Source organism: Streptomyces sp. NBC_00122 (assembly GCF_045160845.1).
Classification (GTDB): Bacteria; Actinomycetota; Actinomycetes; order Streptomycetales; family Streptomycetaceae; genus Streptomyces.
On sequence record NZ_CP108191.1, the window covers coordinates 2652608 to 2709303 of the forward strand.

The 56696-nt window shown below is 72.8% G+C and carries 50 protein-coding genes (1 of these 50 cut by a window edge); 20 read left to right on the top strand and 30 right to left on the bottom strand.

The annotated features are described in order from the left end of the window. Positions 1 to 398: 398 nt before the first annotated feature. The 4 genes from OG737_RS12410 to OG737_RS12425 all read right to left on the bottom strand — a co-directional run bounded on the left by OG737_RS12410 (position 399) and on the right by OG737_RS12425 (position 4492). Positions 399 to 863 carry an ATP-binding protein gene (locus OG737_RS12410; RefSeq protein WP_405921522.1) on the bottom strand — a complete coding sequence of 155 codons (465 nt, stop codon included), beginning with the start codon at positions 861 to 863 and terminating at the stop codon, positions 399 to 401. 322 nt (positions 864 to 1185) lie between these two features. Further along, positions 1186 to 2121 carry an acyl-CoA dehydrogenase family protein gene (locus OG737_RS12415; protein ID WP_405679700.1) on the bottom strand — a complete coding sequence of 312 codons (936 nt, stop codon included), beginning with the start codon at positions 2119 to 2121 and terminating at the stop codon, positions 1186 to 1188. Between the two features lie 5 nt (positions 2122 to 2126). Further along, positions 2127 to 3281 carry an acyl-CoA dehydrogenase gene (locus OG737_RS12420; protein ID WP_405679698.1) on the bottom strand — a complete coding sequence of 385 codons (1155 nt, stop codon included), beginning with the start codon at positions 3279 to 3281 and terminating at the stop codon, positions 2127 to 2129. Continuing rightward, positions 3281 to 4492 carry an amidohydrolase family protein gene (locus OG737_RS12425; RefSeq protein ID WP_328926255.1) on the bottom strand — a complete coding sequence of 404 codons (1212 nt, stop codon included), beginning with the start codon at positions 4490 to 4492 and terminating at the stop codon, positions 3281 to 3283. The genes OG737_RS12420 and OG737_RS12425 overlap by 1 nt, the downstream gene beginning before the upstream one ends. Positions 4493 to 4635: 143 nt before the next feature. Between OG737_RS12425 and OG737_RS12430 the strand changes: the two genes are divergently transcribed. Next, the gene (locus OG737_RS12430; protein WP_405679695.1) at positions 4636 to 6198 is read left to right on the top strand and encodes a class I adenylate-forming enzyme family protein; all 1563 of its coding nucleotides are present in this window, start codon (positions 4636 to 4638) and stop codon (positions 6196 to 6198) included. Between the two features lie 51 nt (positions 6199 to 6249). Here OG737_RS12430 and OG737_RS12435 read toward each other — a convergent pair whose 3' ends face one another. Together OG737_RS12435 and OG737_RS12440 are read right to left on the bottom strand one after the other, a co-directional pair. Then, positions 6250 to 7497, bottom strand: coding sequence for a zf-HC2 domain-containing protein (locus OG737_RS12435; RefSeq protein ID WP_328926257.1), 1248 nt, complete (start codon positions 7495 to 7497; stop codon positions 6250 to 6252). After that, complete coding sequence (locus tag OG737_RS12440; protein WP_328926258.1) at positions 7494 to 8072, bottom strand: sigma-70 family RNA polymerase sigma factor; 579 nt, start codon at positions 8070 to 8072, stop codon at positions 7494 to 7496. The genes OG737_RS12435 and OG737_RS12440 overlap by 4 nt, the downstream gene beginning before the upstream one ends. A 299-nt stretch (positions 8073 to 8371) precedes the next feature. On the opposite strand from OG737_RS12440, the gene OG737_RS12445 reads away from it, so the two are divergent. Beyond that, positions 8372 to 8890: an EF-hand domain-containing protein gene (locus OG737_RS12445; protein ID WP_328926259.1), complete on the top strand. Its 519-nt coding sequence runs from the start codon at positions 8372 to 8374 to the stop codon at positions 8888 to 8890. Positions 8891 to 8975: 85 nt separating this feature from the next. Here OG737_RS12445 and purU read toward each other — a convergent pair whose 3' ends face one another. Both purU and OG737_RS12455 read right to left on the bottom strand, forming a co-directional pair. Then, the gene (gene purU / locus OG737_RS12450) at positions 8976 to 9854 is read right to left on the bottom strand and encodes a formyltetrahydrofolate deformylase (RefSeq protein ID WP_405679689.1); all 879 of its coding nucleotides are present in this window, start codon (positions 9852 to 9854) and stop codon (positions 8976 to 8978) included. 14 nt (positions 9855 to 9868) lie between these two features. After that, a complete protein-coding gene (locus tag OG737_RS12455) occupies positions 9869 to 10315 on the bottom strand; it encodes an SCO4402 family protein (RefSeq protein WP_328930318.1) in 447 nt (148 codons plus the stop codon). A gap of 208 nt (positions 10316 to 10523) precedes the next feature. On the opposite strand from OG737_RS12455, the gene OG737_RS12460 reads away from it, so the two are divergent. Next, positions 10524 to 11855 (top strand): ABC transporter substrate-binding protein, encoded by a 1332-nt coding sequence (locus tag OG737_RS12460; protein ID WP_328926261.1) that lies wholly within the window; start codon positions 10524 to 10526, stop codon positions 11853 to 11855. A gap of 45 nt (positions 11856 to 11900) precedes the next feature. Here the strand turns inward: OG737_RS12460 and OG737_RS12465 are convergent, their stop codons facing one another. Continuing rightward, the gene (locus OG737_RS12465; protein WP_405679686.1) at positions 11901 to 13163 is read right to left on the bottom strand and encodes a hypothetical protein; all 1263 of its coding nucleotides are present in this window, start codon (positions 13161 to 13163) and stop codon (positions 11901 to 11903) included. Between the two features lie 125 nt (positions 13164 to 13288). After that, positions 13289 to 14671 (bottom strand): transcriptional regulator, encoded by a 1383-nt coding sequence (locus OG737_RS12470; RefSeq protein WP_328926263.1) that lies wholly within the window; start codon positions 14669 to 14671, stop codon positions 13289 to 13291. Between the two features lie 214 nt (positions 14672 to 14885). Between OG737_RS12470 and OG737_RS12475 the strand changes: the two genes are divergently transcribed. From OG737_RS12475 to OG737_RS12490, 4 genes are all read left to right on the top strand, one after another. Then, positions 14886 to 15572: a bifunctional DNA primase/polymerase gene (locus OG737_RS12475; RefSeq protein ID WP_328926264.1), complete on the top strand. Its 687-nt coding sequence runs from the start codon at positions 14886 to 14888 to the stop codon at positions 15570 to 15572. Between the two features lie 122 nt (positions 15573 to 15694). Further along, a complete protein-coding gene (locus tag OG737_RS12480; RefSeq protein WP_328926265.1) occupies positions 15695 to 16540 on the top strand; it encodes an ABC transporter ATP-binding protein in 846 nt (281 codons plus the stop codon). Next, complete coding sequence (locus tag OG737_RS12485; RefSeq protein WP_405679682.1) at positions 16537 to 18186, top strand: transporter; 1650 nt, start codon at positions 16537 to 16539, stop codon at positions 18184 to 18186. Before OG737_RS12480 ends, OG737_RS12485 begins: the two co-directional genes overlap by 4 nt. A gap of 136 nt (positions 18187 to 18322) precedes the next feature. Then, positions 18323 to 19240, top strand: coding sequence for a hypothetical protein (locus tag OG737_RS12490; protein ID WP_405921523.1), 918 nt, complete (start codon positions 18323 to 18325; stop codon positions 19238 to 19240). Positions 19241 to 19256: 16 nt separating this feature from the next. Here OG737_RS12490 and OG737_RS12495 read toward each other — a convergent pair whose 3' ends face one another. Further along, positions 19257 to 20150, bottom strand: a complete 894-nt coding sequence (locus OG737_RS12495; RefSeq protein ID WP_328926268.1) for an alpha/beta hydrolase — start codon at positions 20148 to 20150, stop codon at positions 19257 to 19259. Between the two features lie 288 nt (positions 20151 to 20438). Beyond that, positions 20439 to 21131 (bottom strand): metal-dependent transcriptional regulator, encoded by a 693-nt coding sequence (locus tag OG737_RS12500; RefSeq protein ID WP_328926269.1) that lies wholly within the window; start codon positions 21129 to 21131, stop codon positions 20439 to 20441. Between the two features lie 210 nt (positions 21132 to 21341). Here OG737_RS12500 and OG737_RS12505 point away from each other — a divergent pair, with 210 nt between their 5' ends. Continuing rightward, positions 21342 to 22097 (top strand): SIS domain-containing protein, encoded by a 756-nt coding sequence (locus OG737_RS12505; RefSeq protein ID WP_328926270.1) that lies wholly within the window; start codon positions 21342 to 21344, stop codon positions 22095 to 22097. Between the two features lie 5 nt (positions 22098 to 22102). Here OG737_RS12505 and OG737_RS12510 read toward each other — a convergent pair whose 3' ends face one another. From OG737_RS12510 to pdxH, 3 genes are all read right to left on the bottom strand, one after another. After that, positions 22103 to 22642, bottom strand: a complete 540-nt coding sequence (locus tag OG737_RS12510; RefSeq protein ID WP_328926271.1) for a hypothetical protein — start codon at positions 22640 to 22642, stop codon at positions 22103 to 22105. A gap of 84 nt (positions 22643 to 22726) precedes the next feature. Continuing rightward, positions 22727 to 24037, bottom strand: a complete 1311-nt coding sequence (locus OG737_RS12515) for a PAS domain-containing protein (protein WP_328926272.1) — start codon at positions 24035 to 24037, stop codon at positions 22727 to 22729. Between the two features lie 370 nt (positions 24038 to 24407). Further along, positions 24408 to 25079, bottom strand: a complete 672-nt coding sequence (gene pdxH, locus OG737_RS12520) for a pyridoxamine 5'-phosphate oxidase (RefSeq protein ID WP_405921524.1) — start codon at positions 25077 to 25079, stop codon at positions 24408 to 24410. Positions 25080 to 25279: 200 nt separating this feature from the next. Here pdxH and OG737_RS12525 point away from each other — a divergent pair, with 200 nt between their 5' ends. After that, entirely contained in the window at positions 25280 to 26386 is a 1107-nt protein-coding gene (locus tag OG737_RS12525) for a citrate synthase 2 (protein WP_328926274.1), read from the top strand. Positions 26387 to 26461: 75 nt separating this feature from the next. Here the strand turns inward: OG737_RS12525 and OG737_RS12530 are convergent, their stop codons facing one another. From OG737_RS12530 to OG737_RS12560, 7 genes are all read right to left on the bottom strand, one after another. After that, positions 26462 to 27073 (bottom strand): TetR/AcrR family transcriptional regulator, encoded by a 612-nt coding sequence (locus OG737_RS12530; RefSeq protein WP_328926275.1) that lies wholly within the window; start codon positions 27071 to 27073, stop codon positions 26462 to 26464. Next, positions 27061 to 27798: an enoyl-CoA hydratase family protein gene (locus tag OG737_RS12535; protein ID WP_328926276.1), complete on the bottom strand. Its 738-nt coding sequence runs from the start codon at positions 27796 to 27798 to the stop codon at positions 27061 to 27063. The genes OG737_RS12530 and OG737_RS12535 overlap by 13 nt, the downstream gene beginning before the upstream one ends. 318 nt (positions 27799 to 28116) lie before the next feature. Continuing rightward, a complete protein-coding gene (locus tag OG737_RS12540; RefSeq protein WP_405921525.1) occupies positions 28117 to 29277 on the bottom strand; it encodes an acyl-CoA dehydrogenase family protein in 1161 nt (386 codons plus the stop codon). Beyond that, on the bottom strand, positions 29274 to 31217 hold the full coding sequence (locus OG737_RS12545; RefSeq protein WP_328926278.1) for a biotin carboxylase N-terminal domain-containing protein: 1944 nt from the start codon (positions 31215 to 31217) through the stop codon (positions 29274 to 29276). Before OG737_RS12545 ends, OG737_RS12540 begins: the two co-directional genes overlap by 4 nt. An 8-nt stretch (positions 31218 to 31225) precedes the next feature. Beyond that, positions 31226 to 32824 carry a carboxyl transferase domain-containing protein gene (locus tag OG737_RS12550; protein WP_328926279.1) on the bottom strand — a complete coding sequence of 533 codons (1599 nt, stop codon included), beginning with the start codon at positions 32822 to 32824 and terminating at the stop codon, positions 31226 to 31228. Continuing rightward, positions 32821 to 34485: an acyclic terpene utilization AtuA family protein gene (locus OG737_RS12555; protein WP_405922418.1), complete on the bottom strand. Its 1665-nt coding sequence runs from the start codon at positions 34483 to 34485 to the stop codon at positions 32821 to 32823. The genes OG737_RS12550 and OG737_RS12555 overlap by 4 nt, the downstream gene beginning before the upstream one ends. 68 nt (positions 34486 to 34553) lie before the next feature. Continuing rightward, a complete protein-coding gene (locus OG737_RS12560) occupies positions 34554 to 35378 on the bottom strand; it encodes a TIGR03084 family metal-binding protein (protein WP_328926281.1) in 825 nt (274 codons plus the stop codon). A gap of 347 nt (positions 35379 to 35725) precedes the next feature. Between OG737_RS12560 and OG737_RS12565 the strand changes: the two genes are divergently transcribed. Beyond that, positions 35726 to 37348: a CocE/NonD family hydrolase gene (locus OG737_RS12565; RefSeq protein WP_405921526.1), complete on the top strand. Its 1623-nt coding sequence runs from the start codon at positions 35726 to 35728 to the stop codon at positions 37346 to 37348. A 100-nt stretch (positions 37349 to 37448) separates the two neighbouring features. Here the strand turns inward: OG737_RS12565 and OG737_RS12570 are convergent, their stop codons facing one another. After that, a complete protein-coding gene (locus OG737_RS12570) occupies positions 37449 to 37598 on the bottom strand; it encodes a hypothetical protein (protein ID WP_328926283.1) in 150 nt (49 codons plus the stop codon). On the opposite strand from OG737_RS12570, the gene OG737_RS12575 reads away from it, so the two are divergent. Both OG737_RS12575 and cutA read left to right on the top strand, forming a co-directional pair. Beyond that, on the top strand, positions 37587 to 38147 hold the full coding sequence (locus OG737_RS12575) for a helix-turn-helix transcriptional regulator (RefSeq protein ID WP_405921527.1): 561 nt from the start codon (positions 37587 to 37589) through the stop codon (positions 38145 to 38147). The genes OG737_RS12570 and OG737_RS12575 overlap by 12 nt on opposite strands. Further along, a complete protein-coding gene (gene cutA / locus OG737_RS12580; RefSeq protein WP_328926285.1) occupies positions 38093 to 38455 on the top strand; it encodes a divalent-cation tolerance protein CutA in 363 nt (120 codons plus the stop codon). The genes OG737_RS12575 and cutA overlap by 55 nt, the downstream gene beginning before the upstream one ends. A gap of 22 nt (positions 38456 to 38477) precedes the next feature. Here the strand turns inward: cutA and OG737_RS12585 are convergent, their stop codons facing one another. The 3 genes from OG737_RS12585 to OG737_RS12595 are packed head-to-tail and all read right to left on the bottom strand — an operon-like array spanning position 38478 to position 42623. Further along, the gene (locus OG737_RS12585; protein ID WP_328926286.1) at positions 38478 to 38834 is read right to left on the bottom strand and encodes a DUF1801 domain-containing protein; all 357 of its coding nucleotides are present in this window, start codon (positions 38832 to 38834) and stop codon (positions 38478 to 38480) included. Beyond that, complete coding sequence (locus OG737_RS12590) at positions 38834 to 39775, bottom strand: EamA family transporter (protein WP_328926287.1); 942 nt, start codon at positions 39773 to 39775, stop codon at positions 38834 to 38836. Before OG737_RS12590 ends, OG737_RS12585 begins: the two co-directional genes overlap by 1 nt. A gap of 46 nt (positions 39776 to 39821) precedes the next feature. Further along, a complete protein-coding gene (locus OG737_RS12595; protein ID WP_405921528.1) occupies positions 39822 to 42623 on the bottom strand; it encodes an FAD-binding and (Fe-S)-binding domain-containing protein in 2802 nt (933 codons plus the stop codon). 84 nt (positions 42624 to 42707) lie between these two features. On the opposite strand from OG737_RS12595, the gene serC reads away from it, so the two are divergent. The 4 genes from serC (at position 42708) to OG737_RS12615 (ending at position 49402) form a co-directional block, all read left to right on the top strand. Beyond that, the gene (serC, locus tag OG737_RS12600; protein ID WP_328926288.1) at positions 42708 to 43826 is read left to right on the top strand and encodes a phosphoserine transaminase; all 1119 of its coding nucleotides are present in this window, start codon (positions 42708 to 42710) and stop codon (positions 43824 to 43826) included. A 148-nt stretch (positions 43827 to 43974) separates the two neighbouring features. Further along, positions 43975 to 47112, top strand: coding sequence for a sacsin N-terminal ATP-binding-like domain-containing protein (locus tag OG737_RS12605; protein WP_328926289.1), 3138 nt, complete (start codon positions 43975 to 43977; stop codon positions 47110 to 47112). Between the two features lie 96 nt (positions 47113 to 47208). Next, positions 47209 to 47613, top strand: a complete 405-nt coding sequence (locus OG737_RS12610; RefSeq protein WP_328926290.1) for a hypothetical protein — start codon at positions 47209 to 47211, stop codon at positions 47611 to 47613. Continuing rightward, positions 47606 to 49402 (top strand): caspase domain-containing protein, encoded by a 1797-nt coding sequence (locus tag OG737_RS12615; protein WP_405921529.1) that lies wholly within the window; start codon positions 47606 to 47608, stop codon positions 49400 to 49402. Before OG737_RS12610 ends, OG737_RS12615 begins: the two co-directional genes overlap by 8 nt. Here OG737_RS12615 and OG737_RS12620 read toward each other — a convergent pair. Both OG737_RS12620 and OG737_RS12625 read right to left on the bottom strand, forming a co-directional pair. After that, positions 49365 to 51818 carry an HAD-IC family P-type ATPase gene (locus tag OG737_RS12620; protein WP_405679661.1) on the bottom strand — a complete coding sequence of 818 codons (2454 nt, stop codon included), beginning with the start codon at positions 51816 to 51818 and terminating at the stop codon, positions 49365 to 49367. The two genes, OG737_RS12615 and OG737_RS12620, sit on opposite strands and share 38 nt — an antisense overlap. 102 nt (positions 51819 to 51920) lie before the next feature. Further along, a complete protein-coding gene (locus OG737_RS12625; protein WP_328926293.1) occupies positions 51921 to 52217 on the bottom strand; it encodes a DUF2530 domain-containing protein in 297 nt (98 codons plus the stop codon). 128 nt (positions 52218 to 52345) lie between these two features. Between OG737_RS12625 and OG737_RS12630 the strand changes: the two genes are divergently transcribed. Then, positions 52346 to 53815: an NCS2 family permease gene (locus tag OG737_RS12630; RefSeq protein WP_328926294.1), complete on the top strand. Its 1470-nt coding sequence runs from the start codon at positions 52346 to 52348 to the stop codon at positions 53813 to 53815. Positions 53816 to 53848: 33 nt separating this feature from the next. On the opposite strand, the gene OG737_RS12635 is transcribed toward OG737_RS12630, so the two are convergent. Then, positions 53849 to 54031, bottom strand: a complete 183-nt coding sequence (locus tag OG737_RS12635) for a ribbon-helix-helix protein, CopG family (RefSeq protein WP_327283971.1) — start codon at positions 54029 to 54031, stop codon at positions 53849 to 53851. Positions 54032 to 54149: 118 nt separating this feature from the next. On the opposite strand from OG737_RS12635, the gene OG737_RS12640 reads away from it, so the two are divergent. The 3 genes from OG737_RS12640 (at position 54150) to thpR (ending at position 56672) form a co-directional block, all read left to right on the top strand. Continuing rightward, positions 54150 to 54587: a MarR family transcriptional regulator gene (locus OG737_RS12640; RefSeq protein ID WP_328926295.1), complete on the top strand. Its 438-nt coding sequence runs from the start codon at positions 54150 to 54152 to the stop codon at positions 54585 to 54587. Between the two features lie 25 nt (positions 54588 to 54612). Then, complete coding sequence (locus tag OG737_RS12645; protein WP_405679658.1) at positions 54613 to 55992, top strand: MFS transporter; 1380 nt, start codon at positions 54613 to 54615, stop codon at positions 55990 to 55992. Between the two features lie 110 nt (positions 55993 to 56102). Further along, positions 56103 to 56672 carry an RNA 2',3'-cyclic phosphodiesterase gene (gene thpR / locus OG737_RS12650; protein WP_405921530.1) on the top strand — a complete coding sequence of 190 codons (570 nt, stop codon included), beginning with the start codon at positions 56103 to 56105 and terminating at the stop codon, positions 56670 to 56672. 3 nt (positions 56673 to 56675) lie between these two features. Here thpR and OG737_RS12655 read toward each other — a convergent pair whose 3' ends face one another. Then, positions 56676 to 56696, bottom strand: the end of a protein-coding gene (locus OG737_RS12655) for a DNA-3-methyladenine glycosylase 2 family protein (RefSeq protein ID WP_328926297.1). Its footprint extends 960 nt past the window's final position; 21 of the gene's 981 nt are visible here — the last part of the coding sequence; the start codon falls outside the window, past its right edge; it ends in the stop codon at positions 56676 to 56678.

Here is a 56696-nt window from a genome sequence, read left to right on the forward strand (position 1 = left end):
AGCGAATCCGAGAAGTCGCGAAGTCTGCGCGCAAAGACCTGATTCTCCAAGCCATTGAAGATGCAGCGCCCGAGGTGCCGTCCGCCGACAGAGCGCCCTCAGAACCGCAGGCGTGAGACGGGGTGGCGGTGCGGTCCGCGCCGCCGAGCTTCGATACGACCCGGGTCCCGTTGAGGCCGCGCGCCTCCGGCACATTCAGGACCCGGGAAGCTAGGACCGGCCTCGATCCGGTATCGGCGAGGTACTGCGGGTGGCGGCGGCGCTGGTGCACGCCCCGAGCGCGGCACCGCGGCCGCCACCCCGCGACCCGCACTCGTCAAGGCAGGCCCTTGGCGTCCCCTCGCGTCGAATCGCTCCACACCAGGGTGATCAAGATGTGACGGAACGTCAACACCTCGTTAGAGGTACACGCGCGGTTCCCTCACCGGAGGGTGAATTCCCGAAGGCCCCTCCGCCGCGCAGTCCGCCGCCGCCTTCTCCGCGCGGTCGATCTCGCACCAGATCCGCTTGCCCGCGCCCTCGCGCTGCCAGCCCCAGCGGTCCGCCAGGCCGTCCACCAGCTCCAGGCCGCGGCCGCCCGTGTCGTCCCCGGCGGCCTGGCGGGGGGCCGGGGCGCGGTCGCTCGCGTCGGCGACCTCGACCCGCACCCCCGGCTCCCCGAACAACATTCTCAGCACGGCCGGACAGCCCGTGTGCACGACCGCGTTCGTGACCAGTTCGGAGATCAGGAGGATCAGGGTCTCGGCGAGCGGCTCGTCATCCCCTATGCCCGACCCCGCCAGCCGGGACCGGGCCCACCGGCGCGCCCGGCCGACTTCGGCGGGATCCGGTCCTACCTCCAGCTGAACCTGAAGCACCTGCACCGCTCACACCATCCGAACCGGCGGACACTTCGCCTCGCGACAGGATGGAATCACCCAGTGTGATCCCCTTGCGGAGCAGCATGGTTGACATACAGTCACGACAACAAGCGCTTCGGGCATATTCCCGCGCGAAGGAGTGGGCGTGGTGCATACTGTGCGACGCCTGCGCCGCTCAACCGCTCGCATTCGTGGGAGCGTACCGGAGCAGCCCCCTGCCTTCGGGCCTCAAAGGCGCGGGCGAAGGACACAAACCGATATCAACTCTCTGTAATCGGACATGCGTCCCTCGCCGTTCGTCCCGTGCCCCTCCGGTAACAACGAGCTACGAAGAGCTAGGGCCTGTCGTCCCCAGCAGTTCCGACGCCAGCAGCTCCTCCGCCTCCGCCGCGGTCCGCCACTGCTCGGCCCGCACCCAGGCCCGCTTCAGGTGCAGGTGAACGTCCGCCTCCCATGTGAAGCCCATCCCCCCGTGCACCTGGAGACAGTCCCGGGCGCCCAGCACGGCGGCCTCGTCCGCCAGGAGTTTCGCGCCCGCGATCTCCGCGCCGTCCTCCGTCACCGCCGCCGCGTAGACCGCCGTACGGGCCACCTCCGCCCGCACCAGCATCTGCGCGCACAGGTGCTTGACCGCCTGGAAGGCGCCGATCGGCTGCCCGAACTGCTCGCGCTCCCCCGCGTACCGCACCGCCAGCTCCACCGTGCGCAGCGCGCTCCCCACCTGGAGCGCCGCCGTCAGCAACGCTCCCGCGGAGACGTCGGAGGACGCGTACGAGGGCGCGTACGAGGACACGTCGCCGGAGGGCGGCGCCACCCGGTGCAGCGGGGTCAGGGGGTCCGCCGAGCGCACCGGCTGCCCCGCCGGCAGCTCCGCCGCGCCCAGCACCGCGTCGGCCTCCGCCAGGTGGGTCACCAGGCCCCCGCCCAGGTCGAAGGCGGTGACCACGGCCGTGCCCGCCGCCGCCCCCGGGACCACCCCGGCGGCCAGGTGCGTGGCCACCAGCGGCCCCGGCAGCAGGACCCGCCCGGCTTCCTCGAAGACCAAGGCCGCCTCCGGCAGCCCCAGCCCCACGCCCCCCGCCGCCTCCGGCAGCCGCAGCGCGAAGAAGCCGACCTCGCCCAGCTCCCGCCACAGCCCCCGGTCCACGGCGCCGCCCGTGTCCACCGACGTCCGCAGCGCCTCCCGCCCGTACCGCCCCGCCAGCAGGTCCCGTACGCCCGCCCGCAGGTCTCTCTGGTCCTCGGTCGGCTGGAAGTCCACGCCCCTCACCGGCCCTTCGGGAGGCCGAGGATGCGCTCGGCGACGATGTTGCGCTGGATCTGCGAGGTGCCCGCGGCGATGGTGTACGAGAGGGACGAGAGCCGGTCCAGGACCCACTCCTCCTCCATCACCAGCGAGTCCGCCCCCAGCACCTGCGCCGCCGTGTCGTACAGCTCCTGGCGCGCGTGCGAGTAGGCGAGCTTGAAGACGGAGCCGCCGATGCCCGGGACCCCGCCGGACCTCTCCGACTCGCTGACGTTCCACTGCGTGAGCCGCCACAGCGCGCCGAACTCCCCGTGCAGCCGCCCCAGCCTGCGCCGCAGCACCGGGTCGTCCCAGCGCCCGTTCGCCCTGGCCCTGCGCGCGAGCTCGCCCAGGGTGCGGCGGCAGGCGACGACCTCGCCGACGAAGGCGGTGCCCCGCTCGAAGGACAGGGTCACCATGGTGACCCGCCAGCCGTCGTTCTCCGCCCCGACCCGGTTCGCGACCGGGACCCGCACCTCGTCCAGGAACATCTCCGCGAACTCGGTGGATCCCGCGAGGGTGCGCAGCGGCCGTACGGTGACCCCCGGCGCGTCCATCGGCATGGCCAGCCACGAGATCCCCCGGTGCTTCGGCGCGGCCGGATCGGTGCGCACCAGCAGCTCGCACCAGTCGGCGACCTCGGCGTGCGAGGTCCAGATCTTCGACCCGGTGATCACGTACTCGTCGCCGTCGCGGACCGCCCGCGTGCGCAGGGAGGCCAGGTCGGAGCCCGCGTCCGGCTCACTGAAGCCCTGGCACCACACCTCGTCGCCCCGCAGTACGGGCGGCAGCCAGCGCGCCCGCTGCTCGGCCGTGCCCTCGGCGGCGACGGTCGGACCCGCGTGCAGCAGCCCGACGAAGTTCGCGCCGACGTACGGGGCCCCCGCGCGCTCCGTCTCCTCCAGGAAGATCAGGTGCTGGGTCGGGGTGGCCCCGCGCCCGCCCGCGTCCACCGGCCAGTGCAGGCCCGCGTACCCGACCTCGTACAGCCGGCGCTGCCAGCCGAGGTCGTACGCGCGGCGCCCCGGCCAGTCGTCCGGGGACGGCTTGGCGGGCAGCTCGGGCAGCACCTTGCCGAGCCACTCGCGCAGCCGCGCCCGGAAGTCCCGTTCCTCCTCGGTGTAGGTCAGGTCCATCAGCGGCTCCCCAGGTCCTGGTCGAAGGACAGGCCGAGCATGCGGATGGCGTTGCCGCGCATCAGCTTGTAGACCGTCTCCTCGTCCAGTCCCTTCACGTGGTCGAGCGCGACCTCCTTGGTGTGCGGGAAGGTCGAGTCCACGTGCGGGTAGTCGGTCTCGAAGGTGGCGTTGTCGCGGCCGACGACGTCCAGCGAGGCGATGCCGTGCTTGTCGCGGAAGAAGCAGCAGAACATCTGCCGGTAGTAGTACGTGGACGGCGGCTCGGGGATCAGGTCGCGGACCCCGCCCCAGGCGCGGTGCTCCTGCCACACGTCGTCGGCGCGCTCCAGGGCGTACGGGATCCAGCCCATCTGCCCCTCGCTGTACGCGAGCTTCAGCGTCGGGAACTTCACCAGCACCCCGCTGAACAGGAAGTCCATCATCGAGGCCATCGCGTTGTTGAAGCTGAGCGAGGCCTGGACGGCGGGAGGCGCGTCGGGCGAGGCGGCGGGCATCTGGGAGCTGGACCCGATGTGCATGTTGACCACCGTCCCGGTCTCCTGGCAGACGGCGAAGAAGGGGTCCCAGTAGCCGGAGTGGATCGACGGCAGCCCCAGGTAGGTCGGGATCTCGGAGAAGGTCACCGCCCGTACGCCCCGGGCGGCGTTGCGGCGGATCTCCGCGACCGCGAGGTCGATGTCCCACAGCGGGATGATGCAGAGCGGGATCAGCCTGCCGCCGCTGTCGCCGCACCACTCCTCGACCATCCAGTCGTTGTAGGCGCGCACGCAGGCGAGCGCCACTTCCTTGTCCTGGGCCTCGGCGAAGGTCTGGCCGCAGAAGCGCGGGAAGGTCGGGAAGCACAGCGAGGCCTCGACGTGGTTGAGGTCCATGTCGGCGAGGCGCGCCTTGGGGTCCCAGCAGCCGCGCCGCATCTCCTCCCGGGTGATCCCCTCCAGCGTCATGTCGTCGCGGTCGAAGCCGACGGCGGCGATGTTGCGCTTGTACGGGAACTTCAGGTCCTCGTAGATCCACCAGTCGGTGGGCGGGCCGTCGGGGTCCATGGAGATCACGTACTTGCCGCCCGTGTACTCGAGCTCGCCGATGCCGGCGGTGAGCGCCTTGGGCCCGCGGTCCCGGTACTTGGCCGGCAGCCAGACGTCGAACAGGTGGGCGGGCTCGATCACGTGGTCGTCGACGCTGATGATCCGAGGCAGTCCCAGTTCCATGACAGTCTCCCCAATTCACCGATCTGATGGATCGTCAGAAACAAGCTAGCCCCGCCACCCCTGGACCGACAAGCGTCGGCCGCCTACGCTCTGCGCTTGATCTGACTAGTCGTCAGCTGCTTCTGGCCAAGGGGAGGTCCGGGATGACGGACACCGCGACAGAACTGAGCCGCAGCGCGACCCTGTGGGAACTGATCACCCGCCGGGCCGCCCTGACCCCGGACACCACCGTTCTCGTCGAAGCCGCCGAAACGCCCCGGGCAGACGCGTCGACGGACCGCCGGCTGACCTTCGCGGAGCTGCGCGACCGCTCCGAACGCGTCGCCGCGGGCCTGCACGGGATGGGCGTACGCCCCGGCACGGTCGTCGCCTGGCAGCTCCCCACCCGCATCGAGACCGTGCTGCTCTCGGTCGCCCTCGCCCGGATCGGCGCCGTCCAGTCCCCCGTCATCCCCTTCTACCGGGACCGCGAGGTCGGCTTCGCGCTCCGCGAGTCCAAGGCCGAGTACTTCGCCGTCCCCGGCACCTGGCGCGGGTACGACCACACTGCGATGGCCGCCCGGCTCGGCGCGCGGGGCATGTTCGAGGCGTACGGGACCCTGCCCGACGGCGACCCGGCCGTACTCCCGCCGCCGCCCGCCTCCGGCACGGACGTCCGGTGGATCTACTGGACCTCCGGCACCACCTCCGACCCCAAGGGCGTCCTGCACACCGACCGCTCCCTGATCGCGGGCGGCTCCTGCCTCGCGCACGCCCTGCACCTGACCCCGGCCGACGTCGGCTCGATGGCCTTCCCCTTCGCGCACATAGCCGGGCCCGACTACACCGTGATGCTGCTGCTGTACGGCTTCCCCGCGGTCCTCTTCGAGAAGTTCGCGATGCCCGACGCGCTGGACGGCTACCGCCGCCACGGGGTCACGGTGGCCGGCGGGTCGACGGCCTTCTACTCCATGTTCCTCACGGAGCAGCGCAAGGAGCCCGCCGCCAAGCTCATCCCCACCCTGCGCCTCCTCGCGGGCGGCGGCGCCCCCAAGCCGCCGGAGATCTACCACGCGGTCGTACGCGAGATGGGCTGCCAGCTGACCCACGGCTACGGCATGACCGAGGTCCCGATGATCACCATGGGCTCCCCGGACGACACCCCGGAACATCTCGCCACCACCGAGGGCCGCCCGCCGGCGGGCATGTCCATCCGCATCACGTCCGCCGACGGCACGCCGCTCCCTCCGGACACGGACGGCGAGGTCCGCCTCCGGGGCGAGGCGGTCTGCCAGGGCTACTTGAACCGGGACCAGTCGGCGGAGGTCTTCGACCCCGACGGCTACCTGATCACGGGCGACCTCGGCCACCTGACGCAGGACGGGTACCTGGTCCTCACGGGGCGCAGCAAGGACGTCATCATCCGCAAGGGCGAGAACATCTCGGCGAAGGAGATCGAGGACCTGCTGCACCAGGTGCCCGGTGTGGCGGACGTGGCGGTCATTGGGCTTCCGGACGCGGAGCGCGGCGAGCGCGTCTGCGCGGTGGTGGAGCCGGTCCCGGGCGCGGCCCCGCCGCTGACCCTGACCGCCCTGACCTCGTACCTCCGCGGTCAGGGCCTGTCCCCGCACAAGCTCCCGGAGCAGCTGGAACTCCTGGAGTCCCTCCCTCGCAACGACGCCTTGCGCAAGGTCCTGAAGTACCGCCTCCGCGAACGCTACTCCTGACCCGGCCGGCCGGGGGCGGCCAAGCCCCCGGCATGAACCGGCGCGAACCGGCTACATCCGGCTCAGCGACGCCGCCGCGAACAGTACGTCCCGGATCGCCTCGCGGTCGCCGTGCTGGCCCACCGCCGCCTCTTCCGGGGAGATGTGGCCCGCCGCCAGCTGGCAGAACTCGATGCCGTCCAGGGCGATCTCCGCCACCGTCCGCTCCGGCGACGGCTTCGCCGCGGGCGAGTCCAGCGCGATGTCCCAGCCGCCGCCGCCCGCGCCCTCGATCTCCAGGTGCAGGGTCCGCCCGGGCGCGCCCGCCGCGACCAGGCCGCGCGCCGGTGCCGCCAGGCCGTCGCGCCGCCGCTTCGCCAGGGCCCGCGGCAGGAGCCGCGCCGCCAGGTCGATCATCCGGTGCAGATGCGGCCCGGACGGCAGCCCGTACGGGTAGTCCACGGCCTCCGCGATGTCCGTCGCGTGCACCCAGCACTCGAAGGCCCGCTCCAGGAACGCGTCCCCGAGCGGCAGTACGAAGCCCCCGTAGTCCACCGCCAGCTCGGCGACGCCACGGCCGGCGAAGGAGACCGTACGCACCAGCGTATGGCCCTGCTCCCGCCACGGCTCGCGGACCTTCCGGGTGGCCGGGTACTGCGAGGCGTTCCAGAAGGCCTCCGTCCGCGCGGTCGTGCCGCCGCCCTCCGGCGCCTCCTTCCCCAGCGGGTCGTCCAGCCCCAGCGCGGCGGCCACCATCCCGTCCACCGTCAGCAGGTGCCCGATCACCCCCGCCACCGTGGTCCGGTGCGTCATCCGCCGCTCCTCCTCGAACCACTTCAGCCGGACCGGGGTGTGCCACTCGGAGTCGCCGAAGTCCTGGAGCAGCGCGTCGAGCCGCGCGGTCTCGGTGTCGTACGGGTTCGCCCACGCCGGCACCGGAATGCGGGCCGGCCGCTTGCCGAGGCAGTCCTCCAGCACCCGCGAGCGCAGCAGCGGACCCAGGTCGAGGTTCTCCTCCGGGTGCAGCAGCCCCACCGCGTCGCGCAGCCGCAGCGCCTCGTCCGCGCAGGGCGCGCACTCGGTGAGGTGGTCCTCCACCGCCTGCGTCTCCTCGGCGGAGCACGCGGCCAACGCCCACGCCCCGAGCAGGGACTTCAGCACGGCGTGCGTGGGCGGCGGCACCGCAGCCGCCGACGGCTCCGGGACCGGGGGCGCGTGCCGCGGATCCAGGTCGTCGGCGGCCCCGCGCGGACCCGGTATCCACACCTGGCCGCCGGGCCGCTCGTATCCGTCGTCGTGGGACTCGGCGGGACCGTTCATCGGGGCGTTCCGTACTCGCGCGGGCCGTATCCGGGCTGGGCGGGGTCCTCCTGCGGGAGGGTGTTGGCGGTCGACAGCAGCTGCAGCCCGAGCCGCAGCCGGCGCCGCGCCTCGTCCTCGCTGATGTGGAGGTCGGCGGCGGCCTGCCGGTAGTCGCGCCGCTTGAAGTACGCGAGTTCGAGCGCGGCACGCAGCGGCGTGGGCATGGAGGTGACGATGTAGTCCGCGCGGGCGGCGGCGTTGGCGCTGCGCACCTTCTGCTCCAGCTCCTCGCGCGAGCCGCGGCCCAGTTCGGCCTGGCGCAACCGGGCCACGGCCTGGCCCTGGGCGATCCGGGCGACCCAGGAGCGCATGGAGCCCTGCTTGGGGTCGTAGGCGTCCGGGTTCTCCCAGATGTAGCCGAAGACCTCGCGGGTGATCCGGTCCGCCGCCTTCTCGTCACCCAGCACGCGGTGCGCCAGGCTGTGCACGAGCGAGGCGAACCGGTCGTACAGCTCTCCGAGCGCGGCGGCCTCCCCGCGCGCCAGGCGTTGCTGCATGCGGCGGTCCCAACGCGGTGGTACGTCCTTAGGCATGGTGCCCCCAGCCGTGTGTCGACGCATCGAATGTAATGGCCACATGGGCAGGTGCGCCCGTTTTGCGGGAAGGTCACTTCGGAAGTGAACCCTCCGTGTTAGGCGCGTGGCAGCGCGTGAACCGTGGTACGGGCGGCGGCACATGCGCACATGCGTACGCGCCCCGCCGCGCTCCCCGTGCGCGGGTTCGATGCGGCCGCCTCCTTGACCACTTCGCTTAACGCGCAGGCCACGTAGGCCTTACGCTCCTGCCTGTCTTGATCTGAACCCACCGCACACGTGAAGGCGGAACGCCGAACATGGACAGCGCAGAATACGAGCGCAAGATCGCCGCCCGATTCGCCACCTTCGACCAGGACGGGTCCGGCTATATCGACCGGGAGGACTTCAGCGCGGCCGCGAAGGCCGTCCTGGCCGAATTCGGTACCACCGCCCGGTCAGACAAGGGCCAGGCCGTGTTCGCCGGCGCCGAGGCGTTCTGGCAGGGGATGGCCGGGATCGCGGATGTCGACGGGGACCAGCGGGTGTCCCGCGAGGAGTTCATCACCGGGGCGGCGAAGCGGCTGCGGGACAGCCCTCAGCGGTTCGCGGAGATCGCGCGGCCGTTCCTGCGGGCCGTGATCGCGGTGGCCGACGGAGAGGGCGGCGGCGCGGCCCCCGCGGCCGCGGCGCGGGTCCTGCGGGTCCTCGGCACACCGCCGGAACTGGCCACGCAGGTGGCGGCGGCCCTCGACGCCGACGGCGACGGCCGCATCTCGGAGGAAGAGATCCTGACGGCCTTCGCGGGCTACTGCGGGGTGGAGGCGCCGGACGCCTGACGGCGGGTTGCGCGGAGCCGCGGCCGGGGCCGGGGCCGGTGCCGGGGGTGTGCCCCCGGAACCGGCCGAGTCGGCCCGCCCCGGGCTAGGCGAAGACCACCGTGCGGCTGCCGTTCAGCAGGACGCGGTGCTCGCTGTGCCACTTCACCGCGCGCGCCAGCGCCTGGCACTCCACGTCGCGCCCGATCGCCACCAGCTGGTCGGGGGTCACCTCGTGGCCGACCCGCTCGACCTCCTGCTCGATGATCGGCCCCTCGTCCAGGTCCGCCGTCACGTAGTGCGCGGTCGCGCCGATCAGCTTCACACCGCGCGCGTGCGCCTGGTGGTACGGCTTCGCGCCCTTGAAGCTCGGCAGGAACGAGTGGTGGATGTTGATGATCCGCCCGCTCAGCTCCTTGCACAGGGTGTCGGACAGCACCTGCATGTACCGCGCGAGCACGACCAGCTCGACGTTCTCGGCGCGCACGAGCTTCAGCAGCTCCGCCTCCGCCGCCTCCTTCGTGTCCTTCGTCACCGGGATGTGCACGAACGGGATGTCGTACGAGCCCACCAGCTCAGCGAAGTCGGTGTGGTTGGAGACCACGGCCGCGATCTCGACGGGCAGGGCGCCGATCGACGTGCGGAACAGCAGGTCGTTCAGGCAGTGGCCGAACTTCGACACCATCAGCACGATCCGCATGCGCTCGTCGGAGCGGTGGATCTGCCAGTCCATCCGGAAGGATTCGCCGATCGCGGCGAAGCTCGCGCGCAGCTTCTCCACCGTCACCGCCGGCTCGGCCTCGAAGTGCACCCGCATGAAGAAGAGTCCGGTCTCCCGGTCTCCGAACTGCTGGCTGTCCACGATGTTGCAGCCGGTCATGAAGAGGTAACTCGACACGGCGTGCACGATGCCCTGCTTGTCAGGGCAGGACACGGTAAGGACGTACTGGGGCTGCGGCTGTGCCTCGGGCTGCGGGTCGCTCATGACCGCATAGCCTTTCACACCGCGCGGGTGAGGATCCTCAGCACTTCCAGCGACGTGGGCCGGACGTCCGGATCGTCCCCGTCTGCCACCGCCAGCCGTACGTGCGCCTCGCGCGCGGCACGGACCGCCTCGGGCCAGGCGTGGTGCTCCAGGTAGACGGAAACGGGTGCGTCGGGCCCGACCTGGTGCAGGATGCGGAGCACCCGCAGCACGGCCAGGTCGACCAGGGCCGCCTCCTGGGAGTCGCGGAAGATCGTGCCGACGTACTTCTCGGCGGACCAGCTGTCGAGCCAGGTGTCCTCGACGAGCCGGTACACGGCGTCGGTGACGTCCCCGTACCCTTCGGCGCCGGCCAGCCAGGTGTCCTCGTGGAAGGCGGGGTCGGAGAGCATGTGCAGCGCCGAGCGCACGTTGCTGCGCCAGCGCCACCACGGCATGTCGTTCAGGGGCATGCCGCCCATGGTGGAGGAGCGGCCACCGCGTCGGGAAGGGTTCTTCGAACCTTGGGCGAATGTCACGCACTCGATCGTACGTTCCCGCTCTCCGGGATCTTGAGGCGCGTGTGAACAAACGGAATATGAACTTCCCCCCGGTAATTCACCTGGGCGTCACCCAACGTTGCGTCCAGCTCACTCTCCAGTTCCCCGCGGAGCGGAATGGTGCGTGGACATGACCGATCTGCGACGTGCAGCAGCCCTCTCCCGCACTTTCCTGGCCACGGCGATGGGTGCGTGTCTCGTCGCCGGGTGCGGGGCGCTCCCCGGAGGCACGGGGGGTTCCGGGGACACCCTCACCGTCATGACGTTCGCACCCGAGGACACCAAGGCGACCAACATGCCCGGAATGCCCGGCATGGCCAAGGCGTACGAGCGCTGGGTCAATGCCAAGGGCGGCATCAACGGGCGCAAACTCCGCGTACTGACCTGCAACGAGAAGAACACCCCCACCGGCGCCGCCGACTGCGCCCGCAAGGCGGTCAAGGAGAAGGCCATCGCCGTGGTCGGCTCCTACAGCCAGCACGGACGCGCCTTCATGGCCCCGCTGGAGGCCGAGGGCATCCCGTTCATCGGGGGGTACGGGGTCACGTCCGAGGAGTTCCAGTCGACCCTCTCCTACCCCGTCAACGGCGGCCAGCCCGTGCTCCTCGCCGGCGCCGGCCACCAGCTGGCCCGCGCGTGCACCCAGGTCGCCCTGGTCCGCCCCGACACCCTCGCGGGCGACTCGATGCCGGTCCTGCTGAACGCCGGGCTCAAGGCCAACAAGCTGGGCGACGCCTCCGACATCCGGGCCGCCGAGGACTCCGCCGACTTCTCCCCGCAGGCCCGTGAAGCCCTCTCCAACACCACCTCCTCCGCCGCTGCCGCCAACGCCAGGGACTCCAAGGACTCGAAGGACTCCAAGGAGAAGGGCAAGGGCTGCGTGACGGCGGTGCTCGGCGAGCAGCGCACCGAGACGTTCTTCGACGCCTTCCGCCGGGCCGCCGACACGCAGAACCGCAAGCCGCAGATCTCCTCGGTCCTGGGCAGCGTCAGCCAGTCCCTGGTGGACCGCACCGGCGGCAAGGAGAGCCCCTTCGAGGGCGCGTTCCTGACCAGTTGGTACCCGGTGGCCAACGACCCGCTCTGGCAGCCGATGCGCAAGGTGATCGCCGACTACGCGTTCGGCGACGACACCGTCGACCCCGACGACACCGGCGCGCAGACCACCTGGATCGCGTACACCGTGCTGAGCGAGATCGTGAAGCGCTTCAAGGAGGACGAGGGCATCACCGCCCGCAAGGTCGGGCACATGCTCAACCAGTCTCAGGCGATCAAGACCGGCGGACTCACCCCGGACCTGAGCTGGCGCTACCAGGACATGCGCGCCGTCGCCGGCTTCCCCCGCATCGTCAACGGCCGGGTCACCTTCCAGATCGTCCAGTCCGGCCGGCTCGTCGCCCAGGAGGGCGAGGCTTCGCAGGACATGACGTCGACGCTGGAACAGGCGCCCCGGGCGGCCTGAGCCCCGGCGGGCCCGTCGGCCCCCTCCCCCGGGAGGGGGCCGGTCTCAGAGCTGCGACTTGTCGCGCTTGGTGAGTCCGTACTTGGCCGCGATGTTGTTCCAGAGCACCGCGGCCGATTCCTTGGCTCTCGTCGCCTCGCCGCTCGCCTTGTTGCCGGCGACGGCGTTCTCGGAGTTCTTGGACTTGCCTTCCTTGCACTTGTCGTCGTCCACGTCGCCCGCCCAGGCCGCGTAGCTGTTGTCGGCGTCCGCGGAGGACCGCCACGCCTTGGTGAGGGCGGCGGTCAGCTTCGCGTTCTCCGGGAGCTGGTCCACCTTGAGCTCCTGGAGGCGGGTGACGAGCTCCTCGCGCTGACGGGCCGCGTCGCGCAGGTCGGCGGCCGCCTGGTCGAGGTTCTTGCAGCCCTTGATGTCGTCCACGGCCTTGATCACCGAGGCCCGGCTGTCGTTGCTGTCCGCGAGGAGCTTGTCCAGCTGGACGGCTTGCGTGCGGCCCGGGTCCACGGGGGCCTCGCCGGCGGGCGCCGCCGTGGCACCGCTCGCGCTGGGCGCGGCGGGCGCCGCGGCCGGGCCGCTGTTCTGCGGCTTGCCGTCGCCGAGCAGCGATCCGACGCCGAGTCCGACGACGACCAGGCCGATGACCACCGCCGCGATGATCGCGGGAGAGATCTTGCGGGCCGGCTCCGGCGGCGGGGGCGGCGCGTACTGCGGCTGCTGGAGCGGCTGCGGCTGCGGCTGCGGAGATACGGGGTCCTGCCCGCGCGGCGGGTAGGGGCGCGGCGGCGGCCGGCGCAGCACCGGCTCCTGGATCGGCGGCAGGTGCTGGGTGTGCCCGGCGGAGTCGTCGCCGCGGAACAACCCGCCGAACGGCTCCGGCCCGCCCGCGGCAGGAACCGGCGGGATGTACTGGGTCGCCGCCTCATCGTGCGCCGGGGCGGCCGGAACGGGCGCGATGTACTGCGTCGCCGCCTCGTGATGTGCCGGGGCCGCCGGCACCGGCGCGATGTACTGCGTCGCCGCCTCGTCGTGCGCCGGGGCGGCCGGAACGGGCGCGATGTACTGCGTCGCCGCCTCGTGATGTGCCGCGGCGGCCGGGGCCGCCGGCACCGGCGCGATGTACTGGGTGGCCGCCTCGGGCAGCGGCGGGTAGCCGTAGCCGTGCGGAGCCCCCGGCCCCTCGTACCCGGGCCCCAGAACGTGCCCGGCCGCCGCCTGCTGCTGCCCGGGGTACTCCGGGTAGCCGGACGCCGGGTCCGGACCCCACGGGGCACCCGGCTGGGGGGCGCTCCCCTGTCCGTTCTCCGTCACCGGGTCTCCTTCTCCGACTTGCCCGAACCTACGGAACCGTCGGCTCACGCTACCGTCCCCGTGGTTGATGGCCAATGTCGGCCGAATCACCGGCGCCCGGCCCGGACCGGGGCCGCCCCGACCCGCTAGGCGACCCGCGCGTCCAGCCGCGCCCCGAACTCCCGCACCGCCGCCTCCTCCCGGTACGGCTCCAGCCGCGCCCTGAAGTCGTCCAGGTACTCCGTACCCCGGTTCGAGCGGAGCCCCTCCAGCAGGTCCGCCGCCTTCGTGGCCGTCTGGCAGGCCTGCTCCACCTCCCGCTGCTGCACCTGCGCCGCCGCCAGCAGCAGCAGCCCGATGGCCCGGCGGCGCGCCTTGCCCTCGGGGAGACCTCGCAGGGCCTCCTCCGCCCGCCGGGCCGCCGCCTCCGCCTGGCCCAGGTCCCGGTGGCAGTGGGCCAGCTCGTCCGCGAGGTACGCCTGGCCGAAGTGGCGGATCCACACCGGGTCGTCGCCCGACTCCGGCTCCGCCCGCTCCAGCGCGCTGACGGCCCGCGACGACAGCACCGCCGTCGCCCGGGTGTCCCCGAGCAGCGCGTGCCCGCGCGCTTCGGCCGCGTAGAACATGGCCTCCACCCGCGGGGTGACCTGCCCCCGCGTCCCCTCCTGGGCGGCCCGCGCCAGCTGCGCGATCTCCCGCGGGTTGCCGAGCTCCGCCGCGAGGTGGCTCATCGACGCCGCGAGCACGTACCCGCCGTACGCCCGGTCGCCGGCCGCCTGTGCCAGCCGCAGGGCCTGGATGTAGTAGCGCTGGGCCAGGCCCGGCTGGCCCGTGTCCACCGCCATGTAGCCCGCGAGTTCCGTCAGCCGGGCCACGGCCGCGAACAGCGCGCGCCCGACGGGCTCCCGGTACGAGCCGCCGATCAGTCCGGACACCACCGAGTTGAGGTAGTGCACGACCACGGGCCGGACGTGCCCGCTGCCGAAGCGGTGGTCGAGTTCGGTGAGGGCCTCGGTGGTGGCCCGTACGGCCTCGACGTCGGACATGCCGACCCGCGAACCGACGCTGCGGGCGACCTGCGTGTCGGCGCCGGTGATCAGCCAGTCGCGGCTCGGCTCGACGAGCGCGGAGGCCGCCACGCTGGAGCCCGCCAGGAAGTCGCGCCGGCCCACGTCGCTGCGCCACAGCTCGCAGACCTGCTCGATGGCGCCGACGACGGTCGGGGAGAACTGCAGGCCGACGCCGGAGGCCAGGTTCTTGCCGTTGGCCATGCCGATCTCGTCGATGGTGACGGCCCGGCCGAGTTTGCGCCCGATCGCCTCGGCGATGATCCCCGGGGCCCGGCCGCGCGGCTGCTGGCCGCGCAGCCAGCGGGCCACGGACGTCTTGTCGTAACGGAGGTCGAGACCGTGTTCCGAGCCGCACATGTTGACGCGCCGGGCGAGCCCGGCATTGGAGCACCCGGCTTCCTGGATGAGCGCCTGCAGCCGTTCGTTCGGCTGGCGGGCGACGAGAGGCCTGGCTGCCATGAAAACCCCCTGAGGCCGCGGGTGATCGTTGGAATGATCACTTCCCGCCTGATGTGCGGAGAATCTTCCGCTCTGCGTCTTGTCGCTACCCAGCGACCGCGCCCCGTCCTCCCACGCGCCCCCGCCCGTGCATCAGTGCGCCCCGTATGCAGGATCGATGCTCCGCCCACCGGCCGGTTTACGCCCGTAACCCCGGGTGAGCCGGATAGTTGGTATGGGCGTGGAAGAGACCATCACAGTCACGGAGACCGCACCCATCCCCAAGCAGCGCGGCGAGCAGTTGCTGGACCATGCCGTGCGGTACGCGGAAGAACGGCACTGGGACGTCTTCGCCGGCACCTGGCTGGAGGCGGGCGACGGGCGTGAGTTGTGCTCCTGCGGGGCGGAGGACTGCGTGGCGCCCGGCGCCCACCCGGCGGTGACGGACTGGGCGGCGCTGGCGACCGGCAGCGCGGTGCAGGTCCGGCGGATCTGGGCGAAGCACCCGAAGGCCTCGATCCTCATGCCGACGGGCCGGACGTTCGACGCGCTGGACGTGCCGGACACCGCCGGGTTCCTGGCGCTGGCGCGGCTGGAGCGGATGCAGCGCACGCTCGGACCGGTCGCGCTCACGCCCGACCACCGGATGCTGTTCTTCGTCCTGCCCGGCGCCGGGGCCAAGATGACGGACCTGGTGCGCAAGCTGGGCTGGACGCCGTCGGCGATCGACCTCGCCGCCCGGGGCGAGGGCGAGTACGTGGCCGCCCCGCCCACCCGCTTCGGCGGCCGGGGCTCGGTCCAGTGGGCGCGGCGGCCCACGCCGGCGAACCGGTGGCTGCCGGACACCGAGGAGCTGATCGACGCGCTGGCGTACGCGTGCGGGAGCGAGGCCGCGGCCGAGCGCAAGCGGCGCCAGGGCTGACCCCGCGGGCAGGGACATTACTGACCGGAAACTGATGACATAAGTAACTGCTCGGGCCTCTTCCCCTCCTCCTATGGTGAGGAAAGAACGACCAACGGGGACGTGTGACGAGAGGCAGGCGCATGCCGGACCAGGGTGATGCGACGAGCGGGACGTACGGGACGGGTGGCGCGCGATCCGCGCCGTCCGCCGTGCGGGTGGAAGGTCTGTGGAAGCGCTTCGGCGAGCAGGTGGCCGTCGCCGGGATCGACCTGGAGCTGCCCGCGGGCAAGTTCATCGGTCTGGTCGGCCCGAACGGCGCGGGCAAGACGACGACGCTGTCGATGGTGACCGGGCTGCTGCGCCCGGACATGGGGCGGGTGCTGGTCGCCGGGCACGACGTGTGGGCGGACCCGGTCGAGGTGAAGGCGCGGATCGGCGTGCTGCCGGAGGGGCTGCGGCTCTTCGAGCGGCTGTCGGGGCGGGAACTGCTCGGCTACATGGGCCGCTTGCGCGGGCTGTCGGGCGAGGAGACGGACAAGCGGGCGACGCAGCTGCTGGACGTCCTGGACCTCGCGGGCTCGCAGCACAAGCTGGTCGTGGACTACTCGACGGGCATGCGCAAGAAGATCGGCCTGGCGGCCGCGCTGCTGCACAACCCCGAAGTGCTCTTCCTGGACGAGCCGTTCGAGGGCGTGGACCCGGTGTCGGCGCAGACCATCCGCGGAGTGCTGGAACGTTACACCGCGTCCGGTGCCACGGTCGTCTTCTCCTCCCACGTGATGGAGCTCGTCGAGTCGCTGTGCGACTGGGTGGCCGTCATGGCCGCCGGGCGGATCCGCGCCGCGGGCCCGCTGGCCGACGTACGGGGCTCCGCGCCCTCCCTGCAGGCCGCCTTCCTCGAACTGGTCGGCGCACACGGGCGCGACGCGGCCGGGGACTCGCTGGACTGGCTGGGCGGCGGCTCCGGTACGGCGGCCGCCCGATGACCGCGACCGGCGCTCTCGCCATGCCCTCCGCACCCGCCGCCCCGGCCACCGCCGCCGGGTCCGTCCCGGTGACCGCCGTCTTCGTCCGGCTGAAGCTGTCGCTGCTGCGCAACGGGCTCAAGGGCTCCTCCAAGCGCAAGGCCGCCTGGATCGGCTCCCTGGTCCTCGCGATCGTCGTCGGTTTCTTCGTCACGCTCGGCCTGGCCATGCTGCACGGCAACGCCCACGCGGGCACGGTCGTCGTACTGCTGGCCGCGATCATGGCGCTCTCGTGGACCGTCATGCCGCTGTTCTTCCCCGGCGGGGACGAGACGCTCGACCCGAGCCGGCTGGTGATGCTGCCGCTGCGCCCGCGTCCCCTCGTACGGGCCCTCCTGGCCTCCTCGCTGATCGGCATCGGACCGCTGTTCACGCTGTGCCTGGCGGTCGGCTCGGTACTGGCCGTCGCGCGGGGCGGCGCGGGCATCGCGGCCGCGGTGGTGGCCGTACCGCTGCTGCTGCTGGGCTGCGTGACCCTCGCCCGCGCGGTGGCCACGGCCAACGTGCGGCTGCTGACCAGCCGCAAGGGGCGCGACCTGGCGCTGCTCAGCGGTCTGCTGATCGCGGTGGGCGCGCAGCTGGCCAACTTCGCCAGCCAGCGCCTGTTCCAGTCGGGCGGACTGGCCCAGCTGGAGCCCGCCGAGGCGGTGGTGCGGTGGCTGCCGCCGGTGACCGCGGTCGGCATGGTGGACTCGGCGAGCGAGGGCGCGTACGGGGTCGCCGCGGCCCAGCTGGCGCTCACCGTCGGCGCGCTGGTCCTGCTGCTCTGGTTCTGGGAGCGCAGCCTGACCAAGCTGATGGTCACACCGGACGGCTCGACGATCACGGCCGCCAAGCCGGAGAAGGACCGCGGCACGGGCGGCTTCTGGTCGCTGCTGCCGGCGGGCCGGACGGGCGCGGCCATGCAGCGGACCCTGCGCTACACGGTCCGCGACCCGAAGACGAAGTCGGCCTTCGTGACGGCGCTGGCGATCGGTCTGATCGTCCCGGTCTTCAACGCGCTGCAGGGCACGGGATCCATCTACCTGGTCTGCTTCGGCTCCGGAATGCTCGGCGTCCAGATGTACAACCAGTTCGGGCAGGACACCTCGGCGTTCTGGATGGTCGCGCAGACCATCTCCACCCGGCGCGACGCGTACGTGGAGCTGCGCGCCCGCGCCGCCGCGCTGGCCCTGGTCACCGTCCCGTACACGGTCTTCGTCACGGTGGTCACGGCCGCCCTGGTCGGCAACTGGTCCGGCTTCCCCGCGGCCTTGGGCCTGGCCCTGGCGCTGCTGGGCGGGATGCTCTGCACGGGGGCGATCGCCTCGGGCCGCTTCCCGTACTCCATCCCGTCGGAAGGCGCCTTCAAGAACGCCGCCCCGGGGCAGGGCGGCCTGGCCTGGATGAGCGTCTTCGGCGGCATGCTGGCGTCGGCGCTGATCTGCGCCCCGGTGATCGCCCTGACGATCTGGCTCAACGTGGCGGACCACCAGGACATCTCCTGGCTGCTGCTCCCGCTGGGCGCGGCCTGGGGCGCGCTGGCGACCTGGTCGGGCCTGCGCCTGTCGGCGCCGACGGTGGCACGGAGGCTGCCGGAGATCCTGGCCGCGGTGAGCAAGGGCTGACGCCGGCCCGACGGGGGTCACGGAGGGGACCGCGGTCAGGTTCGAGTGGAGGATCACGCCCCACTCGCCCCTGGCCGCGTGTAGCGTGGCGATCTTCGGGCGGCGTAGGCCCCCGGAGTCGTGAAGGTGAACGCCCATGACTGTTGGCGAACCGCCCGTCGTCTGGAGCCTGTCCCCCGCCGATGTCCGGGCGGGGTGGCGTGCGCTGTGGTGGAGCGCGGGGACCGACGGCGAGCTCGCCGTGATGCTGGTCCAGGAGCGCTACCTGAGCCGCGAGAAGTACCCGAGGGGCTGGATCGGCTGGCGCGTCCGGCGTCCGTTCGACGCGGAGCTGGTCGTCGTCTCGGGTCGGGGAGAGCGGCGTACACCGGTCCTCGGCATAGACATATGGCCCAGTCACCTGGCCCTCCTCCCGGAGTCCCGGTTTCTCCTCGTGTCAGGCCGTACGCACCGCGACGGGGAGGGCGCCTGGCGGAACAACGCCTTCGTGTACTCCCCCGAGGGGCGGCCGGAGGGCGCCTTCTGCGTCGGTGACGACATCCCGGCCCTGGTCACCGACCGCCGTGGGGGCATCTGGACCGCCTACGGCGATGAGGGCATCTACGGGGAGCACCCGGAGACCGCTGCCGGTCTGGCGGGCTGGAGCATCGACGGCGCGGCCACGTGGGCTCCGCGGGGACGGCTTCCCGTCTGGCCCCTGGAGGGCTGCACGGCCGCCACGGAAGGCGAGTCGGTCTGGCTGGTCTGGTACGGCCACGAGGGCACCTTCCTGAGCCGGATCACCCCCGCCACCGGCGAAGTCACGAGCTACCGCAGCCCGGTGAGGGACCCGGACGGGTTCGCCGTGCGCGGCAACCGTGCGGTCCTCACCAGCCGCGAGCACTACGAGCCCACCGTTACGGTGACCCGCGTCGAGTTGGCCGACGGCGGGTGCGTGGTCACCGGCGAGGAGCGGGTGGGCGTCCCCGGCCGGGTGGTCCTGCGGTGCGGCCAGGGACGTGACGGCACGCTGTGGCTGCGCGCCGGTGACAGCTGGGTGCGCATCGAGGCCTGAGCGGCCGCCGCACGGCTCAGATCTGAGCTGCCTTGATGCCGTCGAGGAAGGGTTCCAGGGCGGCGCGCCAGGCCGTCGGCTGGTCGTAGTGGAGGTAGTGGCCCGCGTCCGGGATTTCCGCGTACTGGCCGGCCGGGAGGACGCGGACCATTTCCTGGGCTTCGGCCCGGCCCAGTTCACCGTCCAGGCCGCGGACCACGAGGGCGGGGCAGCTGACTTGGGCCAGTTCCTCCCAGTGGGCGTCGTGGACCCAGGTCTCGCGGGCCGTCAGCATCTGGCGGCGGGAGAAGAGCGGGCGCCAGCCGTCCGCGGCCTCGTGCATGACCTCGGCGAAGAAGGCGCCTCGGCCGGGGTCGGGGCGCTCCACCCGGGGGTCGTCCTCGCCGAACCAGCGGCGGGCCGCGTCCTGGGTGGGGAAGGGCAGGGGCCAGCGGTGGAACCAGTCCTCCCACTCCTGCTGCGAGGCTTCGCCGAGGGCCGAGGCGCGCATGTCGCAGATGACCAGGGCTTCGACCAGGTCCGGGCGGCGGGCGGCGAGCTGCCAGGCGGTCAGGGCGCCCATGGAGTGGCCGATCAGCGTCACGGGGGCGAGGCCGAGCTGCTCGATGACGGCTTCGGCGTCGGCCACGAAGGCTTCCCGCGTGTACGGGCCGCCCGACGGGCGGTCGCTCTGGCCGTGGCCGCGCTGGTCGAGGGCGATGACGCGGCGGTGCTCGCCGAGCCAGCGCGCGGTACCGGCCCAGTGGAAGGCGCGGCCCATGAGCCCGTGGAGTAACAGCACCGCCGGGCGGGAGCCGGCCTCACCCGACGGCGGTTCGGCCGCCGCCGCCGGATGCGACTGCGGTTCGCGGAACTCCCAGGCGGCCAGGCGTACGCCGTCGGACCCTGTCACATCGATGCGCTGTACCACCGCAGATGCACCCCCTTCGCTCCCGGCCAGACTATCGAACCCGCATTCGAAAACAGGCTTCTCGCCGACAACACCGCTCTTTCGAGTGACCTTGCTCAAGGATTGACCGCCACTGCCGAGGGAGATCCTTTCAACAGGGAGGCGGGCCGCTCGGGGAAGACGGTCCGAAGGGGACGACCTTGAGAGCTCGGGGCTCCAGGTCACAAGGGGAGGACCGGTCCCGGCGCCGCGAGGCGCCGGGACCGCCCACACCAGGGCCGACCCGTACGGGCGGGATCCCCTACGACGTCAACGCTTCGCCACGAACACGTGAGAGGCCACATCCGCCTCCAGCTCGGCGGCTTCGCCGCCGCTGCCCACCAGCACACCACCCGGGGACGCGGTCACGCTCACCACCGAGCCGGGCTGCACGCCCGCCCGCCGCAGCGTGTACATCAGCTGGGCGTCCGTCTGGATCGGCTCCCCGATCCGGCGCACGACCACGGTCTTGCCGTCGGTGCCCGCGTCCAGCTCGGCCAGGCTGATCATGCCGTCCGCCAGGAACGGGTCCGCCTCGGCCTTCTCCCCCAGCTCCTCCAGGCCCGGGATCGGGTTCCCGTACGGCGACTCGGTCGGGTGGCGCAGCAGCTCCAGCACCCGCCGCTCCACCGCCTCGCTCATCACGTGCTCCCAGCGGCAGGCCTCGGCGTGCACCTGCTCCCACTCCAGGCCGATGACGTCGACGAGGAGGCATTCGGCGAGCCGGTGCTTGCGCATGACGCGCGTCGCCAGCCTCCGCCCCTCCTCCGTCAGCTCCAGGTGCCGGTCGCTGGCGACGGCCACCAGGCCGTCCCGCTCCATGCGCGCCACCGTCTGGCTCACCGTCGGTCCGCTCTGGTCGAGCCGCTCGGCGATACGGGCGCGCATGGGGACCACACCTTCCTCTTCCAGCTCAAGGATGGTGCGGAGATACATCTCCGTGGTGTCGATCAGTCCGGACATTCGTGCCCCTCGGATAGCGTGCGCTGGCCCTGTCCCCAATTCTGACGCATCAGGCCGACAACCGTCCCGTGCCGAGCGTCAAGCCCTGTCCCGGACATCTCCGCGTCGCCTTTCGTTCGGGATTGACGTTCGTATTGACAGGCCCTTGGTCCAGACCGCACGGTGAGCGGCGGACACGGACTCATCCCACCCCCGGAAGGCCATCGGCGTATGAGCGAGAGCAAGCTGGCCGGTCAGTTCTTCGACGCCGCCATCGGCCTGCTGGAGCGGGTCCGCGACGAGGAGGGCGTGCGGATCGCCGAGGCCGGCTCCCTCGTCGCCGACGCCGTCGCCGCCGGGAACCGGCTCTTCGCCTTCGGCGCCGGCCACTCCTCGCTCCCCGCCCAGGACGTCGTCTACCGGGCCGGCGGACTGGCCCTGATGAACTTCCTCGCCGTACCGGGCACGGCCGGCATCGACGTCATGCCGGCGACGCTGGGCAGCGCCCTGGAACGGGTCGACGGTCTCGCCGGCGCCGTCCTGGACAGCAGCCCCGCCTCCGACGGCGACGTCCTCGTGATCATCTCCCTCTCGGGGCGCAACGCCCTGCCGGTCGAGATGGCCATGAACGCCCGCGCCATCGGTCTCAATGTGATCGGCGTGACCTCGGTGGCGTACGCGACCGGGACCAAGTCACGGCACGTCTCGGGCACCTTCCTCAAGGACCACTGTGACGTCGTCCTCGACAGCAAGATCGCGGTCGGCGACGCCGAGCTGACCCTCGACGGCATCGAGGCGCCCTTCGCCCCCGCCTCCACCGTCGTGACCAGCGCGATCATGCAGGCGGTCATGGCGGCGGCCGCCGGCGAGCTCGCCGCCCGCGGCGTGGAGCCGCCGCTGCTGCGTTCGGGCAACGTCGACGGCGGCCACGAGTGGAACGGCCGCGTCATGCAGGAGTACGGCGACCGGATCTTCTTCCGCCACTAGGGCCATCAGCTGCCGGCGGTGGCGCGGGGCCGCGCGGCGAGGGCGGACCACCACACGGAGGCGAGCAGCAGCACGCCCGGGGCGATCCCGGCGACGGCCGCCACGGCCGAGGTTCCCGCGCCGGCCGCGCCGAGGAGCAGTCCGGCGGCGCCGCAGGCCGCCATCGCGGCCCCGAGCAGGCGCAGCGAGGCCTGCTGCCACGCGGCCGCGAGGCCGAAGAAGTGCAGTCCGACGACGAGCGCGATCCACCCCACCGTCAGCTGCGGGGCGTGGAGTACCCATTTCAGAACGACGATCCCGGCCAGCGCGGCGATCGCCTCGGCGGCCACCACCAGCCAGTAGCGCCGCCCGAAGGCCCTGCCGGCGGCGCTGTCGGCACCGGTGCGGTCCGCCGGGGGCCGTGGCGTGAGGAACAGGCCGACGAAGGCGGCCACGGCGAGCAGTCGCAGCGGGACGGCGAGCGGCGGCACGGCGCCGGCGTTCACCCCGATGAAGGCGAGGCCGAACGCGCCGCCGATGATCAAGCCCGTACGCCCCCGTGTCATGGCGCCCAGTGTGCCGGAATTCGATCATGGATTCCAAGCCCGGGGGCCGCCCCTGGCAAGGATCCGGGAGTCAGGCCCCGGCGGCTAAGGGATGTTCTGGGCCGCGAGGTCCAGGTCGGCCGCGATCCGGGCCGCGATCTCCTCCGCGTACGCCGCGTCCGCGCGCTCGAAGGCGGCCCGCGACGGCCCGCGCAGGAAGGTCAGCGCGCCCAGCGTCCGCCCCCGGCTGCGCAGCACCGTGCACAGCGCGTGCGCCGCGCCCTCCGGCCACTGGCGGGTCCGCGCCCACCGCGGGTCCGCCTCCCCGCGCGGGGCGCTACTGCGCACCGAGCCGATCCGGTCGAGCGCCTGCAGCGCCGGATGCCCGGCCTCGTACCGCACGGGGATCGACCCGGGCCCCGGCAGCGCGGGCGGCGCGACCGCGGACCGCACGAGCCTGCGCCGCTCGGGGCCGGCCGACAGGTCCAGTACGTCGAGCAGCCCGTGCTCGGCGAAGCCGGCGAGGGCGAAGTCCAGGCGCACGGCCGCGGCCTCGGCCGGGTCCTCGCACTCGGCGGCGGCCCGCCCCGCGCGGTGCAGCTGGTGGGACCGGAAGCGCAGCTGCGCGGTGTCCAGCTGGGCCTGCCGGGCCTCGGTGACGTCCTGGAACAGCCAGCCGACCCCGAGCGGCACCGGCTCCTCCGCCAGCGGCGAGGCCAGCCGCAGGAATCCGCACCGCAGGCAGCGCCGCCGTACACCCTCCGCGGTGCGCACCGACACCCACAGCTCCACCGGCGCGGGCGGCGCCCCCTCCGCGAGCACGTGCTGGAGGGCGCCCTCCAGCTCCTCCACGCCCTGGACGAGCAGTTCCCCGAGCGGGCGGCCGAGCAGGGCGGTGCGCCCGGTCCCGAGGACGCGCGCGGCGTGCGCGTTGACCACGGCGGGCCGCAGGTCGACGTCCACGAGGACGACGCCCCACGCGGCGTCCTCCAGCAGGGCCTCGCTCAGCGCGATGGACCGTTCCAGGTCGATCTGCGCGTGCACCTCGCTGAAGGCGCAGTACACCCCGGCGGGTTTCCCGTCCGCGCCCGGCACCCCGGCCGACTGGGTGCGTACGAGGACGCGCCCGCCGTCCTTGGTCAGCAGCGCGAACTCGTGCACCTGCCGGCCGGGCACGTCCTGGGCGGCCATGAGTCTGTCCTGCACGTCCTGCGCGTCGGCGGCGCGCACCGCCCATCCCTCGAAGCCCTTGCGCCCCACGGCCTCGGCGGCGGACCAGCCCAGGATCCGCTCGGCCTCGCGGTTCCAGTGGGTGATCACGCCGTCGGCGTCGAACGCGCACAAGGCGGCGTCCATCCCGTCCAGCAGCGCTGCGAGCAGATCGTCGTCGGTCTCGTTACGTCCGAAAGCACTCACCCGGCACCCCCCGCAGGTGTTCGCGTGTGCGGCACGTCAGATCATTGAACTGGAACGTGACGCAGCCCACACCGCTTTCCACGGATTGGGTACACGAAATAAACGGTTGTGGCCCCGGGGACACCTGCCTAGGCTCTGACCTACACGAGAAGGGAGGTGGTTCCCGCAATGTACGGAAACCGGACGCGTGAGGTGGCTGCGGGCTAAGCGCCCGTCGTCGCACGCACCCAGTGCGGTGCCCGGCGGAACGCCTGGCGCCAATCCACAGCAGTCACCCGACCCGCGGGCTCGCCGGTACGTCCGGCCGGCTTCTCCCACTGCAGGGGAGAGACCCGAGCCCGCGGGTCGTCTGCTTTTGCGGGCTACGGGGCTACGGGCAGAGACGCTCGACGCGCCACTCCTCAAACTCCGCGCCCTCCCGGACGTACCGCAGGCGGTCATGGAGGCGGTTCTCGTGGCCCTGCCAGAACTCCACCTCGTGGGGGGTGACCCGGATGCCGCCCCACTGCGGCGGGACCGGGACCTGCTCGCCCTCCGGGTAGCGGGCGGCGAGCTCGGCGTAGCGGCGGTCCAGCTCCGCGCGGGAGCCGATCACCGTGGACTGCTCGCTGGCCCAGGCCCCCAGCTGCGAGCCGTGCGGGCGGGAGCGGAAGTACGCCGCCGTCTCGTCGCGGCCGATACGGGCGGCCGTGCCGGTGACGACGACCTGGCGGGCGATGGGGTGCCAGGGGAACAGCAGGGCGACGTGCGGGTTCTCTGCGAGCTCGCGGCCCTTGCGGGATCCGTAGTTGGTGAAGAAGACGAAGCCCCGCTCGTCGAACTGCTTGAGCAGCACCGTACGGGAGCTGGGGCGGCCGTCGGCGGTCGCCGTCGAGACGATCATCGCGTTCGCTTCGAAGACGTGCGCGTCGGCGGCTTGCTGGAACCACCGGGCGAACTGCCGCAGCGGATCCTCGGCGAGGCTCTCCTCCTCGACGATCTGCGAGCGGTACTGCTTGCGCATGGTGGCGGGGTCAAGGTCCTGGTCGGTCACCCGGGCCATCCTGCCGCAGCCGGACCATCGACGGTGTGCCGTATGTCACGCTTCCGCAGTTCATCCGGAACGGACAAAATCTTGGGGCCGGTCCGAAGGTCCCCGCACGGATGACCATCGGCCGTGCCGGGCATCAACGGGGATGACCGCGCCGGACCGCGAATCACGCCGGGAGCCGCGCGTGTTCGCACTATCTGAGGAGCCGCCTGATGTCCGACTTCGTACCCGGGCTCGAAGGGGTCGTCGCGTTCGAGACGGAGATCGCCGAACCGGACAAGGAAGGCGGTGCGCTCCGCTACCGCGGAGTAGACATCGAGGACCTCGTCGGTCACGTCTCCTTCGGGAACGTCTGGGGTCTGCTGGTCGACGGTGCTTTCAACCCCGGCCTGCCCGCCGCCGAGCCCTTCCCCATCCCGGTCCACTCCGGCGACATCCGCGTCGACGTACAGTCCGCGCTCGCCATGCTCGCCCCCGTGTGGGGTCTGAAACCGCTCCTGGACATCGACGAGCGCACCGCGCGCGACGATCTCGCGCGGGCGGCCGTCATGGCGCTCTCGTACGTCGCCCAGTCCGCCCGCGGTCAGGGCCTGCCGATGGTGCCGCAGCGGGAGATCGACAAGGCCGAGTCCGTCGTCGAGCGGTTCATGATCCGCTGGCGGGGCGAGCCGGACCCCAAGCACGTCAAGGCCGTCGACGCGTACTGGACCTCGGCCGCCGAGCACGGCATGAACGCCTCCACGTTCACCGCGCGGGTGATCGCTTCGACCGGTGCGGACGTGGCGGCCGCGCTGTCCGGCGCCGTCGGCGCGATGTCCGGGCCGCTGCACGGCGGGGCGCCGTCCCGCGTCCTCGGCATGATCGAGGAGATCGAGCGCACCGGCGACGCCGTGGCGTACGTGAAGAAGGCCCTGGACAAGGGCGAGCGGCTGATGGGCTTCGGGCACCGCGTCTACCGGGCCGAGGACCCGCGTGCGCGCGTGCTGCGGCGTACCGCGAAGGAGCTGGACGCGCCGCGCTACGAGGTGGCCGCCGCGCTGGAGAAGGCCGCGCTGGAGGAGCTGCACGCGCGCCGTCCCGACCGGGTGCTGGCCACCAATGTGGAGTTCTGGGCGGCGATCATGCTGGACTTCGCGGAGGTGCCGGCGCACATGTTCACCTCGATGTTCAGCTGCGCCCGTACCGCCGGCTGGTCGGCGCACATCCTGGAGCAGAAGCGCACGGGCCGCCTGGTGCGTCCGTCGGCCCGCTACATCGGGCCGGGGCGGCGCGACCCCCGCGACATCGTGGGCTACGCGGACATCGCCGAGACGGCCTGATCGCCTCTCGCACGCCAGGGCGTCGCATCCCGGTTCGTCCGGGGTGCGACGCCCTTCGCGTTCTCGTACTCGCGTTCAGCCCAGGGCCGCGTCCAGGATGCGGGCCCACTGGGCGACCACGCGTGCGCGCCGGGCCGTGTCGTCGGTGAGGACATTGGCCAGGCCGAGGCCGCGGGCCATGTCGAGGAGGCCCTGCACGGTCTCGCGTACGCCCGGAACGGACTCGTCGGCGCCCAGCAGTTCGACGGCGATCCGGTGGGTCTCGCGGCCGACGCGGGCCTCCAGTTCGGTGACCCGGGGGCGCAGCTGCTCCTCGTTGGAGGCGGCCACCCACAGCTGGAGCGCGGCCCGGAAGAGAGTGCCCGTGTACAGGTCCACGAGCGCCTCCACCACGGAGGCGCGGGCGGCGGGACCGGCGTGGAAGAGCTCGCGCAGGGCCGTGGACCGCTCCTCGGCGACGTACTCGACGGCCGCGGTGAAGAGGTCCTCGCGGGTCGGGAAGTGGTGCTGGGCCGCGCCGCGCGAGACGCCGGCGCGTTCGGCGACGACGGAGACGGTGGAGCCGGCCCAGCCGTGTTCGGCCAGGCAGGAGACGGCGGCCTCCAGGAGGTGCCGGCGGGTGACGCGGCTGCGGGCCTGCTTCGGCCCGTGCGTGGAGCCCTGCTTCGGGCTGGTCACAGCGACCACGACGGGTCCCGGCGCTCGAAGCGGGCGGTGATTCCCTCGCGGGCCTCGGCGGAGGCGAAGAGTTCCGCGGACAGCTCCGTCAGGCGGGCGCCGTCGCGCTCCAGGGCCTCGCGCACGGAGGCGGCGGTCAGCGCCTTGGTGGCGGCCAGGCCCTGCGGGGAGGCCTTGCGCAGGCCGGCGAGGACGGGCTCCAAGGCCTCGTCGACGTCGTCGGCGTGCAGGGTCAGCAGGCCGATCCGGGTGGCTTCGGCGGCGTCGAAGCGCTCGGCGGTGAGGAAGTAGCGGGCGGCGGCGCGCGGGTCGAGGCGCGGGAGCAGCGGCATGGAGATCACGGCGGGCGCGAGGCCGAGGTGGGTCTCGGTGAAGGCGTACGAGGACTGCGGTCCGGCGGCGGCGATGTCGCAGACGCCGAGCAGCCCGAGGCCGCCGGCCCGGACGTGGCCGGTGACGCGGGCGACGACCGGCTTGGGCAGTTCGGCGATCTCCCGGAGCAGGGCCACGAAGTCGGCCGGGGCGGACGGGGACTTGAGGTCGGCGCCCGCGCAGAAGGTGGTGCCGGTGTGGGTGAGGACGAGGGCGCGGACCGCCGGGTCCGCGGCGGCGGTGGCGAGGGCGGCGCGGAGGTCTGCGACGAGGGCTTCGGACAGCGCGTTGCGGTTGGCCGGGGAGTCCAGGGTGAGCGTGGCTACGCCGGTCGCTTGCGCGGCGTGCACGAGTGGGGGCATGTCTCCTCCGGAGCGGGGTGTGCGGAACGGGGCGGGGTCTCCCGGGGGAGGGTATGCGGCCTTGGCAAGGTTGGTCCCTGCCGGGGGCTTGGCGGGGTGGGGCTCGGCTGCGCCGGTCCCCGCCCGGGGTTTGGCCCGGCTGCGCGGGGCCGTGGCCGGGGCCGGGGTGGGGTGTCGGCCGGGACTGCATGATGTATGGCGCCCCAGGCCTTGCTTCGGGCCTGACGGGCCTGGCACGCGCCACAAATCACGTTCTACGTCCCGGCCGACACCCCACCCCGTCCCCGTCCAAGCCGTCGGGCCCGGACCCTGCTCGCCTTAGTAGGACTTGGGGAGGCCCAGGGTCTGGTGGGAGACGAAGTTGAGGATCATCTCGCGGCTGACCGGGGCGATACGGGTCACGCGGGCGGCGGTGATCAGGGAGGCCAGGCCGTATTCGCGGGTGAGGCCGTTGCCCCCGAGGGTGTGGACGGACTGGTCCACCGCGCGCACGCAGGCCTCGGCGGCGGCGTACTTGGCCATGTTCGCGGCCTCGCCCGCGCCCATGTCGTCGCCCTCGTCGTAGAGATGGGCGGCCTTCTGCATCATCAGGCGGGCCAGTTCCAGCTCGATGTGGGCTGCGGCCAGCGGGTGTGCCACGGCCTGGTGGGCGCCGATGGGGTCCTTCCAGACCTGGCGGGTCTTGGCGTAGTCGACGGCCTTGGCGAGGGCGTAGCGGCCCATGCCGATGGCGAAGGCGGCGGTCATGATGCGTTCGGGGTTGAGTCCGGCGAAGAGCTGGAGGAGGCCCGCGTCCTCTTCGCCGACCAGGGCGTCGGCGGGCAGCCGTACCTCGTCCAGGGCCAGTTCGAACTGCTTCTCCGCCGCCTGGAGTTCCATGTCGATCGGCGAGTGCGTGAAGCCGGGGGCATCCCTGGGGACGATGAACAGGCACGGCTTGAGACGGCCGGTGCGGGCGTCTTCGGTGCGGCCGACGATGAGGGTGGCGTCGGCGATGTCGACGCCGGAGATGAAGACCTTGCGGCCGGTGAGGATCCAGTCGTCGCCGTCGCGGCGGGCGGTCGTGGTGATGCGGTGGGAGTTGGAGCCGGCGTCGGGTTCGGTGATGCCGAAGGCCATGGCGCGGCTGCCGTCGGCGAGGCCCGGGAGCCAGGACCGCTTCTGGTCCTCGGTGCCGAAGCGGGAGATGACCGTGCCGCAGATGGCGGGTGAGACGACCATCATGAGGAGGGGGCAGCCCGCGGCCCCGAGCTCTTCGAGGACGATGGACAGTTCGGTGATGCCGCCGCCACCGCCGCCGTACTCCTCGGGCAGGCTGACGCCGAGATAGCCGAGCTTGGCGGCGTCGGCCCACAGCTCGTCGGGGTGGCCGCCCTCGCGGGCGAGGCCGGCGAGGTAGGCGCGGCCGTACTTCTGGCCGAGGGCGGCGACCGCCGTACGCAGGGCCTTGTGCTCTTCGGTTTCGATGACGGGGCTCATGATTGCGGTGCCTCCTGTGCTTCCTGGACTACGGCGAGCAGGGCGCCGAACTCGACCTGTTGGCCGGTGGCGGCGTGGAGCGCGGTGAGCGTGCCGGAGGCGGGAGCGAGGATGCGGTGCTCCATTTTCATGGCCTCCAGCCAGAGCAGGGGCTGCCCGGCGGTGACGGGGCTGCCGGGAGCGAGGCCCTCGGCGAGGCGGACCACGGTGCCGGGCATGGGGGCGAGCAGGGAGCCCGGTTCGGTGCGGTCCTGGGGGTCGGTGAACCGGGGGACGACGGTGAGGGTGTGGGATCCGCAGAGCGTCGAGTCGACGTAGACCTCACCCTTGTTCGAATTTTGTTTCACGTGGAACACGCGGCGGATTCCCTCGACTTCGAGGGTGACGAGGGTGGGACTCGCGGCCAGGACCCGAACTCCCGGGTGGTCCACGGGGTGGTAGCGGACTGTGTACTCGGTGGCCGCGGTGCCGGCCGCCGTGTAGCGGCGCGTCTGGGGCTGGGAGCGGACGTTGCGCCAGCCGCCGAGGCGGGCGGCGAGTGGAGCGTCGGGGGCCGGGGCGGCCTGGGCGAGCGCCGCGGCCAGGGCGGACAGGGTGGCGTCCGGGGCCTCCTCGGTGAGGGCTGTGAGGTGGCGTTCGTAGAAACCGGTGTCGAGCTGTCCGGCGGTGAACTCCGGGTGGCGCAGCGAGCGTACGAGGAGCTCGCGGTTGGTGGTGAGCCCGTGGATGCGGGCTCCGGCGAGTGCGTGGGCGAGGGCGCGTACGGCCTCGGCACGGGTGGGGGCGTGGGCGACGACCTTGGCGAGCATGGGGTCGTAGTGGATGCCGACGGTGTCCCCGTCGGTGAAGCCGGTGTCCACGCGGACCTCACCGGGGACGGCGAGGGTATGCAGCACTCCGGTCTGGGGGCGCCAGTCCTGGGCCGGGTCCTCGGCGTAGAGGCGGGCCTCCACGGCGTGGCCGGTGGGCGGTGGCGGGGTCAGGGGCAGGGCCGCGCCCTCGGCGACGCGCAGCTGGAGGGCGACGAGGTCGAGACCGAAGACGGCTTCGGTGACGGGGTGTTCGACCTGGAGCCGGGTGTTCATCTCCAGGAAGTACGGGCGCCCGTCGGCGGTGACGAGGAACTCGACGGTGCCCGCGCCCCGGTAGGAGACGGCGCGGGCGGCGGCGACGGCGGCCTCGTGCAGGCTCTCGCGCAGGCGGTCCGGCAGGCCCGGCGCCGGGGCCTCTTCGATGACCTTCTGGTGGCGCCGCTGGAGGGAGCAGTCGCGGGTGCCCAGCGCCCAGACGGTGCCGTGGGCGTCGGCGAGGATCTGCACCTCGACGTGGCGGCCGCGCTCCACGTAGGGCTCGGCGAAGACCTCGCCGTCGCCGAAGGCGGAGCGGGCCTCGGCGGAGGCGGCTTCCAGTTCCTCCTTGAGGGCGTCGAGATCGCGGACGACGCGCATCCCGCGGCCGCCGCCCCCGGCCGCGGCCTTCAGGAGGAGGGGCAGGTCGGCGGTGGTGGCGGTGGCCGGGTCGACGGGGTCGAGGAGCGGGACCCCGGCGGCGCGCATCAGCTCCTTCGCACGGGTCTTGGAGGCCATGGCCTCGATGGCCTCGGGCGGCGGGCCGATCCAGGTCAGCCCGGCGGCCTGGACCTCGCGGGCGAAGCGGGCGTTCTCGGAGAGGAAGCCGTAGCCGGGGTGGACGGCGTCGGCCCCGGCGGCGAGGGCCGCCTTGATGATCAGGTCGCCGCGCAGGTAGGTGTCGGCGGGGGCCGCGCCGGGGAGGCGTACGGCCGCGTCGGCGGTGCGGACGTGGAGGGCGTCGGCGTCCGGGTCGGAGTGGACGGCCACGGTGGCCAGGCCCAGGGCCTGGGCGGTGCGGAAGACGCGGACGGCGATCTCGCCGCGGTTGGCCACCAGTACGGCCGAAAGGGGGGTGCTGGGCAGGGTCATGTGAGGGCTCACATCCGGAAGACGCCGAAGCCGCCGCGGGCGCCCTCGACGGGGGCGTTGTGGACGGCCGACAAGCACAGGCCGAGGACGGTGCGGGTGTCACGCGGGTCGATGACCCCGTCGTCGTACAGCCGTCCGGACAGGAACATCGGCAGGGACTCGGACTCGATCTGCGCCTCGACGAAGGCGCGCATCCCGGCGTCCGCCTCCTCGTCGTACGGCTGCCCCTTCGCGGCGGCGGACTGCCTCGACACGATGGACAGCACCCCCGCGAGCTGCTGCGGGCCCATGACGGCGGACTTGGCGCTGGGCCAGGCGAAGAGGAAGCGGGGCTCGTAGGCGCGCCCGCACATGCCGTAGTGGCCGGCGCCGTAGCTCGCGCCGATCAGGACGGAGAGGTGGGGGACGCGCGAGTTGGACACCGCGTTGATCATCATCGAGCCGTGCTTGATGATGCCGCCCTGCTCGTACTCCTTGCCGACCATGTAGCCGGTGGTGTTGTGGAGGAAGAGCAGGGGGATGTCGCGCTGGTTGGCGAGCTGGATGAACTGGGCGGCCTTCTGCGACTCGGCGCTGAACAGCACGCCCTGGGCGTTGGCGAGGATGCCGACCGGGTAGCCGTGGAGGGTGGCCCAGCCGGTGACGAGGCTGGTGCCGTAGAGGGGCTTGAACTCGTCGAAGTCGGAGGCGTCGACGATGCGGGCGATGACCTCACGGGGGTCGAAGGGCGTCTTGAGGTCGGGCGGGACGATCCCGAGGAGCTCCTCGGGGTCGTAGAGGGGCTCGTCGGCCTTCGGCGGGTCCGCGTGCGGCTTGCGGTGGTTCAGGCGGGCGACGACGCGGCGGGCCTGGCGGATCGCGTCGTGCTCGTCGAGGGCGTAGTAGTCGGCGAGGCCGGAGGTGCGGGCGTGCATGTCGGCGCCGCCCAGGGACTCGTCGTCGCTCTCCTCGCCGGTGGCCATCTTGACCAGTGGCGGGCCGCCGAGGAACACCTTGGAACGGTCCTTGATCATGATGGTGTGGTCGGACATGCCGGGGATGTACGCGCCTCCGGCGGTGGAGTTGCCGAAGACGACGGCGACGGTCGGGATCCCCTCGGCCGAGAGCCGGGTGAGGTCGCGGAAGATCGCGCCGCCCGGGATGAAGATCTCCTTCTGGGAGGGCAGGTCGGCGCCGCCGGACTCCACGAGGCTGATGCAGGGCAGGCGGTTCTGCCGGGCGATCTCGTTGGCCCGCAGGGCCTTCTTCAGGGTCCAGGGGTTGCTGGCGCCGCCGCGGACGGTGGGGTCGTTGGCGGTGACCAGGCATTCGACGCCCTCGACCGTGCCGATGCCGGTGACCATGGAGGCGCCGACGGGGTAGTCGCTGCCCCAGGCGGCGAGCGGGGACAGCTCCAGGAACGGGGTGTCCGGGTCGAGGAGCAGTTCGACGCGTTCGCGGGCCAGGAGCTTGCCGCGGGTCTTGTGGCGGGCGGTGTACTTCTCACCGCCGCCCGCGAGGGCCTTGGCGTGTTCGGCGTCGAGCGCGGCCAGGCGCTCCAGCGCGGCGGTACGGGCCTGCGCGTGCTCGGGGGCGTGGGGGTCGACGGTGGTGCCGAGGCGGGTCATGAGCCGGTCCCCTCCGGGGCGGGTGTGGGCAGCAGGTGGGACGGGATGTCGAGGTGGCGGGCGCGGAGCCATTCGCCGAGGGCCTTGGCCTGGGGGTCGAAGCGGTGGCCGGAGGCGACCCCGTCGCCGAGGAGGCCGGTGACGGTGAAGTTCAGGGCGCGCAGCCGGGGCAGCGCGTGGCGGGTGACGGGCAGGTCCCGGGCTTCGGGGAGCAGCTCCCGCAACAGCTCGACGGTGAGGGTGCGTTCGAGCCAGGCCCAGGCGGCGTCGGACTCGACCCACACCCCGACGTTGGCGTCACCGCCCTTGTCGCCGCTGCGGGCCCCGGCCACCGCGCCGAGGGGGGCGCGGGTGGTGGGCCCCTCGGGGCTCTCCCCCGCGCCGGCCCCTCCCGGAACCGTTGCTCCGCCCCCGGCCCCCCGCGCCTCATACGCCGGCGGGGCTGTTCGAGGCGCCGCCGGGACGGGTACGCGGGTGCCGTCCGGGAGGACAGCCGCGTGGGGGACGTCCGACGCCGGGACCAGGGCCGAGGTGAAGACCCCGTACGGCTGGGCCGGGCCGGGCGGGGCGGTGACGTGGAACCCCGGGTAGCTGGCCAGGGCGAGTTCGATCGCCGCCGAGGTCAGGCCGCGGCCCACGCGGTCCGGGGACGGGTCGCGGACCACCAGGCGCAGGAGGGCGCTGGCCGTCTCCTCCGTCGGGGCGTCCTCGTGGTCCGTGCGGGACAGGGTCCACGCGGCGTCGGCCACGCCCTCCAGGGCGTCGGAGAGCTGGGCGCGGACGAGCTGCGCCTTCGCCTCGACGTCCAGGCCGGTCAGGACGAAGACCACCTCGTTGCGCCAGCCGCCGATGCGGGTGACGCCCACCTTGAGGGAGGTCGGGGGAGCCTCGCCGCGCACACCCGTGACGCGGACGCGGTCGGTGTCCTCCTCGGTCAGCCGGACCGTGTCCAGGCGGGCCGTCACGTCCGGGCCGAGATAGCGGACGCCTTGGGTCTCGTAGAGGAGTTGGGCCGTGACCGTGCCGGTGGTGACGGCCCCGCCCGTGCCCGGGTGCTTGGTGATCACCGAGGAGCCGTCCTCGGAGATCTCCGCGAGGGGGAAGCCCGGGCGGCGGACGTCGTGCGCGGTGAAGAAGGAGTAGTTCCCGCCGGTGGCCTGGGTCCCGCACTCCAGGACGTGGCCCGCGACCACCGCGCCGGCCAGCCGGTCGTAGTCGTCCGGCGCCCAGTCGAACCACCAGGCCGCAGGGCCGCTGACCAGCGCCGCGTCCGTGACCCGGCCGGTCACGATCACGTCCGCGCCCGCCCGCAGGCAGGCGGTGATCCCGGCGCCGCCGAGGTAGGCGTTGGCGGTGAGCGCCCCTTCCTCGTACGGCATCAGGTCGTCGCCCTCGACGTGCGCGACGCGGACGGGCACCCCCGCCTCGGCCGCCAGCGCCCGTACGGCGTCGGCCAGTCCGGCCGGGTTCAGGCCGCCGGAGTTCGCGACGATCCGTACGCCGCGTTCGTGCGCGAGCCCGAGCCCCTCCTCCAGCTGCCGCAGGAAGGTCTTGGCGTAGCCGAGGTCCGGGTTCTTCAGGCGGTCGCGGCCGAGGATCAGCATGGTCAGCTCGGCCAGGTAGTCCCCGGTCACCACGTCCAGCTCGCCGCCGGTCAGCATCTCGCGCAGGGCGTCGAAGCGGTCCCCGTAGAAGCCGGACGCGTTGCCGACGCGCAGCGGACGGCGGGTCACCGCGAGGCTCCCGGCTCGCGGCCGGGGCCCGCCGGGCCCGCGAAGGCCTGGGCGATGCCGAGCCAGCGGTCCGCGTCGCCGCCGGTCGCCGACAGGGCCAGGTCGGCGCGGTGGGCCCGCTGGGTCACCAGGAGGCAGAAGTCGAGCGCCGGGCCCGTGATCCGCTGCGGGGCGTCCGGCGGGCCGTACGCCCACACGTCCGTGCCGTCGGGGGCCGTCAGCTCCACCCGGAACTCCTCGGCGGGCGCGTCCAGTCCGTGTACGGCGTAGGCGTAGTCGCGGGCCCGTACACCGATCCGGGCCACGTGCCGCAGCCGGGCGGTCGGGGTGCGGCGGACACCGAGCGCGTCGGCGACGTCCTGGCCGTGCGCCCAGGTCTCCATGAGCCGGGCGCTGGCCATGGAGGCGGCCTTCATCGGCGGCCCGTACCAGGGGAAGCGGGTGTCGGGCGAGGCCCCGGCGAGGGCTTCGCCGAGGGCGCCGCGCGTGGAGCGCCAGCGGGCGAGCAGCTCGGCGGGTGGCAGCCCCGCGCCCTCCTCCGCGCCTTCGTCGACGAACGAGTCGGGGGCCTTCAGGGCCTCCTCGGTCATGCGGCCGAAGCCGTCGGCGTCGGTGAGGGAGATCAGTGCGGCCCGGTCCGTCCAGTGCAGGTGGGCGATCTGGTGGGCGACGCTCCAGCCCGGCGCGGGGGTGGGCCGGGCCCAGTCGGACACCGGCAACTCCGCAACCAGGGCGTCCAGTTCAAGACCCTCCTCGCGCAGATCGGCGAAGACGGCGGCAGCGGCTGCGGCAGTGGCATCGACGGCGGACGGATCGGGCACGGTGTGCTCCCCTCTCGGCGTGAGGGGAAGACTGGCAGCCTCCGCGAAAACAATCAAGCATGCTTGCATGATTTGATCGGAGGGCGGCGCGTTCCCGCCACCCCCGCCAACCCGGCCCCGAGCAAAGGAAGTTGACGCCGACCACGAACGGGGCTGGTCTCGCGCCGCCGTCCCCGCCCGGTACGCAGGGGGCGATTCAGGCCGTAAGCCGGAAACTCGCGAAACGTCACCGGATGTCCCGTCGATACTGGACGTTCCGCTCCGGGCCCGGGCGAACACGCGACCACGATCGCGCTCGCAAGCACGTTCATGTCACTCGACGCAGACGACGAAGAGGATGAGCAGACGTGACCCAAGCCGCCCGAACCCCCTTCTCCCTCTATCCCGAACTCGACGCGACCTCCCTCGGCGCCTTCGTCACCGCCCTGGAGAGCGGCGACGTCACCGGCCTCGCCCCCGCCCGCGCCGCCGAGGTCGCCGAGCTCCGCTCCGTCGCCGTCTTCACCCGCGGCAAGGTGACCGGCGCCGACGGGGACCTGCTCGACGCCGCGCTCTGGCGCCACACCGGGATCCAGCCGCGCCCGCTGATCGTGATGCCCTCGCCCTGGACCAGCCTGGGCTGGCTCGTCTACGCCGTCCAGGCCACCGTCTTCGCGGCCCGCGGCTACAACGTCCTCGCCTACACCACCCGCGGCTTCGCCGCCTCCGAGGGCCAGGTGGAGGTGGCGGGCGCGCTCGACGTCGCCGACGGCAGCCGTGCCCTGGACCACCTCGTCGAGCGCAGTGCCGGGCCGGTGACGGGGATCGGCTTCCTCGGGGACTCGTACGGCTCGGGCATCAGCCAGCTGGTCGCCGCGCACGACACCCGGGTCGACGCGGTGGTCGCGCTCAGCAGCTGGGGCGATCTCGGGGAGGCGTTCTACGAGAACTCCACGCGCCACGTCGAGGCCGTACGGGCCCTGCTCAAGGCCGCCGAGAAGGCGCGGCTGAGCCCGCAGACGCAGAGCGTCTTCGACAACGTCCTCGCCGGCCGCGACGTCCCGGGCACCCTGGCCTGGGCGGAGCCGCGCTCGCCCTTCACGCACATCAAGGAGCTCAACCGGCGCGAGGTGCCGGTCTTCTACGCGCACGCCTGGCACGAGACGCTCTTCCCGCCCAACCAGACCCTGAAGATGTTCAACGAGCTGACCGGCCCCAAGCGCCTGGTCCTGTCCATCGGCGACCATTCCGGGCCCGAGTCGTCCGGCATGTTCGGCCTGCCCAACCGGATCTGGACGGACGCCCACCGCTGGTTCGACCACCACCTCAAGGGCGTCGACAACGGCATCGCCGACGAGGGCCAGGTGCTCAGCGAGGTGATGTGGAGCAAGACCCTCGAACCTCGCCCGACCTGGCCCTCCCTCACCGAGCACATACACCGGCTGCACCTGGCGGGCGGCGGGGAACTGGCGGAGGAGCCGGAGGCCGGCTGGACGGCGACCGTGGTGTGCGGGGTGGACACCACGGCGACCGTCGCCGACGCGGTCGTCACGGCCGGATACGCGGAGATGGCCGGCCGGCCGAAGGTCTACCCGACGGACGACATCGACCGCTCCGTCGCCGCGGTGTGGGCATCGGCCCCGGCCGCGGAGACCACCCGGCTGCGCGGCACACCAAAGCTGCGCGTGACGTACCGGGCGGCCAACCCCGGGTCCACCTTCGTCGCCTACCTCCTCGACGTGGCGCCCGACGGCTCGGCCCACATCGTCACGCACGCCCCGTACTCCGACCTCGAATCCGCGCCCGACAGCCTGATCAGAGCGGAGATCGAGCTCCAGGCCACGGCGTACGACGTCCAGCGCGGCAACCGGCTGATGCTGGTGATCGACGCCCGCGACCCCTTCTACGGCGACGCCAACCTGCCGCGCGCGACGCTGGCGTTCACCTCACCGGAGCAGACGCCCTCGTACCTGGACCTGCCCCTCGGATAGGGCGGCGCCCCACCCCGGCGCCCCACCCCGGCGCCGGCCCCGCCGGCCGGTCCCCTGGCCGGCGGGGCCCCTGGCCGGCGGGCCCTTCACCGGCCCGGCCTCAGGGTCGCCGGGTGAGGTCCATCGTCCAGTTGTGCAGCCAGCTGTCGCCCCCGTCGGCCGAGAAGAACTGTTCCCAGCGCGGGGAGCCGGAGCTGGTCCGCGACCACACGAACCGCACCCGCACCGCCTTCCCGTCGTGTGTGTCCACGCCCTCGAAGACTCCCCGGCCACCCTCGAACCGGCCCACGACGGGCGGGAAGAGCGTCCCGGTGGCGGGCCCGGACACCCCGCGGACCTACCGATCCTGTCGGTCCGGGAGACGCCGGACGTCGCGGACCTCCCGGAGGGCTTCGACCTGGCGTCGCACTGGCGGCGGACCCAGGCCGACTTCCACGCGCGGCTCCACCCGGAGGAGGCGTTGGTCCGCCTCTCCGCGCGCGGCGCGGCGCGGCTGACCGGTGCGCAGGCCCGCGCCCTGACGGCCACCGGGGAGCCGGATCCGGAGCTGCCGGGGTGGACCCGGGCGGTCCTCCCGATCGAGTCGGCGGACCACGCGGAGGCCCAGTTCCTGGCCCTGGCCACGGAGGCGGAGGTCCTCTCCCCACCCGCACTCCGCACCCGCGTCGGAGCCACCCTTGCGGCGATGGCGGCCCGCTACGCCGACGGGCCTAGGGTCGGGGACACCGACGCAGGAGGGGCACCGTGGCGAACGAGACCGAGACCGACAGCGCGGCCGGGACCGGGACCGCGATCGTGATCGCGCAGACGACCGTCGACGACGAGCTCAAGGCGAGGGAACTGGCGCGGCGCGCCGTGGAACTGCGGCTGGCGGCCTGCGCGCACATCGACCCGCCCGTCACCGCCGTCTACCGGTGGAAGGGGAGCGTGGAGAGCGCCACGGAGTGGCGCGTCTCCTACAGGACGACGCGAGAGCGGCTGCCCGCCCTCGCCGAGTGGGTCGGGGCGGAACACGCCTATGACGTGCCGGAGTGGATCGTGCTCCCCGTCACCACCGGCTCCGCCGCGTACCTCGCGTGGGTCGCCGCGGAGACCGCCCCCGAGTAGGCGGCCGCTCCGGTACCGGGCGTCAGCAGACCTTGCCCGGCGCGGCCCCGGCCGTCGCCCGCAGGAGGTCGCGCAGGAGGCCGAAGTCGATGCCGTCCGTGCGGCGGAAGCGGAGGCAGCTCTTGCCCATGTCGTGGGCGGCCAGCCGGTCCGCGAAAGCGTCGCGGATGTCCGTACGCATCAGGTAGAAGGAGACGTACTGCTTCTGGTTCGCCCAGGCGATCTCCGCGGCCTCCTCGCCGGGCCGCACGTACGCGGGCATGCCGTACGCGATGACCTCCGCGAAGCCCGGCAGTTCCGCCAGGCACAGCTCCCGCAGCCTGGTCAGGGCCGGGCGGCGGGCCTCCGGGACACCGGCCAGGTACGTGGCGGCGTCCATCAGGCTGCCTGCTTCCGGGTCTGCGAGCGGACCGCGCCCATGCTGGCCGCGATCACCAGCGCGATGGCCACCGCGTCCAGGGCGGACATGGCCTGGTTCAGCACGAGGAAGCCCGCGGTGGCCGCGATGGCCGGCTCCAGGCTCATCAGGATCGCGAAGGTCGGCGCCGGGAGCCGCCGCAGGGCCAGGAGTTCCAGGGTGTACGGGAGCACGGAGGACAGCACGGCCACGCCGGCACCCAGCGCGAGGGTGCTCGGGACCAGCAGGTCGGAGCCGGCTTCGACGATGCCCAGCGGCAGCGAGAGCACCGCGGCCACCGCCATCGCCAGGGCCAGGCCGTCGGCCTGCGGGAAGCGGCGGCCCGTACGCGCGCTGAACACGATGTACGCCGCCCACATCGCGCCCGCCCCGAGCGCGAAGGCCGCGCCCAGCGGGTCGAGGCCGCCGAAGCCGCCCCCGCCGTGGCTGGACAGCAGCACGACACCGGCCAGGGCCAGGCCCGCCCACAGCAAGTTCACCAGGCGCCGGGAGACGACGACCGAGAGGGCGAGCGGCCCCAGCACCTCGAGCGTGACGGCCGGGCCGAGCGGGATGCGGTCGATGGCCTGGTAGAAGAGGCCGTTCATGCCCGCCATGGCCACTCCGAAGGCGACCACCGTGCCCCAGTCGGCCCGGACGTAGCCGCGGACCTTGGGGCGGCACAGGAGCAGCAGCACGACCGCGGCGGCCGCGAGGCGCAGGGTGACCACGCCCGCCGCCCCGACCCTCGGCATGACCATGACCGCGAGGGCGGCGCCGAACTGCACCGAGACCCCCGCCGAGATCACCAGCGCGACGGGCCCGAAGCGGGCCGGGGCGCGGCCCGCGGGGGGCACGGCGAGGGGGGCTGTCGCCGGGGCGGGCACGGTCGTGGTCGTGGAGGGGGAGGACGGTGCGGTCATTCGTCCAGACTACGGGCCCGTAAGGAGTGATCCCGCGCCCGTTGCCTTACAGCCCCTCCGCCGCCGGGTCTTCTGCCAGCCCTTCCGCCAGGAGTTCCGCCAGGTGGCGGGCCCGGACCCCGCCCAGTTGGGCGATCTGGGTACGGCAGGAGAACCCGTCGGCCTGGACGACCGCGTCCCGCGGGGCCGCGCGCAAGGACGGCAGGAGCTGCTCCTCGGCGCACGCCACCGACACCTCGTGGTGGCCGGGCTCGAAGCCGAAGTTCCCGGCCAGGCCGCAGCAGCCGCCGCTGAGCTCGCCCACCAGGCCGGCGCGCTCGCGCAGCCGCCGGTCGGCGGCGTCGCCGAGCACCGCGTGCTGGTGGCAGTGGGTCTGGCCGGCCACCGCCCGGTCCAGGTGCGGCGGCCGCCAGGCCGGGGCGTACTCCTCCAGCGTCTCGGCGAAGGTGCGGACGGCCGCCGCGAGGCGTGCCGCGCGGGGGTCGTCGGGGAGGAGCGCGGGGAGGTCCGTGCGCAGGGCCGCGGCGCAGCTGGGTTCCAGGACCAGCACGGGTGTGGGTACGTCGCCCACGGCGTCCAGGGTGCGGTGGAGGACCTTGCGGGCGCGGTCCAGGCGGCCGGTGGAGAGGTAGGTCAGGCCGCAGCACAGCCTGCCGCCGCGGGGGACGGACACCTCCAGGCCGGCGGCCCGCAGGACCCGTGCCGCCGCGCGGCCGGCCTCGGGAGCCAGGTACTCCGTGAACGTGTCGGGCCAGAGGGTGACGGCGGGGGCGGCCGTGGGTGCGGCGCCCTGCGGGCGGCTTCCGGGCTCGGCCCGGACCCGCGCCGCGGCGCCGGTCCGCCACCAGCGCGTGAACGGCTCGGCCGCCAGGGCCGGCAGCGCCCGTTCCCGTGCCACGCCCGGCACCGGAAGCAGCCGACCCGCCGCGTTCACGACGCCCGCCATCCGCAGCGCGGCGATCAGGCGGAGCCACCGGGGCAGGCCGCCCAGCGTGTAGTGGGCGAGTGGACGGACGCGGCCCGCCCAGTGGTGGTGCAGGAACTGCGACTTGTACGAGGCCATGTCCACGCCCACCGGGCAGTCGCTGAGGCACCCCTTGCAGCCCAGGCACAGGTCCAGCGCCTCGGCGACCTCCGCCGACCGCCAGCCGTCCCGCACGACCTCCCCGGCCAGCATCTCGTGCAGCAGCCGGGCCCGGCCCCGCGTGGAGTGCCGCTCCTCCCCCGTGGCCCGGTACGACGGGCACATCACCCCCGGCCCGCCGACGTCCGAGGAACGGCACTTCGCGACGCCGACGCACCGGGCGACCTCACTCGCGAAGGAGGTCCCCGGCAGCACGGCGAAGCGGAGGTTCTCGTCCAGGCGGCCCGGCCGGACCAGCATCCCCGGGTTCATCCCGCCCGCCGGGTCCCACACGTCCTTGTACGCGCCGAAGAGCCGGACCACGTCGTGGCCGTACATCCTCGGCAGCAGCTCCGCCCGCGCCTGCCCGTCCCCGTGCTCCCCCGACAGCGAGCCCCCGTGGGCGACGACCAGATCCGCCATGTCGGACGAGAAGGCCCGGAAGCGGGCCACGCCGTCCGCCGACGCCAGGTCGAAGTCGATCCGTACGTGGACGCAGCCCTCGCCGAAGTGTCCGTACGGCGATCCGCGCAGCCCGTGCGCCGCCAGCAGGGCGCGGAACTCCCGCAGGTACGCCCCCAGCCGGGTCGGCGGCACCGCGCAGTCCTCCCACCCCGGCCAGGCCATCTCCCCTCCCGGCAGCCGCGTCGCCGTGCCCGCCGCGTCCTCCCGGATCCGCCACAGGGCCCGTTGCCCCGCCGGATCCGTGACCACCACCGCGTCGAGCGCGTCAGCGCCCCGTACGAGCTCCCGCGCGCCGCCCTCGTCGGCCATCTCCACGAACAGCCACGCCCCGCCCCGCGGCAGTCCGCCCACGCCCCTGACCAGGTCTTCCGCCATGCCCTCCACGGTCAGCGGGCGGTACGGGAGCAACCCCGCCGCCGCGTCCGCCGCCGCGCTCTCGTCCGCGTACCCGAGCACCGCGAGCACCGGCGCGCGCGGCGCCTCCACCAGGCGCACCACGGCCTCGGTCACCACCCCGAGCGTGCCCTCGCTCCCGCAGAAGGCCCGGGCCACTTCCGCTCCCCGCTCGGGCAGCAGGGCGTCCAGCCCGCCGTAGCCGGAGATCCGCCGCGAGAAGCCGCCCGAGCCGCCGCCGACCGGGCCGCCGCCGCCCATCCCCGTGCGCAGGAGGGCCAGATTCCCGTCGACCAGCTCCCGCAGCCCCGCCGGAGCCCCCGCCCAGCCGGTCCCGATCCGGTACGGGGAGCCCCCGTACGCCGTCACCGCCAGCTCGGCCACGTTGTCGGCGGTGGTCCCCCAGGCGACCGAGTGGGCGCCACACGCGTTGTTGCCGATCATGCCGCCGAGGGTGCAGCGGGAGTGCGTGGAGGGGTCCGGCCCGAAGGTCAGCCCGTACGGGCGCACCGCGTCCCGCAGCCGGTCGAGCACCAGCCCGGGCTGGACCACGGCGGTACGCGCGGCCGGGTCGACCGACACCAGGGCGTTCATGTGCCGGGTGAGGTCGAGTACCACCCCGGTCCCCGTCGCCTGTCCGGCGATGGAGGTCCCGCCGCCGCGCGGGACGACCGGGACCCCGGCGTCGGCGCACACGCGCAGGGCGGCCGCCACGTCCTCGGCGTCGCGCGGGGCCACCACGCCCACCGGGACGCGCCGGTAGTTGGAGGCGTCCATGGTCACCAGCGCCCGCGCCGCGGCCCCGAAGTCCACCTCGCCGCGCAGCTCCGCCCGCAATGTCCGTTCGAGTTCCCCGGGTGACGTCACGTCCCCCAGCCTCCCACCGTCGGTTGCGTCTCATCGGGTGGACGCGGCTCCAAGGCGTGGACCTGGACCCGATACGCTCCGCTCGTGGCCGAGATCCAGATTCCCGCTGACATCAAGCCCGCCGACGGACGCTTCGGCGCGGGCCCCTCCAAGGTGCGGACCGAGGCGCTGGACGCCCTCGCCGCCACCGGTACCTCCCTGCTCGGAACCTCTCACCGCCAGGCCCCGGTCAAGAACCTGGTCGGCTCGGTGCGCCAGGGGCTCCGGGACCTCTTCTCCCTCCCCGAGGGCTACGAGGTGATCCTGGGCAACGGCGGCTCCACCGCCTTCTGGGACATCGCGACCGCCGGTCTGATCGAGCAGAAGTCCCAGCACCTCACCTTCGGCGAGTTCTCCTCGAAGTTCGCCACGGCCGCGAAGCTCGCGCCGTGGCTGGACGCGCCCTCCGTGATCTCCTCGGAGCCGGGTACGCACCCGGAGCCGGTCGCCGAGGCGGGCGTGGACGTGTACGCGTACACGCACAACGAGACCTCGACGGGTGTCGCGGCGCCGATCAAGCGCGTCGCGGGCGCCGACGCCGGGTCCCTCGTCCTGGTGGACGCGACTTCGGGCGCCGGCGGCCTGCCGGTGGACATCACCGAGACCGACGTCTACTACTTCGCCCCGCAGAAGTCCTTCGCCTCGGAGGGCGGCCTGTGGCTGGCCGCGTTCTCCCCGGCCGCCCTGGAGCGCGCGCAGCGCGTGCACGACTCCGGTCGGCACATCCCGGAGTTCTTCTCGCTGCCGACGGCGATCGACAACTCGCTGAAGAACCAGACGTACAACACCCCGGCGCTGTCGACCCTCTTCCTGCTGAACGAGCAGCTGGAATGGATGAACGGCCAGGGCGGTCTGGAGTTCACGACCGGCCGTACGGCGGCCAGCGCGCGCAACCTCTACGGCTGGGCCGAGGCGTCGAAGTACGCGACCCCGTTCGTCGTGGACGCCGACAAGCGCTCCGCCGTCATCGGCACGATCGACTTCTCGGACGACATCGACGCGGCGGCCGTGGCCAAGGTGCTGCGCGCCAACGGGATCGTGGACACGGAGCCGTACCGCAAGCTCGGCCGCAACCAGCTCCGCATCGCGATGTTCCCGGCGATCGACCCGGCGGACGTGCAGGCGCTGACCACCTGCATCGACTACGTGATCGAGAAGCTCTAGCAGTCCCCCTCAAAGCCCCCGGTGACCTCTCGTCACCGGGGGCTCCGTCGTACCGGCGTGGTGACGTCCGCCCACCTCACCGGGAGGAAGCGGCCCCGCACGCGCTACCTTCAGGAGTTCGGGTACGGCGATTCTTGGAGGCAGCGGCGTGAGCGTGCGAGTGACGGCGGCCCAGAGCGGTGTGGACCCCTTCGGCACGGCCCGGCTGCGGCGCGGGGTGCTCGACTCCTGGGGCGCGGGCCCGGCCCGGTTCCGCGAGGACGCCAACGCCGAGGAGGACCTGGCCCTCGGCGGCTACCGCGACCGGCTCGTCGTCGAGCTGGCGCAGAACGCCGCGGACGCCGCGGCCCGTGCCGGGGTACCGGGCCGGATGCGGCTCACCCTGCACCCCGGCGAGGGCGGGCACGCGGTGCTGGCCGTCGCCAACACCGGCGCCCCGCTGGACGCCACGGGCGTGGAGTCCCTGAGTACCCTGCGCGCCTCCGCCAAGCGGGAATCCGGGGCCGGCTCGGGCGACACCGTCGGCCGCTTCGGCGTCGGTTTCGCCGCCGTCCTCGCCGTTTCCGACGAACCCGCGGTGCTCGGCCGCCACGGCGGCGTCCGCTGGTCCCTGGCCGAGGCCCGCGAGCTGGCCCGCGATGCCGCCGTCGGCAGCCCCGGCCTCGGCGACGAGCTGCGCCGCCGCGACGGCCACGTCCCCCTGCTGCGGCTCCCGCTGCCCGCCGAGGGCACCGCGCCCCAGGGCTACGACACCGTGGTGGTCCTCCCGCTGCGCGACGCCGCCGCCGAGGACCTGGTGGAGCGGCTCCTCGCCGCCGTCGACGACGCCCTGCTGCTCACCCTGCCGGGGCTGCGCGAGGTCGTCATCGAGACACCGTCGGACGGCGGGGCCGGCGGCATCCGCACCCTGTACCGGCGCGACGAGGGCCCGTACACCGTCATCGAGGACTCCCGGTCGGGGACGAACCGCTGGCGCACCGTCCGCCACGGCGGCCCCATCGAGCGGGCCCTGCTCGCCGACCGGCCCGTGGAGGAGCGGCTGCGGCCCGCCTGGGCGGTGTCCTGGGCGGTGCCCGTCGACACCGACGGCGCCCCGCTGTACCCGGCCACCGCGCCCGTGGTCCACGCCCCGACCCCGACCGACGAGCCGCTGGGCATCCCGGCCCTGCTCATCGCGACCCTGCCGCTGGACACCTCCCGCCGGCATCCCGCGCCGGGGCCGCTGACCGACTTCCTCGTGGAGCGCGCCGCCGACGCGTACGCCGAACTCCTCGGCGCCTGGGACCCGGTGGCCACCGCCCTCGTGGACCTGGTGCCCGGCCCGCTCGGCAAGGGCGAGCTGGACGGGGCCCTGCGCGCGGCCATCCTCCGGCGGCTGCCCCGTACGGCCTTCCTCGCCCCCGCCGCGCCGCCCGAGCACGCGGAGGAGCGCAGCGCCCTGCGCCCGTTCGAGGCCGAGGTCGTGGAGGGCGCGGGCGCCGATACCGTACGGGTCCTCGCCGAGGTCCTGCCGACCCTGCTCCCGGCCGGTCTGGAGCGCCGCCCCGAGCTGCGCACCCTGGGCGTGGGCCGGCTCCCGCTGGGCGACGCCATCGAGCGGATCGCGGGCATCGAGCGGACCCCCGACTGGTGGCACCGGCTCTACGACAGCCTCGCCGGCGTCGACCCCGACCGGCTGTCCGGGCTTCCCGTGCCGCTGGCCGACAGCCGTACGACGATCGGGCCGCGCCACGTCCTGCTCCCGTACGCGGACACCCCCGCGGACCTGGCCCGGCTGGGGCTGAAGGTGGCCCACCCGGACGCGGCGCACCCGCTGCTGGAGAAGCTCGGGGCCCTGCCCGCGACGCCGCGCGCGGTGCTCACGACCCCGCAGGTCCGGGCCGCCGTCGCCGGATCGATGGACGCGGGCGAGATCTGGGACGAGGACGCGCTGGACCCGGAGGAACTGGCCGACGTCGTCCTGGGCCTGGTCCGCGACGCCGATCTGAGCCCGGGCGACGAGCCCTGGCTGGGGGCGCTGGCCCTCCCGGACGAGGACGGGGAGCTGACCCCGGCGGGCGAACTGCTGCTGCCCGGATCGCCGCTCGCCTCGGTCATCCGCGAGGACGAGATCCCGTACGTGGACGCCGAACTGGCCTCCCGGTGGGACGCCGACACCCTCACCGCCTGCGGGGTGCTGGCCGCCTTCCAGCTGGTGCGCGCCACCGACGTGGTCCTGGACCCGGACGAACTGGAGCCGCGCGACGGGGACTTCGCCGAGCCCGACGACGCGGGCCTGCTCGACGCGGTGGACGTCTGGTGCGAGGACGTCCTGGACCAGCTGCCGGACACCCCGGTGCCGCCGGTGGCGACCGAGCTCGTCGCCGTGCGCGACCTCGACCTGGTCGACGACGACTGCTGGCCCCAGGCCCTGGCCATGCTGGCGCAGCCGCCGCTGCGCGACGCCCTGACCCAGCCCGTGCGCATCCTCCTCCCGGACGGCACCACGCAGTCCGTGCGCCCGTACACCGCGTGGTGGCTGCGCGACCACCCGGTGCTCGACGGGCGCCGCCCGGCGGGCCTGCGCGCGGCGGGCGGCGATCCGCTGCTGGAGGGCCTCTACACCCCGGCGGACGCGACCGGCTTCGAGGACGAGCAGGTGCTGCGGGCCCTGGGCGTACGGACCACCGTGGCGGCCCTGCTGGACGAGCCGGGCGGCGCGGCCGAGCTCCTGGGCCGCCTCGCCGACCCGGACCGCGAGGTGACGGGCCGCCAGCTGCACGGCCTGTACGCCGCGCTGGCGGACCTGGACCCCGAGCAGGTCACCCTGCCGGACGAGCTGCGTGCGGTGGTGGACGGCGAGGTCCGCGTGGTGGACGCGGCGGACGCGGTCATCGCCGACGCCCCGGACCTGCTCCCGCTGACGGTGGGGCTGCCCCTCCTCCCGGTCGCCCCGTCCCGGGCGGCCGACCTGGCGGACCTCCTCCAGGTCCGGCGGCTGTCGGAGACCGTTCCGGCCGAGGTGACCACGCCGGGCGAGGAGCACGAGGTCCCCGAGCCGGTCCGCATCCTGCTGGGCCCCTCGACCCCGTACACCTACGTCGAGCACGAGGAACTGATCGCGGGGGGCACCGAGCTGGACTGGCGCCGCACCCCGGACGGCACCCTTCACGCCTCCACCCTGGAGGGCGTCGCGGCGGGCCTGGCCTGGTCGGCGGGCCAGTGGCCCCGCCGCTTCGAGGTGGCGGCCCTCCTGGAGGACCCGTCCCGCACCGCGGAACTGGCGCGCGACCGCTGGTTCGACTGACGCCCGACCGACTGGGCCCCCTCCCCGAAACGATGCAAAATGGAAGGGAGGGGGCAGTCCGGCAGCATGTACGACAACGCTGCGGAGCGATGACCCATGGCCGAACAGTTGCGTATCGAGGTCCAGCGGTCCGACGAAGACATCGAATCGCTGATGCGGGAAGTGGACACCCTCCGCCGGGACCTGCTGGAACTGGACGTCGACAACGTCGAGCGCGCCGAGGCGGGCCCCGTACCGCCCGGCAGCCGGGCGGGCACCCTGGAGCTGGCGAACGAACTGCTGGTCACGCTGCCCGCGGCCATTTCCCTGCTGAAGGAAGTCGTATCCGTCGTCGGCGCCTGGCGAAGCCGTGCCTCCAGCCCTTCGGGCGTCACCCTGAAGATCGGCGACCACCACCTGAGCCTGACCGGCGTGAACGACGCCGAGCAGCGCAGACTGATCGATGCGTGGCTGCGAGCCGCCTCTGCCGGCAACGGCGCTCCGGAGGTGGAGGGTGGCTGAGTCGCGCAGGAAGGCACTCGTCGTCGTCACCAGCAGCTACGGCGACGGCAAGCTCACCGCGCTGCGGGCACCGCCGCAGGACGCCGTGGCCCTCGCCGAGGTCCTGGGCGACCCCGCCGTCGGCGGTTTCGACGTGGAGACGCTCTCGGACCCGAGCTGCCAGGAACTCCGCGAGGAGGTCGAGGACTTCTTCGCCGACCGCTCATCGGACCACACCCTGTTGCTCCACTTCTCCTGCCACGGGGTGAAGGACGCCGCCGGCACCCTCTTCCTCGCGACCACTGACACCCGCTGCGTCCGGCTCTCTTCGACGGCCGTACCGGCGGAATACGTGAGCAGCCTGATGCTGGCCAGCCAGGCGCGGCGCGCCGTCGTCATCCTCGACTGCTGCTACGCCGGGGCGTTCGAACGGGGGCTGCTCACGCGGGCCGATCCGGATCCGCACGTGGGCGAGAGCTTCCAGAACCTCCACCAGATCAGCGATACGAGCCAGCGCGGGCGGGCGGTGCTGGCCGCGTGCGGCGCGGTCGAGACCGCGATCGAGGGCAACGACGACGAGGTCGCGGAACGGCTGCAGCCGTCCTTCTTCACCCGCTCGGTGGTGAAGGGGCTGCGCAGCGGCAACGCCGATCTGGACGGCAACGGCGAGATCGGTGTGTCCGAGCTTCACCAATACGTGTGCGACGAGCTGCGCGAACTGACGCCCCACCAGACTCCTCGCCTGTGGGTCTTCGGCGCCCATGGCCGCGACCTCCCCATCGCCCGAGCCCCGGCACGGCGAACCGGGCCCACGCCGCTCCCGGAGAAGGTGGCCGCCCGGGTCCATTCAGCCGACCCCGAGAAACGGCATTGGGTCATCGATGACCTCGAATCCATCCTGCAGGGCGACGAGATCGGGCTGGCCCTGACGGCCGTGACGACACTGGACGAGCTGCTCCGGGACGACAGCCGCCGCGTGGCGACCAGAGCCGAGTCGGCCAGGCACTCGGCACGGCCCCGGATCGCCCCGGAGGCGCTGGATCTCGGAGCAGTGCCCCTGGACTCGCCCGGACCAGCGGCCGTGATCACCGTGGAAGGTCCGCCCGTGGCGCACTCCCGGCTGGAAGCGACGACAGATGCCTCATGGCTGGAGGCGGAGCCCATGCCCGACGGGCGCGAGGTCAAGGTGAAGGCGGCCGGGCTTCCCGGGCCGGGACATCACCAGGGCACGGTGACGGTCCGCACCGCCACGGGAGAAGCAGCGGTCCAAGTCGTGGTCGAGGCCAAGACCCGGGTGGGCAAGGGCAGAACCCCGTCGGACAGGACTCCCCCGGTGTGGAACCGGCAGCGTCCCCGCCGTGAAGCCTCCGGAGCCGTGCCTTACTGGCCCTTCTCATGGGCGGCGGCGCTCTTGGTGGCGGCCCTCGTGACCCTTCTGACGTCCGGCGCGGACATGGGCTTCTACCTCTGGGGCGCCTTCTTCCAAGGGGCTTCGGGCCTGCTGGTCTGGCCGGGGCTGATGCTGAGCATGGTCGCGAACACGGTGCTGGCCGTATGGGCACGACGCGGCGCCGCAGTTCTTCGACGTCGCCCGGCGATCTGGAGCTACGCGAGTCTGACGGCTCTGAACGTTCTGGGAACGGTCCTGGCTTCCTCTGCGTACTTCGCCATCAACTACGGATTCGAAATCGACTTCGCGAAGACCGTCGTGGCTGTGCTCCTCCTCGCCTGCGCCTGCGTCGCCGAGCTCCTCGGATGCGTCGTCCTCGCCGTCACGCAGGGAACCTCCGGTTCACCCAGCGGAACGTGAACTCGATCAGGGTCGCGGCGCCCGCGGCGACGGCCACCGCGATCCACGGCATCGTCACGCCCTCCAGCTTGAGCTGGAAGAAGTCCTGGAGCCACGGCACGACCAGCACGATCAGGAAGGCGCCGCCCATCGCGCCGACCAGTCCGACGCGCCACCACGTGTACGGGCGGGCGATGATCGCCAGGACCCACATCGAGGTCAGGAACAGGGTGAGGGTCGCCGCGCTGGTCTCGGCCTTGAGGGTGTCGGGCCCGGTGTAGTAGTGGCGGGCGATCAGGTACGTCACGAAGGTGGCGGTCCCCGCGATCGCCCCGCCCGGGATCGCGTACCGCATGACGCGTTTCACGAAGTGCGGCCGCGCCCGCTCCTTGTTCGGGGCCAGGGCCAGGAAGAAGGCGGGGATGCCGATGGTGAGCGTGGACAGCAGCGTCAGGTGGCGGGGCAGGAACGGGTACTCGACCTGCGAGCAGACCACCAGGATGGCCAGCAGCACCGAGTAGACCGTCTTCGTGAGGAAGAGGGTGGCCACGCGGGTGATGTTCCCGATGACCCGGCGGCCTTCGGCGACCACCGAGGGGAGGGTGGAGAAGCTGTTGTTGAGGAGGACGATCTGGGCGACGGCGCGGGTGGCCTCGGAGCCGGAGCCCATGGACACGCCGATGTCGGCGTCCTTGAGGGCGAGCACGTCGTTGACGCCGTCGCCGGTCATCGCGACCGTGTGGCCCTTGGACTGGAGCGCGCCGACCATGTCCCGCTTCTGCTGCGGGGTGACCCGCCCGAAGACGGAGTTCTCGTCGAGGACCTTGACCATGTCGGCCCGTTCGGCGGGGAGCCCCCGGGCGTCGACGGTGTTCTCCGCGCCCGGCAGGCCGAGCTTGCCCGCGACCGCGCCGACGGAGACGGCGTTGTCGCCGGAAATGACCTTGGCCTTGACGTCCTGGTCGTCGAAGTAGCGCAGCGTGTCGGCGGCCTCGGGGCGCAGCCGCTGCTCCAGGACGACCAGGGCGGTCGGCCGGACGCCGGTGGCGACGGCCGGGTCGTCCAGTTCGCGGGCGGAACGGGCCAGCAGGAGGAGCCGCAGGCCCTGCTCGTTGAGGCCGCTGATCTCGTCGAGGGCCGGGTCCCCGGCGGGGAGGAGCACGTCGGGGGCGCCGAGCAGCCAGGTGTTGTTCTCGCCGTCGCCCTCGCTGAAGCTGGCGCCGCTGTACTTGCGGGCGGAGGAGAACGGCAGCGACTCGGTGCAGCGCCACTCCGCGCTGTCGGGGTAGGCGTCGATGATCGCCTGGAGGCTGGCGTTGGGACGGGGGTCGGACTCGCCGAGGGCGCCGAGCACCTTCTTGACGTACGCCGGGTCCGTGCCGCCGAGCGCGCGGAGCTCGGTGACGTCCATGCCGCCCTCGGTGAGGGTGCCGGTCTTGTCGAGGCAGACCACGTCGACGCGGGCCAGGCCTTCGATCGCGGGCAGCTCCTGGACCAGGCACTGCTTGCGGCCGAGCCGGATGACGCCGACCGCGAAGGCCACGGAGGTGAGGAGGACGAGCCCCTCGGGGATCATCGGGACGATGCCGCCGACGGTGCGGGCGATGGCGTCGTTGAGGTTGTTCTCCTTGACGACGAGCTGGCTGATGATGAGGCCGATGGACGTCGGGATCATCATCCAGGTGACGTACTTGAGGATGGTGGAGATGCCGGAGCGCAGCTCGGAGTGGACGAGCGTGAAGCGGGAGGCCTCTTCGGCCAGCTGGGCGGCGTAGGCCTCGCGGCCGACCTTGGTGGCGGTGAAGGCGCCGCCGCCGGCGACGACGAAGGAGCCGGACATGACCTGGTCGCCGGGCTTCTTCAGGACGGGGTCGGCCTCGCCGGTGAGCAGGGACTCGTCGATCTCCAGGCCGTCGGCCTCGCCGACGGATCCGTCGACGACGACCTTGTCGCCGGGGCCGAGTTCGATGACGTCGCCGAGGACGATCTCAGAGGTGGAGATCTCGGCGGTCCGGCCGTCGCGGCGGACGCTCGGTTTGGCCTCGCCGATGACGGCGAGACCGTCGAGGGTCTTCTTGGCGCGCAGTTCCTGGATGATGCCGATGCCGGTGTTCGCGACGATCACGAAGCCGAAGAGGCTGTCCTGGATCGGGGCGACGATGAGCATGATCACCCAGAGCACGCCGATGATCGCGTTGAACCGGGTGAAGACGTTGCCGCGGACGATGTCGATGGTGGCGCGGCTGCTGCGGACGGGGACGTCGTTGACCTCACCGCGCGCGACGCGCTCGGCGACCTCGGTGGTGGTCAGCCCGGCGGGCTTGAACCTCGGCGCGGGTGGCCGCATGGGGTGGACCGGGTCGAGCTCGGCCCCCGCGTCGATGGCGGGGCCGGCCCGGTCCGGCCCGTTCTGATCGATCTTCGCCCGCTGCGTCATGCTTTCGACGGTAAGCGGGGTTCCGGGGCTTCACCCGCCGAGGAGCCGGAAGATCCGACCTCAGGACGACCCGAATCGTCCTCCGGTAGCGCGCCGGGGAGGTTACTGGTCGGCCTGCGGTCCCGGCTCCGCCTGCGCGGCCTCGGCGGCCCGCTGCGCCGCGTGGCGCTTGAGGGCGGCGTCGCGGCCGCGGACGTACCAGATGCCGATCAGGCCGAGGAAGCCGCCGGCCGCGCAGGTCCAGACCCACCACAGCATGCCCTGGTCGGCGAACCAGCCGTAGAAGGGGAGCTGGACCAGGAACATGGCGAACCAGATGATCGTGCCGCCGGTGACGGTGGCGACGACCGGACCCTCCAGGGGCTCGGGCGCCTCGTGCTTCGCAGTCCATTTCGCCATGCGGCAAGTCTAGGTGCGCGGATTCGTTGTCTACGCGCGGAGATGGACGCTCCTTCGTTCATGTGTTCATACTGAAACGGTTTGGGCGTGGCCCATTTTCTTCGTATGAACCACCCAATGAGGACCGTATGAGCACCCCGGCCCCCGCCCCCGCGCCCGCCCCCGCGGCGACCCTCCCGGAGCCCTCCCCCCAGGGAGCATCGGCCTTGGACCGCTACTTCAAGATTTCCGAACGCGGCTCGACCGTCGCCCGCGAGATCCGGGGCGGTCTGGCGACCTTCTTCGCGATGGCCTACATCATCGTGCTGAACCCGATCATCCTGGGCAGCGCGAAGGACATGTACGGGCACCAGCTCGACGGCGGCCAGCTCGTCACCGCCACCGTCCTGACGGCCGCCTTCACCACGCTCCTCATGGGTGTCATCGGCAACGTCCCGATCGCGCTGGCCGCCGGCCTCGGCGTCAACACGGTCGTGGCGCTCCAGCTCGCCCCGCGCATGAGCTGGGCCGACGCCATGGGCATGGTGGTCCTGGCCGGCTTCGTGGTGATGCTGCTCGTCGCCACCGGCCTGCGCGAGCGGGTCATGAACGCCGTACCGATGGGCCTGCGCAAGGGCATCGCGATCGGCATCGGCCTGTTCATCATGCTGATCGGCCTGGTCGACTCGGGCTTCGTCTCCCGCATCCCGGACGCCGCGCACACCACCGTCCCGCTCCAGCTCGGCAGCAACGGCCACCTGCTCGGCTGGCCCGTGCTGATCTTCGCCGTCGGCGTGCTGCTCACCCTCGCCCTGCTGATCCGCAAGACGCCGGGCGCGATCCTGATCTCCATCGTGGCGATGACCGTCGTCGCGGTCGCCGTCCAGCTGATCACGAAGCTGCCGAACGAGGCCTGGGGCCTCACCGTCCCCGAGTGGCCGGGCAACCCGGTGGCCGCGCCCGACTTCGGGCTCGTCGGCCAGGTCAGCCTGTTCGGCGGCTTCGGCAAGGTCGGGATGCTGACCGGCGTCCTCTTCGTCTTCACCGTGCTGCTGTCCTGCTTCTTCGACGCCATGGGCACGATCCTGGGCGTCGGCGACGAGGCGAAGCTGATCGACAAGAAGACCGGCGAGTTCCCGGGCATCAACAAGGTCCTGCTGATCGACGGCCTGGCCGTCGCCTCGGGCGGCGCCACCTCTTCCTCCGCCACCACCTGCTTCGTGGAGTCCACGGCCGGGGTCGGCGAGGGCGCCCGTACGGGCCTGGCGAACGTCGTGACGGGCGGCCTCTTCGCCGTGGCGCTGTTCCTGACCCCGCTCGCCACCATGGTCCCGTCCCAGGCGGCCACCCCCGCCCTGGTGGCGGTCGGCTTCCTGATCCTGGCGGGCTCGGTCAAGGACATCGACTGGAGCGACTTCACCATCGCCGTCCCGGCCTTCCTGGCCATGGTGATGATGCCCTTCACCTACTCGATCACCAACGGCATCGGCATCGGCTTCATCAGCTTCTGCGCCCTGCGCCTGGCGACCGGCCGGGGCCGCGAGGTCCCGGTGGCCATGTACGTCGTGTCGGCGGTGTTCGTCTTCTACTACGCGATGCCGGCGCTCGGCCTCACGTGAGCCTCGCCTGCGCCTCACCTGGGCCGCACGTGATCAGGTGAGCCCGTAGAACTTCTCTGTCTCGTCGACGGCCGCGTTGAAGCGCTCGTCGAAGTCGTCGCGAATGAGCGTCCGGACCACATAGTCCTGGACGCTCATTCCGCGTTTGGCGGCATGAGTCCGGAGCCTGTCGAGGAGCTCCCCGTCTATGCGCATGCTCAGCACATGTGTCCCCATGCCGAAAGAGTCGGGGCAGAGGGTAGGGGCGCGTGTCACTTTCCGCTGCCGACTCACCCGTACGAGTGACGGCCGTAAATGGTGTTCCTTAGGTTGGGTAATGAGTTATTCTAAAGACATGCACGACCTCTCCCATGGCGACGACGCTGCCGCCGTGAACGACCTCCGCTCCGCCGTCATGCGACTGGGCCGGCGCCTGAAGCACCAACGCGTCGACGAGTCGCTGAGCCCGACCGAGATGTCGGTCCTCGGCACCCTCGCCCGCTGCGGCCAGGCCACGCCTGGCGAGCTGGCCCGGCGCGAGCACGTACAGCCGCCGTCGATGACACGCATCGTCGCGCTGCTGGAGGCCAAGGGACTGGTCACGCTGGAACCGCACCCGGAAGACCGCCGCCAGAAGGTGGTCCGCCAGACGGAGGAAGCCGAGGCGATGCTCGAAGAGAGCCGCCGCAAGCGCAACGCCTTCCTGGCCGGGCTCGCGGCCGAGCTGACCGAGGACGAATGGGCCAAGCTGCGCGAGGCCGCACCCGTCCTGGAGAAGCTCGCGCACCTGTAGGAACGACGCCAGGAGGCGAACGCTTTTGAGTACGGGAAACGGAGCAGACTCCGCACCCGGCCACATATCCACCCCCACTGAAACACCGGCGGGCACCCCCGCGGGCAAGAACCTGGGGACACCTCCCGGCGGTAGCCGGGGAATGTTCAGCTCTCTGAAGATCCGGAACTACCGGCTCTTCGCGACCGGTCAGGTCGTCTCGAACACCGGCACCTGGATGCAGCGCATCGCGCAGGACTGGCTGGTCCTCTCCCTGACCGGCTCCGCGTCAGCCGTCGGCATCACCATCGCCCTGCAGTTCCTGCCGATGCTGATGTTCGGCCTCTACGGAGGCGTACTCGCCGACCGGCTGCCGAAGCGGCCCCTGCTGATCGTCACCCAGAGCGCGATGGGCCTGACCGGAATCGCCCTCGCCGTGCTCACCCTGGCGGGACAGGTCCAGGTCTGGCACGTCTACCTCGCCGCCTTCCTGCTCGGCCTGGTCACCGTCGTGGACAATCCCGCGCGGCAGACCTTCGTCCCCGAGATGGTCGGCAAGGCGCACGTCGCCAACGCCGTCAGCCTGAACTCGGCCAACTTCCAGTCCGCGCGGCTGGTCGGCCCGGCGATCGCCGGTGTGCTGATCACCGCCGTCGGCTCCGGCTGGGCCTTCCTGCTGAACGGACTGTCCTTCGCCGCGCCCATCGCCGGTCTCCTGATGATGCGCACGGCCGAGTTGCACCCCGTCGAGCCCCGGCCCCGCGCCAAGGGGCAGCTCCGCGAAGGCCTGCACTACGTCGCCGGCCGGCCGGAGCTGATCTGGCCGATCGTGCTCGTGGGCTTCATCGGCACCTTCGGGTTCAACTTCCCGATCTGGCTGTCGGCGTTCGTGAGCGACGTCTTCCACGGGGACGCGGGCACCTACGGGCTGTTCAACACCCTGATCGCGGCAGGTTCCCTGGCGGGCGCCCTGCTCGCGGCCCGGCGCGGCCACTCCCGGCTGCGGCTGCTGGTGGCGGCGGCCGTGCTCTTCTCGGTCCTGCTGCTCGTGACCGCCTTCGCACTCGGCTTCTGGCTGTTCGCCGCGCTGCTCGTACCCATCGGGGTCTTCGGGCTGACGGTCAACGTGACGGCGAACTCCAGCGTGCAGATGGCGACCGACCCCGAGATGCGGGGCCGGGTCATGGCCCTGTTCATGATGGTCTTCACCGGCGGCACCCCGCTGGGCGCCCCGCTGCTGGGCTGGATCACGGACACCTACGGCGCGCGGACCGGCATGGCCGCGGGCGGTGCGATCTCGCTGCTCGCCTCCGCGGCGATCGCGGTGGTCCTGGCCCGCGTGGGCAACCTCCGGCTGCGGGTGGACCGCCACGGGGTGGCGTTCGTCCCGGCGCCGCGCGCCCGCGAGCTGGTCACTGCCGCCTGACCCTGCCGGGCGCCTGCGGCGCGGCCTCCGGGGGCGGAGCCCCCGAGAGCCGCGCCGCGCCCGGCCGGAAGGCCTAGGCGGCCTCGGGGAGGCCGCTTAGGCTCGGCGGCATGAGACTGTTCGCCGCCGTCCTGCTGCCCGAAGAGGCCATGGCCGAGCTGCGGGACGCCGTAAGCCCGCTGCGCGACGACCGGTTGCGGTGGACCGGCGAGCCCGGCTGGCACTTCACGCTCGCCTTCATGGGCGAGGTACGGGACGAGGTGCTCCCCGGCCTGCACGCCCGGCTCGCCCGCGCCGCGGCGCACAGCGACCCGTTCGCGCTCCGCCTCCACGGCGCCGGGCACTTCGGCAACCGCTCGCTGTGGATGGGCGCCGCCGGTGACCTCGACGCGATGCGGCTGCTCGCGGACCGGGCCGACGCCGCCGCCCGGCGGGCCGGGGTGCCCATGGAGCAGCACCGCCGCTACACCCCGCACCTCACCCTGGGCCGGTCCCGCGACGACGCGGTCCGGCTGCGGCCCTACCTGGACGCCCTCGCGGACTTCGAGGGCACGCCCTGGCGGGCCGACGCCCTCAGCCTCGTCCGCAGCAACCTGCCCGTCAGCGGCGTCCCCGGCGAACAGCCCCGCTACGAGACCGTCGGCTCCTGGCCGCTGGGCACCGGCCCGGGCAGGACCTGACTCCTACGGACGCGAGGGCAGCCG

What these genes read in the sequence shown, in the direction of transcription:
- OG737_RS12550 (WP_328926279.1), bottom strand. Translation starts at nt 32,824, where the DNA reads ATGACCCGCCTCGGCACCACCGTCGACCCCCACGCCCCCGAGCACGCG.
- OG737_RS12445 (WP_328926259.1), top strand. Translation starts at nt 8,372, where the DNA reads ATGGACAGCGCAGAATACGAGCGCAAGATCGCCGCCCGATTCGCCACC.
- OG737_RS12640 (WP_328926295.1), top strand. Translation starts at nt 54,150, where the DNA reads ATGCACGACCTCTCCCATGGCGACGACGCTGCCGCCGTGAACGACCTC.
- OG737_RS12480 (WP_328926265.1), top strand. Translation starts at nt 15,695, where the DNA reads ATGCCGGACCAGGGTGATGCGACGAGCGGGACGTACGGGACGGGTGGC.
- OG737_RS12455 (WP_328930318.1), bottom strand. Translation starts at nt 10,315, where the DNA reads ATGGGCGGCATGCCCCTGAACGACATGCCGTGGTGGCGCTGGCGCAGC.
- OG737_RS12630 (WP_328926294.1), top strand. Translation starts at nt 52,346, where the DNA reads ATGAGCACCCCGGCCCCCGCCCCCGCGCCCGCCCCCGCGGCGACCCTC.
- OG737_RS12555 (WP_405922418.1), bottom strand. Translation starts at nt 34,485, where the DNA reads ATGCTGACCGGCGGCGAGCTGGACGTGGTGACCGGGGACTACCTGGCC.
- OG737_RS12470 (WP_328926263.1), bottom strand. Translation starts at nt 14,671, where the DNA reads ATGGCAGCCAGGCCTCTCGTCGCCCGCCAGCCGAACGAACGGCTGCAG.
- OG737_RS12545 (WP_328926278.1), bottom strand. Translation starts at nt 31,217, where the DNA reads ATGACCCTGCCCAGCACCCCCCTTTCGGCCGTACTGGTGGCCAACCGC.
- OG737_RS12420 (WP_405679698.1), bottom strand. Translation starts at nt 3,281, where the DNA reads ATGGACCTGACCTACACCGAGGAGGAACGGGACTTCCGGGCGCGGCTG.
- purU (WP_405679689.1), bottom strand. Translation starts at nt 9,854, where the DNA reads ATGAGCGACCCGCAGCCCGAGGCACAGCCGCAGCCCCAGTACGTCCTT.
- OG737_RS12460 (WP_328926261.1), top strand. Translation starts at nt 10,524, where the DNA reads ATGACCGATCTGCGACGTGCAGCAGCCCTCTCCCGCACTTTCCTGGCC.
- OG737_RS12625 (WP_328926293.1), bottom strand. Translation starts at nt 52,217, where the DNA reads ATGGCGAAATGGACTGCGAAGCACGAGGCGCCCGAGCCCCTGGAGGGT.
- OG737_RS12500 (WP_328926269.1), bottom strand. Translation starts at nt 21,131, where the DNA reads ATGTCCGGACTGATCGACACCACGGAGATGTATCTCCGCACCATCCTT.
- OG737_RS12490 (WP_405921523.1), top strand. Translation starts at nt 18,323, where the DNA reads ATGACTGTTGGCGAACCGCCCGTCGTCTGGAGCCTGTCCCCCGCCGAT.
- OG737_RS12475 (WP_328926264.1), top strand. Translation starts at nt 14,886, where the DNA reads ATGGGCGTGGAAGAGACCATCACAGTCACGGAGACCGCACCCATCCCC.
- OG737_RS12540 (WP_405921525.1), bottom strand. Translation starts at nt 29,277, where the DNA reads ATGAGCCCCGTCATCGAAACCGAAGAGCACAAGGCCCTGCGTACGGCG.
- OG737_RS12610 (WP_328926290.1), top strand. Translation starts at nt 47,209, where the DNA reads ATGGCCGAACAGTTGCGTATCGAGGTCCAGCGGTCCGACGAAGACATC.
- OG737_RS12505 (WP_328926270.1), top strand. Translation starts at nt 21,342, where the DNA reads ATGAGCGAGAGCAAGCTGGCCGGTCAGTTCTTCGACGCCGCCATCGGC.
- OG737_RS12440 (WP_328926258.1), bottom strand. Translation starts at nt 8,072, where the DNA reads ATGCCTAAGGACGTACCACCGCGTTGGGACCGCCGCATGCAGCAACGC.
- OG737_RS12510 (WP_328926271.1), bottom strand. Translation starts at nt 22,642, where the DNA reads ATGACACGGGGGCGTACGGGCTTGATCATCGGCGGCGCGTTCGGCCTC.
- OG737_RS12535 (WP_328926276.1), bottom strand. Translation starts at nt 27,798, where the DNA reads ATGCCCCCACTCGTGCACGCCGCGCAAGCGACCGGCGTAGCCACGCTC.
- OG737_RS12485 (WP_405679682.1), top strand. Translation starts at nt 16,537, where the DNA reads ATGACCGCGACCGGCGCTCTCGCCATGCCCTCCGCACCCGCCGCCCCG.
- thpR (WP_405921530.1), top strand. Translation starts at nt 56,103, where the DNA reads ATGAGACTGTTCGCCGCCGTCCTGCTGCCCGAAGAGGCCATGGCCGAG.
- OG737_RS12430 (WP_405679695.1), top strand. Translation starts at nt 4,636, where the DNA reads ATGACGGACACCGCGACAGAACTGAGCCGCAGCGCGACCCTGTGGGAA.
- OG737_RS12590 (WP_328926287.1), bottom strand. Translation starts at nt 39,775, where the DNA reads ATGACCGCACCGTCCTCCCCCTCCACGACCACGACCGTGCCCGCCCCG.
- OG737_RS12620 (WP_405679661.1), bottom strand. Translation starts at nt 51,818, where the DNA reads ATGACGCAGCGGGCGAAGATCGATCAGAACGGGCCGGACCGGGCCGGC.
- OG737_RS12585 (WP_328926286.1), bottom strand. Translation starts at nt 38,834, where the DNA reads ATGGACGCCGCCACGTACCTGGCCGGTGTCCCGGAGGCCCGCCGCCCG.
- OG737_RS12425 (WP_328926255.1), bottom strand. Translation starts at nt 4,492, where the DNA reads ATGGAACTGGGACTGCCTCGGATCATCAGCGTCGACGACCACGTGATC.
- OG737_RS12435 (WP_328926257.1), bottom strand. Translation starts at nt 7,497, where the DNA reads ATGAACGGTCCCGCCGAGTCCCACGACGACGGATACGAGCGGCCCGGC.
- OG737_RS12635 (WP_327283971.1), bottom strand. Translation starts at nt 54,031, where the DNA reads ATGGGGACACATGTGCTGAGCATGCGCATAGACGGGGAGCTCCTCGAC.
- pdxH (WP_405921524.1), bottom strand. Translation starts at nt 25,079, where the DNA reads ATGGCCCGGGTGACCGACCAGGACCTTGACCCCGCCACCATGCGCAAG.
- OG737_RS12525 (WP_328926274.1), top strand. Translation starts at nt 25,280, where the DNA reads ATGTCCGACTTCGTACCCGGGCTCGAAGGGGTCGTCGCGTTCGAGACG.